Source organism: Roseofilum acuticapitatum BLCC-M154 (assembly GCF_030068475.1).
Classification (GTDB): Bacteria; Cyanobacteriota; Cyanobacteriia; order Cyanobacteriales; family Desertifilaceae; genus Roseofilum; species Roseofilum acuticapitatum.
In genome coordinates this window covers 1-56548 of sequence record NZ_JAQOSP010000100.1, presented here as the reverse complement: position 1 = coordinate 56548, position 56548 = coordinate 1, and the positions used below count along the sequence as shown (strand labels likewise).

Here is a 56548-nt window from a genome sequence, read left to right as displayed (position 1 = left end):
TGCCTTTCCACCATTGGCCGAGTTTCATTAAGTCTTCGTGAATTTCGGTTAATTGCTCCATGTACTCTTGGGGTTCAAGTTCGTGGCGACGCTCTTGTAGCTTTTTTAAGCGTAATTGGAGGAGCAACCAGGGTTTAGAGATGCCATCGGTGGCTTCTATATAGCGGGCTAAAGCTTGACTATTCACGATCGCACACTCCTCAGTAATCATCAACTTACTCTCTATTATGATCCCCTAGCGCCAAACTTGCTGGGATTTCCCCGTCATTAAGTCCCATAAGCGGATGGTTTGATCCATGCTACCGGTAGCAACAGTGCGGTTATTGGGGTGGATAGAAAGGGCTGAAACCCCTCCAGTATGACCCCTTAAGGTATGCATTAATTCCCCGGTGACTAGGTTCCAAACTTTGACTTCTGGGCTACTTGACCCGGTGACGATATAGCGGGCATCTTGGGTAATAGCGAGCGATCGCACCTGAGAGTCATTTTCCTGTAAACGACGACTTGTGGGAATCTCTTGCTTTTCTTGCTCAACCGGTCGCAAATCCCACACGCGCACTTGGCCGTCTTCTCCTCCAGAGACTAATAATTTACCATCTCTGCTCAAGGCCAAACCGTAGACCGCACCCCGATGAGCGGGAAAACTAGAGACTAATTCTAAGCGATTCAGATCCCACAGGTGAACCACACCATCGGCGCTACCAGAGGCTAACCAACGGCGATCGCCACTCAAAGTAACGGTATACACGGTTTCTTTGGGGCCGCCTAGAGTTTTCAATAATACCCCCGTTTGCAGATCCCATAACTTGACGGTGCGATCGTCTCCTCCACTGACCAACAGTTGACTATCAGCACTAATCGCTAAACTATACACTCCCCCCTGATGGGCCGTGAGGGTCTCAATTAATCGTCCCGTAATCAAATTCCACAGCTTAATTTTGCCGTCAAAACTGCCACTGGCAACCACCGGTTGAATGGGACTGACGGCTAAAGACCAAATGGAGCTATCATGACCTGAAAAGGTATGCAGAGGAGAAGTATGATCCCGTGCAGCAACGGGCCAAATTTTCAAACTTTGGTCTAAACTACTACTAATTAATAGATCTCCAGTCCCCGTAAATCCTAGGGCAGAAATCATATCGCCATGGGGGGTGAAATTGTCGGGAAAGAGACGAGTATCGAGATTCCAGAGATTGACGATTGCATCATCTCCCCCACTAATTAAGGAACGACGATCTGGGGTAAAGGCGATCGCACTCACTCCCGTATCATGACCGGAAAAGGTCTGAATTTCGGTTCGCGTATCCATATTCCACAACTTCACCGTGCCATCATCGCTACCACTGGCTAAAATATTCCCAGTGGGACTAAATTTCAGGGACAAAACTCCCAAGCGATGACCGGTTAACAGAGTTTCAAGTAATCCCGTCCGCACATTCCAAACGGCGATCGCCGATTCAAACCCACTACTCACCAAAATCTGTCCATCTTCACTCAAAGCCAACGCTAAAATACCACCGGTTGGCGACTCTAAAACCTGTTGTTCTTCACCCGTATACAGATTCCAAAAGCGAATAGTTGCATCCGCACTGCCACTAATTAACGTATTCCCATCCGGTGTAAACGTTAACGCTTGCACCCAATCTTCATGACCTTCTAAAACCCCGATCGCCTTTCCCGTTTCCAGATTCCACAAATGAATCGTCCGATCCAATCCCCCACTCGCTAAAATCCGTCCATCCGGACTAATCGCTAGAGCTAAAATACCATTACGATGACCCGTAAATGTGGTCATTTCCTCTCCCGTTTCCGTATTCCAAACCCGAATCGTGCGGTCTAAACCCGCACTAGCCATTAATTTCCCTTGTGGACTCATGGCCAAAGCTAACACTGCTTCCGTATGACCCGTTAGCATCCCTATGGGGCGATTTTCCCACAAATCCCACAGATAAATCTGATTCTCTTCTCCCGCACTAGCAATGATGCGACCATTGGTACTGACTGCGACTGCTTTTACTGCTGCTGTATGTTCTGATAATCGTTGAGTCGGTGGAATTCCAGGGGGAACACTACGGAGCGGCTGCACCGGTTGGGCGATAATACGACCCATCCCTGGATCTATTCCTAATGCTATTCCCGAACCTTGCACCAGCACAGAAACAGCCACCATCCATAGGATCTTAAATAAGCTTGAATATTTCATACAATTGATATTCATCCCCAAAATTCAGCTTACAATAGAACATGGGAACTTGAAAATTATTTTTTCAGTCATTCCATTATAATACATTACTTAAAAAGTCAAGAATTATGAATTATTTTTCCATCGTCATGCAGATGCTTCGAGAGCGAAATTCATTCATGGATGAAATTTACCAAGGGATTAAAATTAAATCCAAAATTACGGGATTATTCATTTCTAGTTCTCTATTTTTCGCCTTTTATGGATTGATTATGGGAGCCTATGGTCATTGGTATCAATCCCTAGTCTCTAGCATCAAACTCCCCGCCCTATACTTACTCACCTTAATCATCTGTTTTCCGACTTTATATCTATTTAATGTCTTATTTGGCTCTAAATGCAATCCCGAACAATATCTTTGTTTACTCATGAGTGCCATGGGATTGATTAGCATTTTACTGTGTGGCTTTGCACCTATTACCGTTTTCTTTCTCTTAAGTATCCCCGACTATCACTTTTATCTCCTCTTGAATGTTTTAATTTTAGGAATCACAGGATGTTTCGGGATTCAGTTCTTTTACGAAAGCATGAAAAAACTGATGAAAACCGATGATATTGGGTATGAAATTCGCCACAAAATTCTGTTAGGATGGTTGTTCCTCTATGGTATCATTGGCAGTCAACTTGGTTGGACACTGCGGCCTTTTATGGGAACTCCAGGCAAAGCATTTGAACTGTTCCGTCCTCTAGAAAGTAATTTTTATAGTGCGGTTTTCAGGTCGTTTCTTGCTTTATTTAACTAATTTCACTCAATCCCATCTGTATGTTGTCCCCAAATCATTATGAATTCAGACTCAGAAGATCTGCGAATATCCGATGAAACCCTGCAAAAAATCAGTGGTATTTCTATCCATGATAGTTTCCTGGGAGAATATTATCGGGTTTGGGCGAAAGTTAGTCATCAGGAATCTAATGAGGAAAAAAGAAATGCAGCTCTGCTGAAATTTTCGGGATTAGAGTTAGGGTTATTTTTCCTCACCTTAGTGATTGCTTCTGGTACAACACTACTGGTGATTAAAAATTCCTGGAATAGCGCTAATCCGAATTACTGGCTACCCGTCGCCTCTAGCTTGGGGTTGACTGCTTTTTTGTTTTTGATGATTAATCTCTACGTTTATTTAAATTCTAAACCTTTAATTTACTTGCTCAATCTTTTAAATGAACTGGACAATTATGAGCGCATTGTCACCATATTCTATCGCATGGATGGGTTAATTACTGACGGTTATATGGAGCAAGATACTGAGAATCGTCATCAAATGGTTCAAGCCCTAAAAATTACTAAAGATAGCTTTATCCATGCCCTGAAAGCAGAACGACTGGTGCGCGAGTATCATCAAGTCCAATTACCCGATGATTTGTTCCATCAATTAGATCGCAATTTGTCGGATTTAATTGATTTTGATGTTCAAGGTCAAGATGGTCATTATGGACGCTTAATTAATGAAACGTTGGAAATTGGCATTAGTGTTCATCGGGAACTGAGGAAATTGCAACAGGTGAGTGGGAGATAATATCATACAGCAGTTTTCGCGCTTTATGTGGGACATTTTGATCCCCCTTTCATGTCCGCTTGCGGAAAATCCCCCTTAAAAAGGGGGACTTTCTTATTCCCCCCTTTTTAAGGGGGGCTAGGGGGGATCTTTTCCTACTGTCCACCAATACAGCGCTTTGCGCTGTATCAAATTCGGTTAAATACCCTAATTAAAAATCTAGGGAGGAAGATGCTCCCACTCCATAATATCAAATTTGAAATTTATTCCCCTAAATTCTCAGCTCTTACCTGTCATTTCTAAACACAACTGGCGAAAATGATCGCCCCGTTGTTCAAAATTGGCATATTGATCGAAACTGGCGCAGGCAGGGGAAAATAATACCCCTTTAGCTTTATAGTGTTGGGCTAGGACTAAGGAGCGGGGGATAGCTCGATCCAAGGTTTCCAGGATTTCATAGCCATGATAACCGACAGCTTGTAGGCGTTGGGCAAAATGGGGAGCAGCATCGCCAATGAGGAGGACGGCTGCTGCTTTAGATTTAATCCGATGCAACCATTGGGTATCATCGCCTTCTTTGGCTTCTCCACCAGCAATTAAAATAACTGGCGCTGGCACTGCGGATAACCCGACTTCGGCAGCATCATAATTGGTGGCTTTACTATCATTAATAAAGTCAATTTGATCCAGGGTACAAATGAGTTCTAAGCGATGGGGAACGCCGGGAAAAGTGACAATCGCCTCAGCAATGGCTTCCCGTTCAATACCCGCTAACCGAGCCACAGCCACAGCCATTAAGAGATTTTGCTGATTATGGGCCCCCACCATCCTTAAGCTGGCAGCCGGTAAAATGGGGTCTCCTTGCACTATTACCCATCGGTCTTGAATATAAATACCCTTTTGGGGAGAGGTGACTAAATGCTGTTTGCCTTGAGTGCTAGTCCAATAGGCATCAGGCCATTGTTCGAGGCCAACTTGATGTAAATAGGCATCATCGCCATTCAAGACTTGCTGATGCGATCGCCGCAAAAGTTGCGCTTTAATGGTGTAATAATTTTCCAGGGTTTTATGGCGATTGAGATGATCGGGGGTAAACGTTGTCCAAACCCCAATTTGCGGAGACAGGGTAGAGGAAGATTCAATCTGATAACTACTAATTTCCGCAATCACCCAATCGGGGCGTTTTTCCCCCAGGGCCAACTCGCAGGCAGCGTAGCCAATATTACCACAGGCAGGAGCATGGAAGCCAGCCGTCTGGAAAATCGCCGCAATTAAAGCCGTAGTGGTGGTTTTCCCATTGGTTCCCGTAACCCCTACCCAAGGAATATCCTTGAGTTCTCGCCAAGCGAGTTCCATTTCCCCCAGAGTTTCAATGCCTTGCGCTCTAGCTTGCAGCAATATCGGAATATCCCAGGGAACCCCAGGACTAACCACAATTTGTTCGGGAAGCGGGGTATCCTCTAGACTAAAGGAATGTCCGATCTCGCAGGCAATTCCCAGATCCTGAAGAGTTTTCTGTTGTTGGCGTAAGGAGTCTGAGATTTGGCGATCGCTCACTTTTACCTGCCATCCTTGGCGGTGTAGCAGTTTAGCGGCTGCGATTCCCGATTTACCTAAACCAATCACATGAGCAAGGGGCATATCTTTTTAGCAACAAGGGTTTGTTACTTAATGATAAGGGTTTGTGTGATATTCTGAACCTTTGAGTTGGAGTGAATCACACTTCAAGCCTATTCAAAGATAGCCAACACTCAGAGGAATCATGGAAAATACACAGGTTTTAGATTGGATTGCGGGGGGATTAGCGATCGCCATTGCCATCGGCGGTTTAGTCATGCTCTTCCAAGGATTAGCCGGTTTTAATGAGCAGGATAAAAAGTGAAATCCAGGCAGTTAACCCTAATTCGGTTTCACTCTCATTAACACCTGTCCAAACTCAACCGGTTGGGCATTGTCCACCAAGATTTCTACCACTTCTCCAGAGACTTCCGCCTCCAGCTCATTCATCAACTTCATCGCCTCAATAATACACACCGTATCCCCCACCCGAATGCGAGCGCCCACCTCCGTAAAAGGCGGTTCATCTGGAGCTGGAGCGCGATAGAATGTCCCCACCATTGGGGACTTAATCTCTTCTAATTTTTGCTCTAGAGGAGGTGGAGAGGGTTCACTGACTGGAGGTGTGGGTGGAGCGAGCTGTGTGGGGGTAGGGACTGGACTTTGGACAACCGGGGAAGAGACAGCAACATGAGATACGCTGGCAATAGCGCCAGTTTCTCCCTTACGAACTGTCAGTTCAAAGGCATCACTCTTCAACGTCAACTCCGCAATATCGGTTTGACTTAAAGTAGTAAGTAGTTCACGGAGTTCGTCAAAGTTCAAATTCACAGTTGCTTCACCCTTTCTCTAGTGCTTGGAATGTAATGTTTTTAAACAGATTAAGTTGATGGAATTACTTTTCTCGACCTAAATAGCTATCATCACGGGTATCGATTTTAATCTTTTCACCAATGGAGATAAACAAAGGAACCATCACCTGAGCGCCGGTTTCCACGGTAGCTGGTTTCGTGCCTCCCGTAGCCGTATCTCCCTTGACTCCTGGATCGGTTTCTACAACTTCTAAAACAACGGAGTTGGGCAATTCCACATCGATCACTCTCTCACCCCAGGTGAGGATATTCACTTCCATTCCTTCTTTAAGATACTTAACGCGATCGCCAATTTGGTCTTCATTGAGGCGACTCTCTTCATAGGTCACCATATCCATGAACACTAACTGATTCGCATCGCGATAAGTAAACTGTTTTGTATTCTTCTCTAAATTCGCTTGAGGGACTGTTTCCCCGGCGCGGAAAGTTCGCTCAATTACACTTCCCGTTTGGGCATTCTTCAGCTTCGTGCGGACAAAGGCAGATCCCTTACCTGGTTTAACATGCAAGAACTCGATTACCCGCCATACACTGCCATCGAGTTCGATGGTCACGCCCGTTCTAAAATCGTTACTCGAAATCATAAAAACGCTGGGTCGATTTAGATTATGCAATCATTGGCATCCTATTTTAACCCCCCTGGGGCCTTTTGTTTAAGTTTGTTGGTGATGGGGATGGGGAGATTCCCTATTCCCCATTCCCTATTCCCTAAGTGGTGTATTCAGCGTTTATTTTCACGTAATCGTAGCTGAGATCGCATCCCCAAGCCTTGGCAGTACCGGGGCCATTGCCGATGGAAACGCCGATTTTCACCGTATCGTCTTGTAAATATGCGCCTTGGGCCGCTTGTTTCATGTATTGACTAGCCCCATCCCGGTCAAAAGTGAGGGGTTGGCCATTTTCCATCATCTTGAAGTCACCTAACATAATATTCAGGTTTTCGGCTTCAAAGTGGACTCCAGCACGGCCTGCTGCTGCGGCAATGCGTCCCCAGTTGGGGTCACGGCCAAAAATAGCCGATTTAACTAGGGAAGAACCGACAATAGTTTTGGCGACTTGACTGGCAGCTTGTTCATTATCTGCACCAGAGACTTCGACTTCGACTAAACAGGTGGCTCCTTCTCCATCACGAGCCATGGCCTTGGCTAGATGCTGGCACACTGCGGTTAGCATGGCTTCGAGTTTTTCTGCTTCTGGCCCCATGGTGGTAATGGCTGGAGTGCGGGATTGACCGTTGGCCAGGGCAATCAAGCTATCATTGGTGCTGGTATCGCCATCAACCGTAATTTGGTTAAAGCTGCGGTTAGCCGCTCGACTGAGCATTTCTTGCCAGAGATGGGGCGAAACGGTGGCATCACAAGTGACGAAGGAGAGCATGGTGGCCATGTTGGGATGGATCATCCCGGAGCCTTTGGCAATACCGCCAACACGCACGGGGCGATCGCCAAATTGAGCCTCTAGAGCAATGGTTTTCGGCACTAAATCTGTGGTCATAATCGCTCTAGCAGCCGTCTTCGATCCTTCACTAGATAAACTAGAGACTACTTGGGGAATACCCGATCGCATGATGTCCATTTTGATCCGTTGACCGATCACCCCTGTAGAGGCCAAAAGGATCGAATTGGGATCGACATTCAGAGCTTCTCCCAACAGGGATGCACACTCTAGGGCATCTTGCCATCCTGCTTCCCCTGTGGCGGCATTGGCTTGACCGGAGTTACATAAAATCGCTTTAGCACTCGCTTTTTGCTCTAAGCGTTGACGACAATAGTCTACGCAAGCAGCGCGAACTTGTACCGTAGTAAAGACTCCGGCGGCGATCGCCTCCACATCTGATACAATCAAGGCTAAGTCGGGTTGTCCTGAAGCTTTTAACCCTGCTGTAATGCCTGCGGCTTGATATCCCTTGGGGGCAGTGACTCCACCTTCTATTAATTGCCAGTCTGACATACCTGTAAATTCCCCTGCTGTCAATGGGTACGAGAGGCAATTATAGCGCCTTGTGGGGGGAATGGTTAATGGATTTGAAGCACCCCTTAAGATTCTATAGCTAAATTGTTTATGCTCCCCTAGATCCTAGAGAACCCACCCCTACAGTAAATCATCGTAGTTTGAAACACACCGATCGTAGGGACAGGTTCACTACCATGGAGGAAATCTACTATCGATCATTTCGATCAATTTTCTACAGCTCCCTGCTTTCCCCGTGATGCGGGTTCTGGGTTCTGCCTAAAAATTGCGGAAGTTCACAAAACCACCCCCATCGCGCCATCCATTGCGCCATCCACCCCCATTCCGAAAACTGCCGCCATTGCGCCATCCGCCACTATTTCTGAAGCCACCCCCATTGCGGAAAACATTACGAAATTGGGCGATATCCTTGCTATGTTCAGTTTCCGTAGATTGGGGAATTGAGTCTAACTGTTGCTCGCGATTTTGTAAGGTTTCCGTTAAGCGATTTAAGCGCTGTTCCAGGTTAGAAGAGGGGTGAGAAAATTCAGATACACTTCCTGTTGCCTGAGCTGGGGAACCGCTCAAAGCCGATAGAGCTAATAAGAAACCGACTAAGCCGGTACTGGTCGTAATTTTCATCAATAACTCCTTTGCATAAGAGGCTCTCAAAGGATAGCATGGTCTAGATTAGGGGGTAAACCAAGAGGCGATCGTTCTCTGAATGGTTTGGGCGATCGCATAAATCAACGGTGCTAACGCCAATGCAGGTAAAAATGAGGCAATCCGCAGCTTACCGATATTAAGCAAATTCAAGCCCAAGCCTAGCATAATAATTCCCCCCACTCCAGTCACCAGAAAAATGCGTGGGTCGTTGGCTGGGTCGGGTACAATATGAGTCAGGCTACCGGCGAGTAAAGAAATTCCCCCTTGAACGATGATAATGGTGAAGATAGAAAACCCCACACCAATGCCATAACTCCCAGTCAGCGCAATAGACACCAAACCATCCATGGTTGCTTTCAGAGCAATTAAACTATTATCACCCGTTAGTCCATTATTCAGGGAACCAATCAAGGTTAACGGCCCCACACAAAAAAGTAAACTCGCGGTAACAAACCCTTCCGTAAACCGTCCCCCTCCCCGAAACCAGATCTTCAGTTGAGAACCAATAGCATTCAGTCGCTCTTCCAGTTGCCACCATTCCCCCAACAATCCACCCAAAGTTAAACTCATCACCGCCAAAACCACCCCATCAACTGTTCCCGCTTGCCCTTGAGTTAAATTACCCGCCATACTCATCCCCAAATACAGAGTAATTAATCCCATTCCTTGAGTAATGGTATTTTGAATGCGCTGGGGCAATTGATTTTTCAGCAACAACCCTAACCCCGTTCCTACTAATACGGTTGCCACATTCATCCAGGTTCCACTGGTTCTTACCCAAAAATCAAACATCATATCAATTAATAACTAATAATTAACAATGGGGCATTATTTTTTCTTCCTGAATTAATTGCCCTGATGCTGCCAAATTAAAATCTGATTATCTAATCCCCCGGAAACGAGCCTGCGATCCTTAGCACTCAACCCCAGGAAAACGACATAATCTGAATGTTCTTTCACGGTGGACTGTAACTGACCAGTCTGTATATTCCAAAAGCGAATTGTCTTATCCCAACTGCCACTAATCAGGGTTTGATTATCTTCTTCTAGTGCTAAAGACCAAACGCCATCCGTGTGACCTTTAAGGGTTCGTTGCAATTCCCCTGTGGCTAAACTCCAGATGTTGATATCTCCTTCTCCACCGCTACTAGCTAGGGTTTGACTATCGACACTGAGGGCTAAAGCGAGAACCGATAAACGATGACCTTTGAGAACTTTGGTTAACTTAAAACTGGGTAATTCCCAAACTCGAATCGTGGTATCTTGGGAGCCACTAATTAACCATTTACCATCGGCAGAAATGGCTAAAGAACTGATTAAACCTTGATGACCGGCAAGGGTTTCTAGTATTTCATAGGTGTTGAGATTCCAAATGATAACTTGTTGATCCCATCCGCCAGAAACGAGGGTTTGACCGTCAGGAGAGAGGGCTAAAGCAGAGACAGCATCTCGATGACCGGTGAGGGTTTTTTGCAGTTCTCCAGAGGGCAAATTCCAGAGCTTAATGGTGCGGTCTTCGCTTCCACTAATGAGGGTTTTACCGTCAGGAGTGATGACTAAAGTATTGATGGCTTTTTGATGACCGGTGAGGGTTTTGATGGACTCTCCGGTGGCTAAATTCCAGAGGATAATTTGCCCATCACTATGACCACTGATGAGTATAGTATCTCCTATTACTACTGCGCCTAAAAATCCCCCTTCCCGGTGTAGGGTTTGACTTAACTGATATCCTCCGGCTACAACTGCTTCTGTGGCTGGAGCGGGGGTTTCACTCACCACGGCTCTAGAATCGGCTGCGGTGGGGGTGGGTTTTGGAGTGCTTTCCCACCAGGTTAAAATTTTATCGATTTTAATGCCAGCAGCAACGATTTGATCCGTATCTTCGACTAACTGAACTAAGCGATTAATACCGATAATTTCCCCTCGTTTGTTTAATACTGGGCCACCACTCATGCCCACGCGCACTATATTAGTATAATTTAAGGGCAGTTGGCTTTGATCGACCCCCTGAAGCAGTTGGATCAATTCCCCTTCGGTATTAACGAAAATTCGTTGGGGAACGGAGCCTCCAGAGCGGGGCCAACCGGCTACATAAATGGGGTTTCCGACTTCTTCTGCTTCCGGATTACCTATGTCGGCGGTGCGATAGGTTTTTGGACTGTGAAAGGCTAGGATGGCGATATCTTCTCCTGGCATCCGCAACCGATGGGAAGGGCTGACCCGATAGCGATCGCCATCTGGAGTAATAATGGTATAGTCTCCCGTTCGATCGACCACATGGGCATTGGTGACTACATAATACACTTGGTTTTCTGTGGTAAAAATGACTCCGCTACCCCCCTGGGGCCCCTCAATGCGAACCGTAATTTCTGAGGCGATGCGGTCAATCACCGGGTTGGCGACACTGGGAAGAGTAAGAGCTAGGCTAGGAGCGAGACTGAGCAGAGCAGCAGAGAGAAAACGAGTATACATTATCAATTGAAAATTAAAAATTAAATAGGATTTTTAAGGGCGATCGCTCACCGTCTTGATAAATTCTTTACCATTTTCTTCTAAGACCACAATCGGATTACCGCTAGAGGCAATTTCAATCCGTTTCACTCGTATTCTACCGTTGGACAGGGATTCACCCGCCACGACATAGCGAGAAGTTGGCTCATCTGGAGCCTTAAGAATGGCCCGCATCCCATCTGGAAGTTCTGCCACACCAGTCACTTTTACGGCTTCTGCTCCCGATGGTTTCACCGGGCTAGGAGCGGGTATAGGCTGCACTTGAGCCACTTCAATAGTTTGGGGTAGCTCTTGTACAGGAGTGGGTTGTAAGGTCGGCAATTGGGGTATGGGAGCTGGAACTGGAGGAGGTGGAGGGGTAACGGGTAAGGGTTGGACTGAGGGAACTGGATTAGGTTTAACGGTTACTTCTGGGGGAGGGGTCGAGGGTGGGGTTTTGGTAACCTTAATCTCGCCAGGAGTGACAATGGCATGGGTTTCTAAGGGACTAAAGGGATCGCGCTGACCTTCTTTGAGCTGTGCTAACCGTTCCTCAGCCGAGGTTGAAGGGGTTAATTGGGGAATTTGGGCTAAGGTGTTGCTCTCGTCTTTTTTTGGGGCAACCTGGGGAGAAGGGGAGGGATTGACCGCCACTTCTGAGTTAAGGACAGCACCCTCTTGGGATGTTTGGGGTGCATTACAACCTACTGTCGAGAATAAAGAAATACTGATGGCGCTGATCCACAGGAAGCGATTCATAACTAGAACTCCCAATCTTGCTATGCCTTCAGAATACAGCCTCTTGGCTGAATTGCAATGGGGAAGATGAGTGATTACCATTACCATTATAAGTTTTGTAACAATTTCCGGGCTTTTGCATAAAATCGCCGTCTTTTTTCCGAGACCCCTATAGAGACCTAATTTAATGCTCTGAAATCCCATCCTAGTTGAGGATGGGATTTTTTGAACTCACGAGGAGAGAATCCCATGTTTTTGCCGATCGCCATTTTTGCTATTCTTGTCATTTTATGGACACAGGAGACCTTAGTCGAGAAACCCCAGAAGAAGAAAACCCCAGAGGACAAACTGGGGGAGGCGATCGCCGAATATCTCAAGTCAGGGATTAGAATTCGCACAGATAAATCTGATCAGAAACGTCAAGACAAATATCAAGACAAATAGGACAGAGAAATCCCCTGTTCTTGGAGAAAGCTTTCCACCTGTTCGGCCGTCGGCCCAGCAGCAATAGCACCCGGTTCTAGGGTCGTTAATGCACCCACGGCTGCCGCATAAGTGACAATTTCCTTAACCTTTTGGGGATCTTGCAGGCTAGAAATCTGGTAACGATTCAATTGATGAACTAAACCCGCTACAAATCCATCCCCAGCTCCCGTCGTATCTTTTACGGGTACAGAAAAAGCCGGTAAAGTCCCTTCTCCTTCTCCGATCGCATATTGAATGGGTCGATCGCCAGCAGTAACCACCACCCCTTCTAAATCGGGAAACCGGTCTCGGATCGCCAATGGATCGGTGGTTTCAAACAAGACTTGGGCTTCTTCATCGCTCACTTTTACAAAATCGACTTGGGCTAATAAATCATAGATTAAGGGTTTGGCCAAATTGGGATCGGGCCAAAAAATGGGCCGCCAATTGACATCGACGACCAGTTTCAGGTGATATTGATTAGCGATCTCTAAAGCTTTGTGAGTGGCTTCCTGGGTTTGGGGATAAGCTAATTCCAGGGTTCCCAAAACCAAATATTCTGCCTCTCTAAATAGGTCTATGGGGAGTAATGCGCCATCGAGATAGGCATCCGCGAAGTCAGTGGTCGGCAGATCTCCAAAGCCTGCAAAATAGCGATCGCCACTATAGGAATGAACCACATAAACCTGGCGGGTGGGGGCACTGGGATGGCGTTGAATGCCTTGGATATCCACCTGCTGTTCTTGGAGAAACTGCACCAGGCGATCGCCCGACTGATCCGAACCGACACTGCCAATAAATGCTGATGGAGTCCCCAACTTGACTAATCTACAAGCTACATTAGCAGGAGCGCCGCCTGGGTAAGGAGTCCAGGACTTAACTTGATCGTAGGGAAGTCCAGCTTGGTCAGCCAGACAATCGCATAAAAGTTCACCTAAGCACAGAACCTGAGCTGTATTCATAGAAAGTTTTGCCGTAAGCCTAGAACCCTCAGTGTACTACTATTCCCAGTCGTTATCACCAACACAATTGAGACTCTAGCGGGGATCGTAAGCTAGTTCTGGAGATCGGACTCATCAAGAGTTTTCCCCGGCTGGCCGAGTCCGGCAAAATAGATCGGCTAAACTGGAAATCAAGACGACAATTGCAAAAATAGCATTGAGTTATAAGTTAAGTAGATATACTAAAGGATATATGCTTTCCATTAATCGAGATCAATCATCACTATGACTGTTAGCGAATCAATCAAGTCCATGTCTCTCTCAGACCGTGAAATTCAGGTAGTAGAATTGGTGGCCATGGGATTAGCCAACCAAGATATTGCCGAAAAGCTGGAAATCAGTAAACGCACGGTAGACAATCACATTAGCAATATTCTCAAAAAGACCAAAACCGATAATCGCGTGGAGTTGGTTCGATGGGCAATGAAATGGGGTAAAGTATGCATAGATGAGGTCAATTGTTGCACCCTACCCACTAACCCGACACAACCCGAAGACGAATAAATGTCATCTATACCCATGAAACCCCAATCTGCATCTGCCGTGGCTTCGGCTGTGAACCAGACGAAGCAAACCATTAGTTGGCCCAAGTTGCCTCTGGCGGTATACCGCGAAGTGGCAGCCCACTTGCGTCAAATTGATGGTGTGAACACGGGTTTATATCCCCGCTCTAGTTCGGAGTTTAATTATTATTTAAGCCAGGTTGGGGGGATGTGGATCGAATACCCAGCTTCTTTGGGGGCTGAAGATTTGGCCCGTATCGATCAAATCTTGGCGTACTATAGCGATCGCTATGGTGTCTGGAAATCAATTGACGAAAACTAATGGCTCAACTGCAAGGTATACGAGGAACTCGCGATATTCTGCCGGATGAGATAGCTAGATGGCAGTGGGTGGAATCCACTGCTCGCAAAATTCTATCTCAGGCCCGCTATCAGGAGATTCGCACGCCGATTTTTGAGCAAACGGAATTGTTTGCTAGGGGAATTGGGGAAGCGACGGATGTGGTCGGAAAGGAGATGTACACTTTTACCGATCGCGGCGATCGCTCCATTACCCTGAGACCGGAAAATACGGCCGGAGTGGTTCGATCCTATATCGAGCATAGTCTAAGCGCTAAAGGGCTTCAGCGTCTCTGGTACATGGGGCCCATGTTCCGGTACGAGCGGCCCCAAGCGGGACGACAGAGACAGTTTCATCAATTGGGGTTGGAGGCGATCGGAACTGCCGATCCGAGAGCGGATGCTGAGGCGATCGCCATTGCCACCCAAATTCTCAAATCCCTGGGACTCAAATCCCTGAAGCTAGACCTAAATTCGGTGGGGAACCGGGAAGACCGCTTAAACTATCGTCAAGCCCTGGTTGACTATCTGACTCCCTATAAAGAAGAGTTAGATGCCGACTCTCAAGACCGCTTAACCCGTAATCCCCTACGGATTTTGGATAGCAAGGACAAGCGCACCCAAGAAATTGTCCAAGATGCACCCAGTTTATTACAGTATTTAGGGGACTTCTCCCGCAATCATTTTGAACAGGTGCAAACCCTACTGACAGATTTGGGGATTGACTATCAGATTAATCCTCGCCTAGTTAGAGGACTGGATTACTATACCCATACCGCCTTTGAGATTCAATCCGATGATTTAGGGGCCCAAGCCACCGTTTGTGGGGGCGGACGCTATGATGGCTTAGTCGCCGAATTGGGGGGCAAAGAAACCCCGGCCGTCGGTTGGGCTATGGGATTAGAGCGCTTAATGATTTTAGTGGAAAAATTGGCTCAGATTCCCCAGTCTACTCTAGATTTTTATCTCATTTCTAGGGGCGAACTGGCAGAGCGCCAATCTTTGAAACTCGCTCAGGGGTTGCGGGAAACCGGATTTTCTGTAGAACTCGACCTGAGTGGCGCAGCTTTGAAGAAACAAATGGCTCGCGGGGACAAAAGTGGGGCGATCGCTTGTTTGATTTTAGGCGATCGAGAAGCCGAAAACCAAGAAGTGCAACTCAAATGGATGGCCACCAAAGAACAACAAACCCTCGAACAAACCGATCTCTTAAGCAACACCCCCTATTTACGCCAGCAACTCGATAAACACTCCTAAACTCGACCACGGAACCCCCTTAAACCCATTTTCGTCACCATTTTCTGAATAGATCAGAAGTATATACAATAATAGGCTGTAATCTTAGTCTGGTTAAGTAGAATGAAGGAGAAACAATGGAGGCTCTAAACTCAATGATACGAGAAAAACAGCACATCAGTAATGTAGGCTCAGATTCTGAATGGGATAGAGAAGAGCAAATTATCAAGAATCAAAAAGCGATGGAGATCCTTAAAGCGATGATGGATCGAAATCGTCGTAAGAAAACAACTGAAAAAGATTTAGAATTTTGGCGATTTGTTTATGAAACGATCGATAATCATCGCCCCGTTGGACAGAAGCTATTTTCTGAAAATAATGAAAATTAGATGATCGTTTTTATAGATAGTTCTATCTTGGGGGTACTTTGTAATCCTAATATTTCTTCAGAGAACGATAAATGTCAAAAATGGTTATATTCTTTACTAGCAAGAGGGTCTAGAGTCGTAACTTCATATATTTGTGATTATGAGATTAGAAGATCCTTAACACTTGCTTTGAAACAGGATCGCCAAATAAACGGATTAGAAAACCTCAATGATCTAAGTAATGTTATAGAATTCCTTGAGGTGACTAACAATGTATTGTACAGAGCAGCAGAAATTTGGTCAGAGGCTCAGTTGCAAGGACAACCGACAGCTCCTCGCCAAGCCCTAGATATTGATCTCATTATTTCTGCTCACTACCAAATCTTACAAGAAGAGTATCCCGGCCGTTATGTAGTTATTGCAACCAAAAATATTAAACATTTGAGTCGTTTTTCTACAGCAAGAGATTGGAAGGATATCAAATTATAGTACATCGCTTGTCCTGTCTCTTACACGATGTTTTATTGTTATTTGAAATAACCATAATTGTTAATTGTTCCTATGGCTCTTATTCCTCCCTACCTGATTATCTTTACCATTGCCCTAGTCATTCTCCCTTCCCTAGGGGCAATTCTCTTAAGGATGGCACTCCATTTACATCTTACCGTTCTTGCCCAAAAAGTGCGGCGACTGATTCACTGGCAACCCCTCAACCGCAAACCGGAAATCATTGAATATGTAGAACAACGGTATGCAGAATCGATTACTCGCTTAGAACAGGTTAACACTGGAGCGCTCATCGATCAAGTCTATAGTCAAGAGAAAGTTCTGTTTTTATCCTGCGATCAAATTGAATATTTAGGGCGAATTTTGCCCAACTTGCTATTATCCGTCGGACTTCTGGGAACCTTTATTGGCATCACCTTAAATCTAACTGCCTTAAGTGAAACCATCAGTAATAGCACCGCCACAGACATTAACGCTTTATTAGAAGCTTTGCAAAAACCCTTGCAAGGCATGGGGATTGCCTTTTTTACTAGCTTAGTGTCTATTTTGTTTAGTGCTGTCTTAACGGTTGTCAATGGCTTGTTTAACACCGCGATCGCCAAAACCAAATTTGTTGATGCTCTCGAAGACTATCTAGACAATGTTTATTTGCAAACCTTAGAACATAATACCCGATTTGATCGCATAATTCAAGGCATGAATCACTCTTTTGAAGGCTTTCTTAACCGGTTTGGGCAAATGGTGAGTGCCTCGGTCGAATTAGCCCTCAAAGAAAAAATGCAAGAGTTGGCAACTGAAAACCATCGCGCCGCAGAACTAGCGGAAAAAGTCTATAGTCGCTTAACTGAATCTACTTTAACCATTAGCCAAAGTACGGAAGAATTTAAGCAATCTGCCGATCGATTCTTAGCTGTTGCCCAACGCTTAGAAGATAGTCCCTTCCCCCAAAGTTTAGCTACTGCAACTGCTAGTTTAGGACAGCTTCAGCGCGGGTTCGATCAGTCGATTAATAGCTTAACGACTTCGGTGCAAACTATTGAAATTGCAGCATTAGAACTACAAAGTTATAGTAAGCGGTTGGCTAAATTTGGGGATCAGATGAGCCAAAGTCATCTGACTTCCCTAAAAGTGATTGAAACTCAACAGCAAAGTCAACAATCTCTTGAGAATATGATCGCCCAATTGCAAGCGGGGACTCAGGGCTTTCAAATGGCAGTGAAAGCGGTGGATCAATTGCAACGGCGCACCATTGCTAAAGCGGAAGATTTAGATGAGTTGCAAACGGAACTAAAGCAAGTGGTGACGGCACTCAATCAGGTGGCTCGTGCCATTGGGCAAGGGATGGAAAATTTAGGCAGTCATGTGACGACTTCAGAATCGATTCAAGATAATATTAAACAAATGAAAGAAACCCAAACCGAGCTGCTGAGACTGCGCCGCGCCCTAGAAAGTAAATCGAATTAGGGAATAGGGAATAGGGAATAGGATAAATCTGGTTTGACCCATTAGCAGTGTGAATCTCTATATATCATGACTCGTCGTAAATATCGCAATATAACTACTCAAGAAGATCTGAAAATTTGGACAGCGTTTACGGATTTAATGTCCAATGCATTCATGATCTTAACGTTGTTTTTGCTGTTAGCGTTAATTAAATCATTTTTTCTGAAATCGGTTTCTGATGCCAATGTTACCCGCTCCCAAGAATTAGAGTCCCAATTGGCTAATCTGCAATTAGAGTTAGATAGCAGAACCAGTGCTGTAGAAGGGTTAGAAGGTCAGGTGGCGAATCTGCAAGATCAATTGCAACGGCGGGAGAATGTGGTGCAAAAACTGCAAGGAGAAATTGAACGGTTAAAATCGCCTCCGGTGATTGTTTTGCGCGAGTCGCAGTCAAGGAGTTTTCCGTCTGGGAGTGCTGAACTTGCGCCAGATTTCCAACAGTATATTTCAGAGGATTTGGTGACGCAAATTGAAAGTTTTGCTCAAAATTATCAGGGCTATGTGGTGGAGGTGATTGGTCATACGGATGGTCAGGAAAATACGGGTAGTGTGAGTAATTTAGATGGAGTTTTAGAGGATGTGGTGGCTGGTAGTGCGTCAGTTTCTCGGCTGAATCCGGGATCGAATGCGGATTTGGGGTTGATGCGTGCGGTTGCGGTGGTGAAGGTGTTGGAGAGTAATCCTCGGTTGCAGTCGATGGGGTTAGAGTTTAAGGCCTATTCTGCGGCTCAATTGTATGGGGTTTCGGGGAATTTTGCGCCGACGGATGGTCGCGATAATCCTAGTCGCAGACGGATTGAGATTCGGTTTACTCCTCCTGCGGTGGAGCGGTAGTTGCTCTCTCCCTATATCCCTCTCCCACGGGAGAGGGACTTTCTCCCCTTCTCCTGTGGGAGAAGGGGTTGGGGGATGAGGGCTAAATCCTGATGCTTTTTTCGGGTTTCGGTCACAATAGAGAGGGAAGCGCGTTTTTTGAGCATAGATGGAGAGAATGGACATGGTAACGACAACGACGGAATTTAAGAGTGTGTATGGGCCGGTGGTTTCTTGGCGTTATGGGCGATCGCTGGGCATAGATCCGATTGGGCAAACGTCGGTTTGTTCATTTAATTGCGTCTATTGTCAGTTGGGAGAGATTGAGATTGTGACCCAAAAGCGGGCGATTTATGTGCCGACGGAAACGATTTTGGGGGATTTACAGGGGTTTGCTCCTTGGGATGTGGATGTGGTAACCCTGAGCGGGAGTGGCGAACCGACCTTAGCCCTAAATTTAGGGGAAATTTTGCAAGGCATCAAGGACATGACCCAAAGACCGACGCTGGTATTGACCAATGGTACGCTGTTGGATGATCCGCAGGTGCAAGGGGATTTGAAATATTGCGATCGCCTTTCGCTTAAACTAGATGCGATCGCGGCTAATCCTCTCAACCGGGTGAATCGTCCCGTGGACGGCTTGAATTTAGAGCAAATGTGGCAAGGAATGCTCGACTTTCGCCAACAGTATTCTGGAGAAATAGGGGTACAAACCATGATTTTGACCCCATGGGATGCTCAAACCCGCCATCAGTATATTGAGATGATGAAAGCCTTATCTCCAGTGGAAATTCAACTCAATACCCCCTCCCGTCCGAAACCGGTCAAACGACAATTAGATGGTCGGGGAAATCATTATGATGACCGTCCCTATGAGGTGAGACACTTGAAATGTGTGGAGCTAGAAGTATTGCAAGCCTTTGCCGAAGAAATTGAACAAGAGACTCATATTCCCGTGCGCTATCGAGGGTAAGATCAAGTCTAGAAAAGTTGGTTATCAATTGATCCAACGAAATCCCTTTTCGCTCGTCAGCTTGCGATCAAAACTGACGGTTTCTGTGCAACCTGCTTGACGAGCGATCGCACCAATTAAATAATCCGCAAAATCTGCTCTTCCTTGTTTATAAAGTTGTATAGCTTGTGCAATGGTGGAACGACTTTCAAATTCAAAATCTGTACTGTGTAACATGGCTTCTAGAGCCTGGACAATACAGCGCTTTGCGCTGTATCGGTGGACAGTAGGAAAAGATCCCCCCTTGCCCCCCTTAAAAAGGGGGGAATAGGAAAGTCCCCTAGGGTTTTCCCTAGGAATGGGTGGCTTCCTGCCAGCGCTTTCTCAACTCTCGCATTGCTCCGATTTCATCTTCTTTTGCTGTGGCTAAAAACTGATATAACCACTCCTTGGGCACTTGGGGAAAGGTGGGGCTTTGTTCGACTTCTACATATACCCCAGAGTCTAGAATATAAATCCGCAACACTTGCCCATTAAAGCGCCAAAACTCTGGCACACTTAAACGGGCGTAAAATTGATTTTTAGCAATATCCGTGTGGGTAATATCCACTTCAACGACTAAATCTGGGGGTGGATCTTGGGCAAAATTGACATTGCGTCCTTTCACCAAGGGCTGATTTTGGAAATAATAGGCGCTATCCGGTTCTGCTCCTTTTCTGAGCAGGGGATAATTCATGGTTGTCGATCCCATGGTTTTAATGGGAAGATTCATAAGTTCAGTTAAGCCACGGATAAAATACTCAATTAAACACCGGGCAAATTCATGGTCTTCTAAGGGCATGGTGATTTCTAGAACTCCATCATCATAGATTAGACGAGAACCTCTCGATTGAGGGAGTTGATCGAGGATGTGTAAATAGTTCTCCCAGGTGATGCCGCGAAAAACGACCCGTTGTTCGCCTTTGGGTTGGACTGTTGCTTGAGGTTCTGGTGCTGCAATAACCATAGGGCTGAATTTTATTGAATACCACAGGTTTTGAGTTTATGGATCAGGAGGGAATAGGCGATCGCCGATCCCAGGTAAGGTAAATGGCCTGGAGGCGCATTATCTGTATAGTTTAACTCAGTGGGATTTGTCCATTGATTCTCTTTGCGCCAGCCAATGCGATCGCCAAACTGACTATAATCTCCCCCCACCTGTTCATAGATTCGAGATTGCACACTTAAGCCAAATTGCCCCTGACTATAGGCCACCCAAAGCTGATTAATCGTGTCTAATTCAGTACAAGGTAATTCCTCTAAATTCAGGGCATCTAACCAACCATCACTTTCTCTACGAGTCGCCCGCAAAATCAAATCTAGGGTTTCTTGATTACTCTCTTGCCACTTATGAGCCGCCAGTAAATCCCGCAGTCGGGTATAATCAATGCCTGTTTCCGAGCGTAAGGGCACATCTGGGTTAGTGGGATAAACGGGAGCAGCAGAAGACTCAATAGTTCCTTGGGGTTCTGGGGTTTGCGCTTCATGTGCTGCAACCGATGCCACCGGAGCAGATACAGGAGCAGCACTAGAGACAGTTTCCGATAATTCGGCTGAGGTTTCTGGAGCCATCCACCCCTCGATCGCCTCAAAAACCGCCGTTAGCAGTCCTTGAAACCAGCGATCGCACTCAGCAGGCAGGGCAATAACCAACAGGGCTTCATCCCCAACTCTCTTTTGCACCTGCTCCAATAGGCTCTCACGCTTGGCCGTCTTCAAGAATACCAAAACAGTACACCAGAGTAGAGAACTGAGGGCCAAAAGAGAGAGCAAGGGAAATGTGAGGGGAAAGCCTAGAATCAGCCCTCGGTCATCTTTGAGGGAGTAGGGATACTGCTGGCGATCGGCGATCGCCCAATTCCATAATTTCGCATTCAGGTGACTGCTCAGATCGATCAGTGTGAATAAGATCCGTCCTATCAGAACATAACTCGTAAGGGGAAAGGCCAGGATCATCAGACGGAGTTGCGGGTTAGCCATTAGTCATTCCTTCAATTTTTTGCGTGCTTCCTTTCCACTGCTTCTAGGAGTGAGCCGTTAAGTGTTGTAGCTTACGCTTGGTATTGTACCTGAAACAGTGCCATGATTTAAATGAAGGTTTTTAATTGATGATTGAAACATGGTTTATCAAAAGATTTTAGTCGCCCTCGATCGCTCCATTCAAGCAGAAACCATTTTTGAGAAAGGGTTAGTTCTGGCTCAACAGTTTTCTGCTCAAATGATGCTCTTTCACCGTCTTGCCTTGGAAGAGAGCAGTCTGTTTACTTACGTTGGCCCCTATGGGCATACTTTAACCAATTTTTCCCAAGCTGTACAAGAACAGATGACACAGGAAACCGAACAGACTCGTCAATGGCTGACTTCCTATTGCGATCGCGCCCAAGAAGTGGGGGTTTCTTGTGAGTGGGAATGGAAAATGGGGGATACTGGACGTTGGATCTGCAATCTGGCTAAAAGTTGGGGAGCGGATTTAATTATCGTTGGACGTAGGGGACGACACGGAGTGACTGAGGTACTCTTAGGAAGTGTCAGTAATTATGTTGTTCACCGGGCGGGCTGTTCCGTCTTGGTTGTCCAAGAAACACCCTTGCTATCCGATCGCACTTGAATATCCCCTGCCCTGATTCACATTGAGGGCAAGTTAACTCAAAATTCTCCCAACTTGCCCTTAGACTCTTAAAATAGAACGAGTCATCATTTTTGATGTTTAATTGCTAATTTTTAATGGCTCCATGTCTCGACCTACTGTATATCTAGCTATTACCAATCATGGTTTTGGTCATGCGGTGAGAATGGCCTCAGTTGCTGCCGCGATCGCCCAACAAAATCCCGAAATTCTCCTCATTTTAGTTACTACCGCTCCCCGATGGCTCCTTGAATCCTATCTTCCGGTAGACTTTATCCACCGTCCTAGGGGGTTTGATATAGGTGTGATTCAGTCGGATAGCCTCACCATGGATAAGGAAGCTACCCTAGAAAAACTGCAACACATTCGTAAAAATGAACGGTCAATTATTGCCGGAGAAGTTAATTTTATTCGCCAAAATCGGGTGGACTTAGTGTTAGCTGATTTACCTTCTTTGGCTGTAGACATTGCCCATAGTGCCGGAATTCCTTGTTGGATGATGGGTAATTTTGGTTGGGATTTTATTTATCGCCCTTGGGGAGGGGAATTTATGGAGATTGCCGATTGGATTAGCACCGCTTATGGTCGCTGCGATCGCCTCTTTCGCCTACCCCTCCATGAACCCATGAGTGCTTTTTCTGACGTTATTGATGTGGGTTTAACGGGGGGGATTCCCCGATGGACTCCGGAGCAGTTGCGCCAACAGTTACCGATTTCTGCTCCCCAAGAACGGACGATATTATTAACCTTTGGCGGCTTAAGTCTGCAAGAAATTCCCTATGATACCCTGAAAAAGTTTCCCAATTGGCAGTTTATCACCTTCGATCGCCAAGCGCCCGATCTGCCCAATTTGCTACAAGTGAGGGGCCATGAATATCGACCCGTGGATTTTATGCCGATTTGCGATCGCATCATCTCCAAACCCGGATATAGTACCTTTGCGGAAGCCCTACGTTTAAATACACCCATCGCCTCCTTAACCCGACAAGGATTTGCCGAAGCATCCGTTTTAATCGAAGGCTTACAAGATTATGGTACTCATCAAATCATTGAGCCAGAAGCCTTTTTTAGCGGCGATTGGAGCTTTTTACACCAAACCCCAAACCCTCCCAGAAAAGATGTAGTATTGGATAAAAACGGCAGTGAGGCGATTGGCCAAGCTGTCATCAACTATTTTGGAATTAACACTTAACCATTAAGTATCTCCATCCCCCCATGACTCACTATCAAACCCAACTACAAATCAAAACCACAGGAAAAAACTTTTCCCCCATCACCCCTCAACTCAAACAAGTCGTCAAAGAATCCGGCATTCAAACCGGATTATGCACCCTATTTTTAAGGCATACTTCTGCTAGTTTAGTCATTCAAGAAAATGCCGATCCCGATGTTTTACAAGATTTAGCCCATTTTTTTGCCAAACTGGTTCCTGAAGATGGGATCAGCTATATCCATGATGCCGAAGGCCCTGACGACATGCCAGCCCATATCCGCAGCGTATTAACCAAAACCTCAGAACAAATTCCCATTCACCAAGGACACTTACTCTTAGGGACTTGGCAGGGAATTTATTTATGGGAACATCGCAGTCGGGGTCACCACCGAGAGATCGTTATTCACATCAGTGGTAATTAGCATAAAAATAAATTGTAAACTTAAATTGAGATTCAATTTTTCACTCCCTTGGCCTACGACAACGCTTGCAAATACCTAGCCGAAAAATTCCCAGAGTCCTTCATCCAATGGTTGCTTCCCCAAGCACCAACCACCCCCGTTGAAGTTCTCAAAACCGAACTGATACAAGAACCCATCCGCGCCGATTCTCTGACGTTCCTAAAAGCCGGGAACCAAATTCTCCATATCGAATTTGAAACCCGTCCCTACTCCCAACCTCCCCTACCCTTCCGGATGCTCGACTACTATGTGAGACTCAAACGGCAATATGGTGGCTCGGTTCATCAAGTAGTCATTTTCTTACGAGAAATGGTGTCAGAGCAAGTTTTGCTCTCCAAGTACCAGGACGGAGAAACCCGACATCCTTATCAGGTGATTCGACTCTGGGAACAAGACCCCAATTTACTCCTATCGTCTCCCGGTTTACTGCCCTTGGCTACCTTATCGAAAACCACCGAACCCCGCCAGCTACTCCAGCAAGTAGCGAATCGGGTTGCTACAATCGAGGAGAGCAAGGAACAAGCAGATGTTCTTGCTTGTAGCCAAGTGTTGGCGGGTTTGAGATTTGACAAAAAGTTAATTAGACAACTATTGAGGAAAGAGACGATGCGCGAGTCAGTAATTTATCAGGAAATTCATGAAGAAGGTTTGCTCGAAGGAATTCAGCGAGGAATTCAGCAAGGAATTCAGCGAGGAATTCAACAAGGAATTCAGCGAGGTGTACAACGGGAGGCATCTTTAGTCATTCGTCTCTTGACGCGACGAGTGGGTGCGCTCTCTCCAGAAATGGAAGCCCAGATTCAGTCTTTGTCGGTGGAAACTCTGGAAGATTTGGGGGAAGCGCTGCTCGATTTTACGGAAGTTGAGGATTTAGTGTCTTGGCTTGGGGAGCGACTATCTTAATGTTGAGGAAGTGGAACTGATGACTGTTGACGAAGCACTGGCGATCGCCGAAACTCTTCTAGATGGAGAAGGACTCAACGATGTCCAGCAGTTCATCTTTCGGCAATGTTGGCAAGGAAGATGTTCTTATCCGCAAATCGCCGAAGCTTCCAATTACGATGATGTGTATATCAAATCCGTCGCTGCCAAACTGTGGAAACAACTCTCAGAAGTTCTCGACGAAAAGGTGAAGAAAAGTAACTTACAGGCAGTCTTTAAGCGATACTTGCGCCGAAACGCCATAACTTTGCATCGCACCCAGGAAATCGAAGTTAACCTCAAGGGTGCTAATCTCAGTGGAGCAACCTTAAATCTAGCCAACCTCAGTAGTGAAGCTGTCTTACATGCTAAAGCCTTAGACTCAGAACTACTGCCAGAACATCCACCTGAAACCAACTCTCATCCAGAAGCTCCCAAGTATCTCTGGAACGGTTGGCATTTTGATTGCGAAGCTCAACTCAAAATAGCTGAAGCCCTAGATCGCGCCAATGTTCTCTTCTTCCCCAATGCCAAAGCACGCCTCACCACATCAGACGGGAGAGAAAACAAAGACGCGCACTTCCTTGTGTTCCACCAAGGCAAATGGGGCATTCTGGAAGTCGTGTCTCTTGAGAAGAGAGCAAAAACGGAAGAGACAGACAACCCATTTAAACCCAATGGCATCTCCCTGATCCATTGCTGCGACTATAACGAATGCAACGAAGAGGGCGATCGGGTTGTCCAAGAATTCCTAGAGCTTTTGATTCAAAACGATCGACTCTAAGATCGATGTTCGTTGTTACAAAACTTGAGGAAAATTCATCCAAGTTTAGCCTTGCTTTACTCTTTGGGGTTCCTCGGAAGATTGACTATTTTCTCCCAATATCGCCAAAGCAGTAGGTAAAAAGAACACATATTCAGATAGTTTCTGATTAGGAATACTTCCGGTTGAAATATTCCCATTTTCTGTGGTTTTGTTCTCTTCAAGTAATTTAGAGTTATCTTTTCCCTGTCCAGATGTTGGTAAAAAATAGACCTTTTCTTCACTAAAAGTCTTCTCTAAGTTTGTAATCAACCTTAACTGAATCAAATCCAGCAACGTAGATTTAAATGAAGGATTGGCTTCTTCTCCTAAAGCATTCTTGATATTCAGCAAGCATTCACGAGCTAAGTTAGACATCATTCTACCAATCTTTTCCTGATTTTCTACCTTAGTTTTGATAATCTTTGATTCTCTAGTATCTCTTGGTTTATAGCCTGTGCCACCTAAAGAACATAGAGAGTCAAAAGAGTCATTATCTTCCCGATCGTATTCAGATTGAGTTAGCAATCCATATCCCTCAAGTTTTTGATAAAATGCACTGAAGAATTTTGCCTCTTGATTGTCTCGATCTGCATACATATCTGATTTTGGAATCACACAAATAAAGTTTATTCCTTGCACATCTTCTCTTTCACGCTGCAAATCAATTAGTAACTGTTCGAGAAGATCGAGTTGAGGTATCGATGCTTTACCTTCGCGACTTTTATTCACTCTATCAAATTGTTCCAAAGCTGATTTCCAAGTTTCAAAATTGCGAGTTTTCGTTAGCAAATCTCTGATGGCAGATTCCATTAAAAGATCAAAGAAAAACACAATAGTCTCTGCATTCTTCAAGACTTTTAAAACCCAAGATGATGATCCTTCTTCCGTCAGGCTACTTTCAAACACTTCACCAGGGACATCGGTAAAGACAAAATGAATTCTCTTGGAGGGATCATTTTCTGGAAATTTTACTGACAATTTTATACTGGTTTTATCCCCTAACTGTGTTTTACCAAAAAATTCACCAGATTGATACATTTGCTCTAGTCTCAGCATCTCCTCTCTATCTTCGGGCAAATCCAATGCAACGGTTGCCCCTAAAGAAGCAGCATAGCGACGAAATGCCACTAACCCTGTTAACATAACTGAAGATTTTCCCGTACCGCGACTACCTAGCAAGATAATGGAGTGGGTTTTAGTGTTTTTCGGATACCACCCACATCTCTTCATATTCTTACCCACTAATCCTTTGCAAGAGAAATGAACAAGTTTATTAATTTCTTGTCCCCACTTCTTGGTCATAGAGACAACTCTGCTTTCATAAGTATCCTGACTATTGAGTGGATTTTGAACTTTCTGTGGATCTGCGTTTTGCTGACTGGGATTTCGACTTGCTTTATTTTTACTAACTTTCATGGCTTTTCTAAACTCGTCTGATAACTTCAATTTAGAGTTTCCTAAAAGAACTTCAGAATTCAGCAATCTCAATAAATTTCTGTATGAAATCTCTATTAATCGAGGTAATTCATATCGGACATTTTTTTCAATATCTACTTGATCCAGCTTAAATTCATTCTTCAATTGATCGCGATCTTTGCTTTTGTGTCCTAACATAAGTGCAAGGAGAAATTGCGCTCTTAAGACAGCTCTGGGTATTTTTTCATTTTCTTTTCTCTTGCGATGTAATTCAAGTAACTTATTCAAATACCATTGAATTGTAGGACATACTTGATTTAATAGTTTTTCTAGAATTTTTTGTCCTTCCGGCGTGGAAAGATTTTGTCGCCAACTAAAAACATTATTTTGATCAAGAATCAAATAACTTAAAGGGCCACTTAAAGATCGGGGTTCAATCCCACGCAGTAGCATTATACACTTTTTATACATTAAATCTTCATCAGTCTCATCCTTAAGAGGAAAGTTTTCAAATTTGTCAATATCTTGGAAAAAATCTAATTCCTCTTTAACAAACTTTTCACTAACTTCTTTACCTATGACCCCACGATAATTTCCATCATTGCCCAATACTCTGTTTTCCAAGTTGTCAACACTGTTATATTCTTCCTCATCATAAATCTCATTATTTTCATTAAAATCATCTGGTATTTTTGATGGTGAAGAAGTATTGAAATTTTCAGAATAAAAATTCTTCTCTTGTTCAAAAGGATAATATCCCCTTGTTAGCGGATCGAGAGGTTGATTTCTCTGTTCTAATAATGATTCCAGCTTTTCCAAAAAAGTACGCAGAGAGGCAATATTGTTATTTAGCTCTAATCGAAAACTATCAGTAGCAATCATTTGATAGCCTTGAATTCTCACACCCATTGGAGAACCACAAGATGGACAAGTGATATAGCTATCATTTTTGCGATCGGCCGTGTTCAGGAAATCTTGATAAGTATTAGACATAATTTATCAATTGTTTTGTATGGAATTTTCACAATTCCCACTCTAGCAACTTAATTTCAAAGTGTCAGTAGCAAAAGGTAGCATAAGGTAGCAAAAAGTGATTTATTTTGCGAAAATATTGTAAACTTAAGTTAAGATGCTATTTTTTCACTCCCTTGGCCTACGACAACGCTTGCAAATACCTAGCTGAAAAATTCCCAGAGTCCTTCATCCAATGGTTGCTTCCCCAAGCGCCACCCACCCCCATTGAAGTCCTCAAAACCGAACTGATCCAAGAACCCATCCGCGCAGATTCTCTGACGTTCCTAAAAGCGGGGAATCAAATTCTGCACATCGAGTTTGAAACCCGTCCCTACTCCAAACCTCCCCTACCGTTTAGAATGCTCGACTACTACGTGAGACTCAAACGGCAGTATGGTGGCTCCGTGCATCAAGTGGTGATTTTCTTACGAGAAATAGTGTCAGAGCAAGTTTCAGTCTCCAAGTACCAGGACGGAGGAACCCGACATCCCTACCAAGTGATTCGACTCTGGGAGCAAGATCCCAATTTTCTCCTCTCTTCTCCCGGTTTACTGCCCTTGGCTACCTTATCGAAAACCAGCGAACCCCGCCAGTTACTCCAGCAAGTGGCTGATCGGGTTGCTACAATCGAAGAGAGTAAGGAACAAGCAGATGTTCTTGCTTGTAGCCAAGTGTTGGCGGGTTTGAGATTTGAGAAGAAGTTAATTAGACAATTATTGAGGAAAGAGACGATGCGCGAGTCCGTGATTTACCAAGAAATTCATGAAGAAGGTTTGCTCGAAGGGGTTCAGCGAGGAGTTCAGCAAGGACAGAAAAGAGAAGCCATCTCTTTTGTCACTCGCCTCTTGACGCGACGAGTGGGTGCGCTCTCTCCAGAATTGGAAGCACAGATTCAGTCTTTGTCGGTGGAAACTTTGGAAGATTTAGGGGAAGCGCTGCTCGATTTTACGGGAGTTGAGGATTTAGTGTCTTGGTTGGCAGATAATGCTCAGTAACCATCGCGCTTGGGGAAAATGCTACCTCTAGAGACAGAGTGGAGAAGGGCGGGTTTACAAAAATAGTTGTCAGTCTACAAGATTTGGGTAAAACCCGCCCCTACAGATCAAGACAGGCCTTGTCTCTACCGCGATCGCCTAAAATAAAACTACATCAGTAAAGTCCACTACCATGAAACCCACTTTACACAAAGGGCAACTCGCAACCTGGAAGGATGATCGAGGTTTTGGCTTCATCCAACCCGATAATGGCGGAAAAGAAGTTTTCTTACATATCAGTTGATCTTCTCCTGTACTGTCTTGAATCCCTCTTCCCTGAGACCGCTTCCATTAAAATAGAGAACGCAGTCCCCCCTTGATACCCTAGCGTGCAAATTACTTTTCTTGGAACTAGCTCCGGTGTCCCTACCCGATCGCGGAATGTTTCGGCGATCGCCCTTCGTCTTCCCCAAAAATCTGAACTCTGGCTCTTTGACTGCGGAGAAGGAACCCAACACCAATTCCAACGCAGTGACCTCAAAGTAAGCCAACTTCGCCGCATCTTCATTACCCACATGCACGGCGATCATATCTTTGGCCTCATGGGTTTACTCGCCAGTTGTGGGTTAGCCGGAAGCATGGAACAAATCGATATTTATGGCCCCCCCAAACTCAACGAATATCTACAAGGATGCATCCGCTATTCCCAAACCCACTTTTCCTACCCCGTTAAGGTGCATACCGTAGAACCCGGTCTCATCTATGAAGATGCCGAATATCGCGTCATCTGCAACCCCCTAAAACATCGCGTTCCAGCCTTTGGCTATCGCGTGCAAGAAAAAGACCGTCCCGGACGCTTTGATGTCGCTCGCGCTCAGTCCTTCGGCATTCCCCCCGGCCCCCTCTATGGCAAACTGAAAAAAGGGGAATGGATTACCCTACCCGATGGGCGTAAAATCCATGGTGCGAAACTCTGCGGCCCCACTCAAAAGGGTAGAAGTTTTGTTTATTGCACCGATACCATCTTCTGTGAAGGAGCAGTAGACCTCGCTCAAAGTGCAGACTTACTCGTACATGAATCCACCTTCGCCCATCAGGATGCCCAACTGGCCTACGATCGCCTCCATTCTACCTCCACCATGGCCGCTCAAGTCGCCCTAGCCGCCCAAGTTAAGCAACTGATGCTCACCCATTTTAGCCCCCGATATGCCCCAGGCAATGCCCTGCAACTTGAAGACCTATTAGCCGAAGCCAGGGCAATTTTTCCCCAAACCGATATGGCCCATGATTTCCTGACCTACGAAATTACTCGCCAGGCATCTTAATCATTAAAATTAATAAAGATATCACAAAAAAAGGCCCAATATCCCTGACAATGGGAGAATGAAGCAAAAAACTAGAGTATTTATACTTAACTCGTGTTATTACAACCCTGTCCCGAATAAAATAAAAGGTGTGGATTATGATGCCAACTCTTCAATACTCAATCACCATGATTAAAGATGAAGCCCGTCACTTAGTAGATACGGGTTTTGTTGAGAGATTACAACCGATTTACAGTTTGTGCCGTTATATTCCCAGTCGAGAATGGGAATCTGTAGAATTAGAATTAGAGCGCCACGGATATTTACTGCGCGATCGCATCATTGATTTACTCGGTAGAGAAGACTGGACAGAAGACTAACAACAAACCCGCCAGCGACTGTAGGGGCGAACGGCCGTTCGCCCCTACAACTATGTCTCATTGCTCCAATTAACTATTATAAAGTTGCACTCCCAGTAGAAGGCTTAGGCGCTTGTACTACTGTTTCTTTGTCTGTTTCTTCCTCTGGTTTAGGTGCAGGAGGAGGGGGTGGGGGAGCATCCGGGAAAATTTCATCGTAGACCTTGATATACTGATCGGCCGAAAGATCCCAACTATAATTTTGGCGCATCCCTCGCTGTTGCAATTTTTTCCAATATTCCTTATATCGGAAGCCTTCTAGAGCTTTAATCATACAGCTAAACAGATCCAGAGGCTCATAGCGATCGAAGCAATACCCCGTTCCCAACTCTTTCGCCGGATCGTGGAAGCTCACCGTATCCACTAAACCCCCAGTACGGCGCACAATGGGAACACATCCATAACGCATGGCTAACATTTGGCTAATACCACAAGGTTCAAACCGAGAAGGCATCAAGAAGGCATCACATCCGGCATAAATGCGTCGAGCGAGGGCATCATTATAGAGCAACTGCACCGAAACCCGTCCCCGATAGCGGGAAGCCAACTCCCACATTTGCGTTTCATAATAGCGATCGCCCGTTCCCAACAACACAAACTGAGCATCCGTATACGCCATAAACCGATCCAGAATTTGCAGCGCCAGATCGATCCCCTTCTGCTCAACCAACCGGGTAACCATCCCAATTAAAAACGCGCCCTTATTCACCTCTAAACCAATTTCTTCCTGCAAAGAAACCTTATTAATCGGGCGTTTCTCCAACGTATCTGCATTAAAATTCTGATACAGATATCGGTCTGTTTCCGGATTATAACTCTCCGTATCAATACCATTCAAAATACCGAGACTTTTACCGCTTACATAAGAGAGCAAACCCTCTAAATTTTCCCCATATTCTGAGGTTTTAATCTGTTCCGCATAGGTGGGAGAAACCGTCGTCACCTTATTCGCAAACTGTACAGCCGCCGCCATGGTATTATGACCTTCCATATACCAAGGACACCAAGTAATCTGGTCTAAATACCAACGCCAAGGCCCTTGATAGGCCAAATTATGAATCGTAAACACCGTATTAATATCTGGCGTTTCATGCAACCATACCGGCAACATTCCCGCGTGCCAATCATGGCAATGGACAATACTCGGTCGCCAATAATTCCAAGCAAACTCCGCCGCCGCATTTGCAAATAACGTAAACCTCCATCCTTCATCCTCCCCGAAATAAACATTTCGACCCGAAAAAGAAGGATGGCCAAACAAATAGAGCGGCACATCTGATTTAGGTAAAAAAGCCTGATAAATTTCAAAATCTTGGAACATTGCTGTTCCTTTCCAAACCGGTTCTTCAGGGATATCTATTTTATCCGGCAAAAAACCATAATAAGGCATGAAAACCCGCACATCATGACCCTTTTTTCGTAAGACTTTGGGCAGTGCGCCAACGACATCACCCATACCACCCACTTTAGCTAATGGTGCTGCTTCTGCGGCAACAAATAAAATCTTCATGTTTGCGATCACTTATGTAACATCTTGTCAAGAGGACGTGAAATTAAGAGTAATTCTGAGATAGACTTACCCAATCTAGAGTACCGCAGGCTGTGACCAAAACCAATGGGTAATCAATGGGAGCGGGGTAGGGTGGGCAATGCCCACCTTACTGGCTGGCTACAGTTCTAACTCCTCCTCTTCAAGCTCCACATCGAGATCGGGCAAATCATCACCATCGGTCAGTCCATCAATATCCTCTTCACTAACTTGGGCAACGGAATTAGCGGAAACTACCGCTCCCATATCCAGTTTTTGACGTACTTCATTTTCTACTTCTTCAGTAAACTGGGGATTGTCTTGCATGTACTGAATGGTATTATCCCGTCCTTGGCCAATATTATTACCCTCTTTACTGTACCAAGCGCCTTTTTTGGTAATCACTCCGGTCTCTTCGGCAATATCCAAAAGACAGCCCATGGAAGAGATGCCTTTACCGAAAATAATGTCAAATTCGGCAATTCGGAAGGGGGGAGCCACCTTATTTTTAGCCACTTTCACTTTGGCGCGAATGCCATATTCTTCCGAGCCTTTTTTCAAGGTTTGGATGCGGCGGATATCGAGGCGCACGGAGGCATAGAACTTAAGGGCATTCCCACCAGTGGTGGTTTCGGGGTTGCCATAAACGACCCCAATTTTTTGCCGCAGTTGGTTGAGGAAAATGACAGTACAGCCAGATTTGCCGATATTTCCGGTAATTTTCCGCATGGCTTGGCTCATGAGCCTTGCTTGGGCCCCCATGGGTGCATCGCCCATATCGCCTTCAATTTCCGATCGCGGAACTAAGGCAGCTACGGAGTCTACCACTACAATATCAACGGCAGCCGATCGCACCAACTGATCGACCACTTCTAAGGCCATTTCTCCCGTATCCGGTTGGGAGACGAGCAAGTTTTCAATATCTACACCTAAAACAGAGGCATAGGTGGGGTCTAGGGCATGTTCGGCATCGACAAAGGCCGCCACCCCGCCCCCTTTCTGCACTTCAGAAATGGCATGAAGCGCTAGGGTCGTTTTCCCCGAACTCTCTGGCCCATAGATTTCAATTACTCGTCCCTTGGGTAAACCGCCCCCTAGAGCTAAGTCGAGGGTGAGCGCTCCACTGGGAATAGTTTCCACTTTCATGCGCCCTGCATCACCGAGGCGCATGATTGCACCTTTGCCAAAACTGCGCTCTATTTGGGTGAGAACGGCTTTCAGGGCTTTCTGTTTATCGGAACTTTCGCTTGTTTTTCCAGCCATAGGGGTCATGTGTTGACTTAAACTTCATCATCGATTCTTATTGTAGACAATCTCACACCCATCTCAGAGATCATTTTTAATTTTTCATAACTCAGGACTGGGATAGGCGCTTAACCTCTTGCCCACCGAGCAGTTGGTCGGCTTCTCGGAGGAGGTTAGGAATAATCTCAGCGTGGGGACTATTGGCTAAACAGGGAGCGAAGTCAACGGAGTCTAGATGATTGGCTTTATTGCCGGGAAACCAGTGGCTGCCATTGCCGAGGAGGTTATAGCGCATTTTGCCATACTCGACTAAATCGTAGGCTAGGGCAAGATTCCTTAGCCAGAGAATAATGGGAATGTTGATGTTATTGGGAGTTTCTTCGGGAGTAGGCAAGCCAATATGCCAAGTTTTGTACCAATTTTCTCCTAAAGTGGCGATCGCCGCCTCCTCTAAACGATGGAGAATAGGCGGTAACACTTCATCGGCCCGATCTAACAGGGGCAAAACCTTCAGATGCTCCTCAAAATCACTCGGACGGGCTGCCCCTAAGCTCAGGGTATGGACTTGGGGATGACTGAGACAAAACAGGTCATTAAAAACCATGGGACTCAGGGGAGCGCAGAGATCCACCAGTTTTTGCGGCGGTTTGTAGAGTTGTCCCCCTTTGTCGGAGGGACTGATGATAAACACCCCCACATCGTGCTTTTGAGCCGCTTGAATGGCGGGCCAGTTGGTTTGATTAATGTAGTACCAATGGAGGTTTACATAGTCAAATTGACCGGTTTCAATGGCTTGGGTAATAACATCGGTGGGGCCGTGGGTAGAGAAGCCAATGAAGCGAATTCTGCCCTGTTTTTGGTATTCGCGGGCCACATCTAAACAGCCCCCAGGACGCAGGGTTTGGTGGATAATTTCTGGGGTATTAATCCCGTGAATGCCTAGCAGATCAATGGTATCGAGTTGCAAGTTCTCTAAGGAAATCTCTAGCTTGTGGCGAAACTCTTCGGGATCTGGCTTGGGAGAAACTTTCGTTTGCACAATGAGGCGATCGCGGGGCAGTTTGGGTAAAACCTGGCCCAATTGTAACTCCGATGTGCCATAGCCTCTGGCCGTTTCCACATGAGTAATTCCCACCTCGATAGCACGACGGATGGTTGCGTCTAGATTTTGCTGATTCTCTGCTGGAATCTCAGATAGGGGCTTATCTTGCCACTTATATTGATAGCGCATCCCTCCACAGGAGAAGACAGGCATGGGCAGATCCGTTCTGCCAAATCGTCGATACTGCATGATTGATGGGGTTGATCGGATTCAGGGGGTCTGGGAAAATAGGGCGATCGCCCTCATCGTGAACCACAGTTCACTTTTTCATTTTCCAATTTTACCGACTCCCCAGTCATCCTACCACCGATCCCCAAAAGACATAAAGAGTTAAGACCAACTTACAAGTCTGACCACAATAAACGATAAGATCAACCTAATGTCCCTGTGCGATCGTCACGGCAGAGGTTGGATAGATCCAGGGCAGAACCCAGTAACGTTTACTTATCTTCAGTTCATCATGAATATGGATATCTCAGAACTCGATCATTTAGAGAACTCAGTTCAAGACTTACTATCAGCCGCCAAACTTGAACTCGAAGCCACCCGTTTAGAACAACAACGGGATGAACAAGTCAAAGCTGCTGTTGCCGAAATTGAAAAACGACTTAAACCTTTATTAGCGGATGTCGAAAAAATTCTCTCTGACTTCGATCATCTCAGTTTAGGAGATAGTGTTACCCGACAAAAGTTAGAAGAAAAAGCTGCCGATTTGCGCCAACAACTTGAAGAAGCCCCGGTTTTAGCGGCCCAAGTTGCCGATCGCCAACTGATTCTCAATGAAGAACGGTTACTCGATGAACAATTAGCCGATCAAACCTATCGCTGGCGGCAAGAATTGAAAGCCGATTTACTCGATATGATTGCTGAACAAGAAGACTTTTATAGTGCCACCGATGCCGCCGTTGCTATTCGGCCCTATATTCAAGACCTCAAAGCCATTCAAGGCTTAGATGAAGTGATTGAAGCCCTGATTCATCAAATTAATTTATATAGCAAAGAAGGGCCGGTTGCTCGCTTGCGAGGCAGCCATGAACAAACCCTAAATTTTATCTATGATAAAGCGATGGAAAATAGAGCCAGGGTTGAATTACCTCGCAATGTTCAGCCCAGAACTCGCCATCGGGTATCGGAAAAACAACCCAATCCCTATATGCTTTTGGAGGGAAAAGTTGTTGTATTTGGAGGTCATGATAAATTAGCAACTGCCGTCAAAAATCGCTTGCGAGCATCTAAGGTGGACTTAAATTGGTGTACGGCTCAAGATGGACTGCAAATGGCTCAACAAATGGAAAGTCATATCGCCAGTGCTGATTTAGTTTTAATTATTACCGGTTATGCCAGCCATGCTCTGACAGAAAAAGCTATGCAAGCGGCTCAAAATTCAGCCATTACCCCAGAAATGATTAATACCACAGGGATGACCAAGGTTTTGGAAAGAATTGAGATTGCTTTAAAATCCAAACTTTTAGCCCGTCGCTTAAATAATTCTACTCGATCTTAAGTGATGGATAATGGGTAATGGGTTCTCTTTGCATTGGCAGTGTTTTCCTATTGCCCATTTTCCTTAATTCACTGCATAACGGGTAAATTTGCGCTTAAATTCTGAATGAAATCCAATCACAATATCGGTAGGAGGAACACCCATTTCTACTAACCGTTCGGCTACGGAGTCTTCAGTCCCATTATATTGAATCCAAATTTTGCCATTCTCAATATCAAAATGCATCACCGGGCCAAACACTCGTTTATTCCCCCGCCAACCGACATAATTGAGTTGATAATGGTCATGTTCACTGTCAAAAATAAGCTGGGCTTTTAGGGTTTCTGTAGTGGGAGAAATTTCGGCATGTTCGCTCAAAATTTGCTTGACAAATTGGCGATATTGTTCTAGTTTATCCATTCCACAGTTTCCTCCAAGTTGGGATCGTAAATGATTAACTTGAGTTGGTAACGTTTGAGAGCGCGTTGAATGAACGCAAGCTGGAAAAAATCCTTATAGGTTTCATGGGGAATAGCTAGATACAGCATCCGTTCTGGTTCTTGTTCTTCGAGTGCTTGGGAATAGTTCAGGTATTGTCCCAATGCGGTATGAAAGGCACTGACATCTGAATCGCCAATAAAACTTTTAATTTCTACGGCAATTTTTTCCGATTCTCGCTCGGCGGCGATCGCCCCTTCAGCCCCTAAGTCAATTTGCAATTTTACCACTTCACTAATGGCGATCGGGAAAGGATCGTGGGTAATTGTCCACCCCTCTTTGGTTAAAGCAGTTTTAACTTGTTCATGGAAAGCATCTTTAGCCATTGGGTACAGCAGTTTTGGCGGATTACGAAATTTATACCACCAGACTGTAGCTCGCCACAAGATCGGGTGATAAAATCAAGAGAAACTCCTCATCAACGTTATGCAACTTGAATACCATCCTAGAGATTACTACCCCTCGGCGGCGGATTTACCTGACTCAGATGAGACTCCTGTGGATAACGAACTGCAAGATTTAATTCCCACTCTCCTCAAAGCCATGCTCGCTTCGATTTGGTCGGAGCGCATGGATTGGTTTTTTGGCGTGGATATGGGAGTTTACACTGATCCCAACCAACCCGCCATTGTCCCCGATGGTTTTTTGAGTATGGGTGTCCCTAGAATCATTGGTGAGGGTTTACGCTTATCTTATGTTCTCTGGGAAGAGCAACAAGTACCGACTTTAGTGTTAGAGGTGGTTTCGCAAACGAGAAGAGGAGAATATAGCCAGAAAAAACAACAGTACGAACAACTGGGAGTTCTCTACTATGTCATCTATAATCCCTTGCGGACACAACAACCCAGATTAGAAGTTCATCAACTTAAGGGAGGTGAATATCAATTATTATCAGGGGAACCAGTATGGTTGCCGGAACTGAGTTTAGGCATAGGTAGAGAGCGAGGGACGTATCAAGGGATAGAGAGAGAATGGCTGTATTGGTATGATGAGCAGGGACAGCGTTATCTGACTCCAGAGGAAAGAGCGGAAAGTGCCGAACTAGAGCTAGATATCGAACGCCAGGAAAGGGAGCGCCAACAACAAAGAGGCGATCGCGCCGAATCCGATTTACAACAGCTACGGGAGAAACTCCGACAACTCAATATCGATCCCGATTCTCTCTTGTAGTTTCCTAACAGCAATTCCTTACTCTCACTCAATCTTCTCGATTTTATGAGACAGCACTTTGCTTGCTTAATGAGGCGCAGCAGGAAAAGATCCCCCCTAACCCCCCTTTTTAAGGGGGGAATAAGAAAGTCCCCCTTCTTAATTGAATATCTTTGGATAGCTCGATCAGTCCATCAACTTAAAAAGGGGGGAATAAGAAAGTCCCCCTTTTTAAGGGGGATTTAGGGGGATCAAAATGTTTCTGGAAAGAGCGCAACGTACTATATCCCCATTCAACCCTTTCACAAGAAGGACTACACTAGATCCAGGAATGGGGATCTTGCCATGTCGAACAACAAGCCAACTGTGGACAACCGCCATTGGACGGAAATGGCTGAATCTGTGTCTATTGTCGCCTCGGTGGTGGGGGCTGGGTTTGCTGTGCTTCTGGAAAAAGTGGTGTTTGTTGCCACTCCGATGTCTTTGTCTCTGTTTCTCAATCTGATTAACCGTCAACGTCTGGCTGCACAGTATCAGCAAGATAGACAAACGGATCTGCCGCAACTGCAAGCTACCCTTTCTGAAGAGATTTCTGAAGAGATCGAATCCTTACGCGCAGTTGTCCTTGCTCTAGGGAGTGAAATCAACCCTCGACAGTGGGAACAAGGACTGAGTAGAGTTGAAGCAAATTTAACTGACCGTTTATCGGTTTTGGAAACCCTAGATTTTAAGAGTATGGAAGAAGAATTAGCTCAACTTCGCAATCAGTCCAATTATGTGCTGGAATCTTTAGCCCAGATTCTCCAACGACTCGATCGCCTCCCCACTGAAGAACGACTACAATCTTTAGAATCCCAGTTAACGGAAGTTTCTGGGGAAGTCAAAACCCTCAAGCAAGATGTAGAGGGCGATCTAGCTGAATTGCGCGGTCAATATAGCCGACTGCAAGAGCATCTGGATCAAAGTTTTAACGACGTTCAGCAGAGTCTCACCACCTGGAAAGAAGCCGTACAAGGGCAAATCGATCGCCTGGATCTGAGCCAATTAAACACCGCATCGAGCCAACTGGAAAACCTGGAAACCACTTTAGAACACCTCGGTTCCCAATCAACAGAGCTACTCAACTCCATTGTCAAAGTCAATGAACAGTTACAATCCTTACCCGTTCCCCAAACGTCTGGGGATGTTATTCCCCAATTAACCCAACTGCAAGCTCAACTCGAACAACTCTCAGCCGAAATTCAGCATTTACCCACCGAAACCCCCCAACATAACGCCACAGACTCAGCCGCACTTTCCCAACTGCAAAGCCAACTCAACCAACAAACGGAGTTACTGATCCAGTTGCAAAACCGACTGGAGAAAGCCCCCCAACCCCCAACACTCGACTCCGAAACACCGGTTTCTGACGTAAAAAGCTTTACCGAACGTGCCGAAAAATGGGTGAATCGGATTAAACAGGGGTTTGATGACTTTCAATCTCAGATGGACTTTGAACCGGATCTCAGTCGTGATGATGAATGGGGGGATGAGGATGAGTGGGATACCCCTAATCAAACGCCAATGCCTGCACAACCCGCGACTCCTAAAGCTCCATTTCCAGTAGTATCACAGCCCCAATCCGTCAAAAGTAAAACGGGTTGGCAATGCGTGAAAACCCTTACCCAATCGAGCGCCGTGACTTGTTTATCCCTCAGTTCCGATGGGAGTCGGCTGGTGAGTGGGGGCTATGAGGAAATGAACAGCGTAGATTTAAGCACCTATGAAATGACGCGGTTATCTTTAGATTCCGAGGATTTATCCGTCAGTTCTGTGGCTCTGAGTCGAGATGGGAAAACCCTAGCAGCAGCTACCGGAGAGATTGAAATTTGGAATGTAACGACGGGCAAAATGCTGCAAGAATTGGAATGCGAAGATTGGACAACGGTGGTTGCTATTAGTGCGGATGGTCAAACCCTGGTGAGCGCGGGTTCGGAACCCTTAGAAGAGAAGAGTTCCCTGAGATTTTGGGATTTTGCTCATGGGGAGTTGCTCCGCACCAATTATTATGTGGATTATGAGATTGATTCGTTAGGGTTTAGCCGAGATGGGGATGTTTTGGCGATCGCCGGCCGGAACGATCATCGCGGTCTCATCCAAGTTTGGCAAGTGGGAGCCGATAGCCCCCAAATGACCCTCGAAGTCACCATGGCCCTGTATAGCGTTGCTCTGACACCAGATGCCCAAATGTTAGCGGGCGGATGTGGCGATCGCACCATTAAACTGTGGAATTGTAGCACGAGGGGATTAGTGCGAACCTTTTCCGGCCATCAAGGCATTGTCTACACCGTTGGACTCAACCCCGACGGACAAATGCTAGTCAGTGGCAGTCATGACCAGAGCATCAAACTCTGGAGACTCGAAACCGGTGAAGAAATCGACACCTTAGTAGGTCATCAAGGCCCCGTTACTGCTGTTGCCTTCAGTCCCGATGGGAAAACCTTAATCAGTGGTTCCCAAGACATGACGGTTAAAATCTGGCAACAAACCGGTTAACGGCAACCGGGATGGCATTTGAGGCATGTAGTCTCTTCTGCCATCGGGCCGTTCTAAGGCAAACATGAATCCCATGTTAAGCATTCGAGCTTACGGTTGCATTCCCTTGAGCCGTTGAACCATTGCGACCATGGGTATGGCCGTTACCATTGCGGGGCATGAGAACTCCATATCCCCCATGGTTGCGCTCATAGATCACATTGATTTCTCCCGTATCCGCATTTCTGAACATAAAGAAATCATGGCCCACCAATTGCAACTGTTCGAGGGCTTCTTCCACCGTCATCGGAGGCATGGCAAAATACTTAGTTCTCACCACATCTGCCGGTAATTCCGGAGTACCATTAGCAATTAAATTGCTGATCCCTTCCGTATCCTCCACCAGGTCTTCTACCAGTTCAGGAGGCTCAACTGCCGTCTTTGTTTTGTGTTTATTATTTTGGCGTTTCTCCTTATACTTACGCAGCCTTCGAGCAATCTTGTCTGCCACCAAATCAATACTGGCGTAAAGATCTTCACTGCTCTCCTCCGACCGAATGACCGTTCCATTGGCATAAATCGTCACTTCAGCCGTCTGCTTGGGGTTTATCCGGGGATTACGAGCTACCGAAAGATTGACATCAACCTCTGTTGTCAGACTCTCAAAATGACTGACAGCCTTTTCAACTTTTTGATTAACATAGTCACGAATTGCATCTGTTATTTCAATGTTTTTTCCCTGGATAACAAGCTTCATATAAGCTTCCTCCCATTAAACGAATTTCCCTAGGGTGGTCTTAACTCTTAGTGTACAGCTAAGAGTGACTTCCCATCGGGGCTATACGTTTACCCTAACATTTTGTATTCTGCTGAACACAACCATTAAAAATCTGTTGCATCCCTTGACAATTCTTGATGTTTTAACCGGGTCTTTTTCTAAACTTATGTTAAAATTAACCAACTTTTGATAGGAATGGGGAGATGAATGGATCGCCTATTGCTACTCGGTGCTGTCAGGTTTGGCAACGGGGAGTTGTGCCCTATCAAACGGCTTGGGAATGGCAACAGGAATGGGTTGCCCAACGGCGCGAGAATCCGGATCTAGAGGATCTGCTGCTGTTGCTCGAACATCCTCCCGTCTATACTCTGGGACGAGGAGCCACGTTAGATTTTCTCAAATTCGATCCGCAGCATCCTCCCGCCCAACTCCATCGCGTGGAGCGGGGAGGAGAAGTCACCTATCACTGTCCCGGTCAATTGGTGGGCTATCCAATTTTGAATTTAAACTATTATCAACGGGATCTGCATTGGTATCTGCGCCAATTGGAGACGGTTTTGATTGAAACGCTTAGAGGGTATGGCTTAAAAGCCGATCGCCTCCCCGGTTTAACTGGTGTTTGGCTCAACGGCTATAAAGTGGGGGCGATCGGCATTAAAGTCAGCCGTTGGATTACCATGCATGGCTTCTCGCTCAATGTCAACCCCGATCTGGAAGGATTTAAGGCGATCATTCCTTGTGGAATTGGCGATCGCCCCGTGGGAAGTCTAGAGCAATTTATCCCCAGTATTTCTGTGGCTGATATCCGCCAAACCCTACCCCAGGTCTTTGCCCAAGTCTTTCAGGTTTCTTTGGTAGAGGGTGGGGGAAGGGGGGGATAGGGAGATGGGGAGATGGGGAAATAGCCTTTTGCCTATTGCCTATTCCCCATTTTCCATTCCCTAAAAGGGAATTTCATCTTCTTCCAAGGGTTGAATGTCCGCAGGGGATGGCGCAACCGGGGCGGGAGTTGGCAGGGGACGCGGAGCGGCTGGAGCAGAAGGAGTAATGGGTGTGACGTTATTCGGTATGCTGGCCGTTGCTGCTACTGCCGCTAAGGGTTGAGTGGCAACCGGTTCGCCATCAACATTATAAATCCGGGAAACCACTAACTCTGCCCGTTTTTCCTTAAATCCTTCTGGGCGATCGAATGTATTCATTCTCAGACTACCCTGAAGGATCACCCGATCGCCTTGATGATAGCCTTGGGCAATTTCCGTCGCTAAATTTCCCCATCCCACCACCTTCAAGGTATGGGGTGGATCTTCTGCCTTGGTTGCGGCGAACTGGACTAACATCTCCGTCACTGCCGTTTCATCGGGGGTATAGCGCAGTTGAGGATCTTGGACAATTTGGGCCATTAAAATACAACTATTCATCTAACTTGAAGAAAAATTCATCATCAGCCTAATTGTAGCGAATGTCCGTGCCCATGGGGATGGGCTAGGATGACTCAATTAAAATCGCCCAAACCAAGCCCCATGCTTCTGTCCACTCGACGACTGCGCCATAGGTATCTCCGGTATGGCCTCCCAGTTGGCGATTAAACCACCATCCAGTTCCCCAGGCGATCGCCCCCCATCCCAATGTTAAGCTGAGAATCTGTATACCTTGTTGGGCATTGAGCGCCCATTGCACAGCACTGAAAGTAATTAGCATCAACACAGTGGGTAAAACATCTTGATAGGATTGAATCGCCGCTTTATGAAAGGCTCCTTTTCCCGTCGGTTTTAGATAGGGATAGCGCCAAATGGCCATCAGTTGTCCCGCTCTTGCCCATGCGGGAATGGCCAGCACGATCCACAGATGGTGTGGCTCTAAGGAACTCAATGTAGCCGTTTTGAGCAATAAAATCAGGATGCCAGACATGACTCCAAATGCACCCGTAACGCTATCGCTCATCACCTGCAAACGGCGATCGCCATCCGTAACACTTAAACCATCAGCCGTATCCATCGCCCCATCTAAGTGTAATCCCCCAGTGATACCAACCCACAGGGCAACGATTACGGAACTGCGAGTTAAATTCGGCATTCCTACGACCCATAATCCCCAATTCATCACGGCTAATATTGCCCCGATCAGCAGTCCTACCCAAGCCGCCAACCGTGCAATTCCTGAAAACTCTAGGGGCCAAGAGCCAGGTATAGGTATACGGGTGTAAAAGGCGATCGCCCCCCAGAAATTCCAGATGCATTTCATTGCCACTCCCCCCATACTCTATGTTAATCTGCAAATAGACATCTACTCTGTTTTCTGAGTCGTTTATCTGAATCTTCCCTTTCTTTAGGGTGAATTTGAATCAGAAACACTGCGACTGGATTACTTCCATTTTACTTGCGCGATCGATACCTATAATTCGATCTAAAAATCCGTAGAATCTGGCAAGTATCCGCCAAAGACTTAGGATAGAATTGTCTCATAGGCTACTTTAATAGGCCATTCTATCTTAGGGTGCAGTCTTGGGATGTCACATCGTCAGTAGTCTTGTCGTCCTCTTTTGAAATTAGAGAGTTTTCCCATGAATTACGATCAATTGCCTGGCAATACACGGTTACCTGCTCCTTGCATTCTCAACAGAGGCATTATTGTGAATCCACAGGATATTCAGAAAGTGATTGGGGATCTCCACCGTGTCCGTTATGTTGAACTGTTGGATAGCCAAACCCAAGCTACTGGAGAAGCCTACATTCAAGAAGTCTTTGCCGACCCCCTCAGATCGACGATCTTGGCGAATCATACCCTATATTTGAATATTGAAAGCTTTGATTATTTACAACTTCAGCAATCTGAAGACCAAGAAACCTATTTTGATTTAGTTCAAGAAAACCGTGTTCTACGATTAATTCCCCTCTCCAACCCTCTGCAAAATCAACCGGTTAACTCGATTAATACGGCTGCCCTAGAAGTGATGATGGCAGAAGTATTAGCCGCTAATTTAGATGTACAAATGGATGATGATGACCCCTTATCTTGAAATTAAGATTCTTGTTTGAGTTACAAAAATTTTAGATCGTGACTGGAGATTCTACATAAATATTCGGTTCTTGCAAGGTAAATTCAATTCCAAATTCCATGAGTTTTTTGGTCACTTTCTGATTGGCGAGTTCAAGTAAGCGTTTTCTCAATTGGATAGAATTCTCATTGGAACCGAGAATGAAAAAAGTCACTCTCGCTCTGGTATTCTGGTGAGATTCTTCATCATTGAGCAGAACAATACTGGTGCTTCCCGGATCGATACCAAATAGAGCATCTGTACTTTCTTTCACCACTTGTTGCACCAAAGCTTGTTCTCGCTCTTCCAGATAGCGATTAAAATCCAAGTACAGTAAGACCATGACTTTTTTGCCTCTGGTTACATTTTCAATCCCCAGGTTAGCTAAAGTATTGTTGGGCATAATAAATAATGTGCTTTTAGCAGCCATTCTAATTTTGGTAGACCTTAATCCAATCGATTCCACACGCCCATATAAACCGTCTGGTAAGCGAATATATTCCCCTGCGATAAAGGGGCGGTCTAAATATAAAACAATGGTTCCTAAGAGTTGTTCTAAGGTGCTTTTAGCCGCAAACGCCACTGCGGTAGCGCCAATGGAAACTCCAGCGAGTAAAGCAGTTAGTGGGATTTTTTGGCTTTGGGCAAAGGCAACAACGGCAAAGAAACCGATTAAAACATTGACGACGGTTTCAATAATTAAGATAAAATCATCGACTTCTATCCCTAACTTGCGGACGATAGAAATCCCATAAATACGGACAAGTTGGCGGAAAAGACGGGAAAAAAGCCAGGCTAAACTAATGGTTAGTCCTAGGGTAATAAAGGGTTGGGTGAATTGATAGAGTCCGGGGTTATGGTTGAGCCATCCGAGGGACAAATAAATTAAAATGAAACTGCCTGCTACGCGAAATTCTTTTTTGAGGGGTTCTACAAAGTCTTCATACAGACGGTTGACTTGTCCAGAACCGGAAAAGCTACGGTTAATGACAAAGCGAACAAAGTTAGGGGTGGCTTTGCTGATGAGGATCGATCCTAAGACAAATACGAGAAAAACTAGGGGATAGGGAATCCGATATTGATCGAGTAAATTTAGGGTGGAATCGGTGAATTGAGTCCAGGTGGAAAAGTTCATAGGGATACTTTAGACGGTAATGGGAGAGTCAACATAAATATTGGGTTCTTCAATATCAAACTTAATGCCATACTCCTTGAGCTTGAGGCTAATATTTTGGCGGGCGCGATCGATCATTTGTCGGCGAATTTCCATGGAAGCTTTGCCGGAACCGAGGATAAATAGAGTGATTTGGGCTTCGGTTTTGGGTTGATTTTCGACGGTTTTTAGGGTTCTAAAGGTGACGTTGGTACTGCGGGGATTAATGCCGAAAATGTCTTGGGTACTAGCAAGAATGACTTCGCGAATGAGGGCTTGTTCTTGTTCTTCGATGATGCGATAAAAGGTGAGATAGAGTAAAGACATCACCTTTTTGGCTCCGGTGAAGTTTTCAATGTTGACTTGAGTCAGGGAGTTGTTGGGAACAATCATGAGAGTTCCTTTGCCAGAGGTGCGAATTTTGGTCGATCGCAGTCCAATGGATTCGACTCTGCCAAATGTGCCATCGGGTAAGCCGATATAATCATCGACGACAAAGGGGCGATCGAGATAAAGCACGATACCGCCTAAGAACTGGCTGAGGGTGTTTTGAGCGGCAAAGGCGATCGCCAATCCACCCACTCCTAAACTCGCTAAGAGTCCGATCACATTGACTTGATGGGTTTGGGCAAACAGGAGAATCGCTAGAATAACGATCGCAGTATTCACCGTCCATTTGCTCACAATCAGTAGCTCGCTATTGACTTTGCGTCCGCTCTGAAAGGCAGCATCAATCAGATAGACATCAAAGAATTGTTGAAAAATGCGCGACGCTAGAACAGTTAGAGTGATGGTGAAACTTAAACTGAGCAGTCTTTCTCCCCAAGGATGGAGAAAACCTGGCCCCCATAGGATTACCATGAAATCGACTAGGGCTAATAGGAGAACAATGCGGATCAATCCCTTGAATGGACTGACCACTTTTTCCAGAACTGTCGCCGCTTGATTCGGTATTACGGATAAGATCGCCCTTAAAATGACTCCAGGAAGGGCACGTAAGCCTAGAATGATGGAGGCGATCGCCAAGCTAAATAAGGCAATGCTCCACCACTCGATGGGAACAGTTGCCAGCTCAGAAGCAGTATTTTCCATAGGGAAATGGGTGAAAAATGGATCGGATAGTACCAGGGTTATTATATCGGGTTGCAGTCAGAAGAGGAATCATCCCCCAGGAAGAGATGCGATCGCATTAAAGCCCTTAAACCCGGTCAAGTCCTCAAACTAGAGCCAACTCCTTAAAATGAAACGATTTATTTCTATTTTTGTCAGCGTTGTTATCCTCTTCATTATTTATTCTAAAATTGACTTTCAGGGCTTGATTCAAGTCTTCCAAAACTGCGATCGCCTCTGGATGGTGACTAGCCTTGCCATGCTGATTCCCATCACCTTAGTCACCTCTTGGCGACTGCAACAACTGATGCCATCGGGAAAGAGCCTCGGCTTTCTTGAAGCCAATCGTCTGATTTTAGAGTCGAGTATCCTCAATCTGGTATTGCCTTCCAAAATGGGAGACATTGCCAAAGCCTACTTTATGAAAGATCGAGGACATTTAAGGGGTACACTCTCCCTCTCCCTAGTCGTCTTTGAAAAAGCCTGCGACATGCTCTCCTTGCTCCTATGGTGTGCCTTTGGTTTGATCCTTTATCCTCAAAAAGATGCCTTTTTTTGGGCCATGACGATGGCGATCGCCCTAGGATTGGTTTTAGGATTGCTGCTGCTCGGCTCTAAACCCTTTGCGGGCTTCTTTTTTACAGTCATGATGAAAATCGTTCCTCGGAAAATGAAAACCAAGCTACAAACCCTACAAGACTCTTGGGGCGAAATGCATGACTATTTTTGGCAAGACAAGAAACAACTTCTGCTCACTACTGCCACCTCGATCTTTCTTTGGTTTTTACATCTGTTGCAGATTTGGTTATTTATCCTCACCTTAAATGCTTGGGTTCCGTTTTGGATCAATTTAGCCCTATCCCCCCTCGCCATTTTAGCCGGATTACTACCCCTCACCTTTGCGGGCATTGGCACTCGTGATGCTGCTTTGATTTTTTTCTATCAATCCTATTTTGATGGAGCAACTGGGGCGGCACTAGGATTGCTCTGTACTTCCCGCTATGTCTTGCCAGCACTCATTGGTTTACCCCTCCTAGGACAAATGATGGCAGCAGTGCAAAATGTAAAAAAGACTGGCTCTTGAGAGGGGAAAGACTGACAAGATGTTGAATTCGTTTGCACCCAAAGATACGATCGCCGCGATCGCCACTGCCATTGTTCCCCAAGCGGGCAGTGTGGGCATTGTGCGACTATCGGGAGCCGAAGCTTTGCAGATCGCCCAATTGCTGTTTGAAGCGCCCGGAAATCAGCCCTGGGAGAGCCATCGCATCCTTTATGGCTATATCTGCGATCCGCAAACAGGGGCAACGGTGGATGAGGCTCTGCTGATGATTATGAAAGCGCCCCGCTCCTACACCCGTGAGGATGTGGTGGAATTTCACTGTCATGGGGGGATCATGGTGGTGCAACAGGTGCTAACCCTCTGTTTAGAGCAGGGCGCTCGACTGGCACAACCGGGAGAGTTTACCCTAAGAGCATTTCTGAATGGACGGATTGATTTAACCCAAGCGGAAAGTATCTCCGATCTGGTGGGGGCGCGATCGCCTCAAGCCGCAGAATTAGCCCTAGCGGGAATTCAGGGTAAGTTAGCTTCTCCTATTCGCCATCTGCGTAAAACTTGTGTGGAGCTATTGGCGGAAATTGAAGCGAGAATTGATTTTGAGGACGATCTGCCCCCTCTGGATGAGCCGAAAATTATCACCGAAATTAATCAGGTTTTAGAGCAATTAAACAGCATTTTAGCCACTGCCAATCAGGGGGAATTGCTCCGCAGTGGCTTAAAAGTGGCGATCGTCGGTCGTCCGAATGTGGGAAAATCGAGCTTACTGAATGCTTGGAGTCAGAGCGATCGCGCCATTGTTACCGATCTACCGGGAACCACCCGTGATATTGTCGAAACCCAGCTCGTGGTGCGCGGGGTTCCCATCCAAGTTTTGGATACCGCAGGTATTCGGGATACCGGCGATCGCGTGGAAAAAATTGGTGTCGAGCGATCGCGCCAAGCCACGCAAAAAGCCGATCTGATCCTGTTTACCCTCGATGCGGCTGCCGGATGGACTGCCGAAGATCGCGCCATTTACGAGCAACTGCCCCCGGAAAAAGTGATTCTGATCCTCAATAAAATTGACTTAGTGGGCGAGTTGCCCTCTGGTTTACCGGGGGATATTGTGGCGATCGTCAAAACAGCAGCCGCCCATAAACAAGGGATTGAAGCCCTAGAAGAAGCCATTCTCAGCGCCGTCAATGGGGGCAACCTACAAGCGGCGAATCTCGATATTGCCATTAACCAACGGCAAACCGCCGCCCTCACCCGCGCCCAAGTTTCCCTAGAGCAAGTACAAGCCACCATTGCCGAACAACTCCCCCTCGACTTCTGGACTATTGACTTACGGGGAGCCATTCAAGCCTTGGGCGAAGTGACGGGAGAAGAAGTCACCGAATCCGTACTCGATCGCATCTTTAGCCGCTTTTGTATTGGGAAATAAGGTTGAGGGAGAAACCTGCGTAGACCAGAAACCCGGTTTCTCGAAGAAACCGGGTTTCTTAGACCCTGCGAAGAACAGAAGCTGGAATTTGGAGAACGTTACCCTCTCACTTAAAATGGAGGCTCTAGAATGGAAAGGAGTACCATCCAGGGAGAAAATAAGCTAGTGACTGTGTTTAATCCCGATCGCATACCCACAGCGATCAATCTACCCATAGACGAAATAGTAGACTTTTGCGATCCAGAGTTTTCGACTTACCAAAAAGGGGAGTTTCGCAACTCCCCCTGAAGGTTGACCCCAGGTTCAGGGTGAACCCAAGGTAATGGCAATGGTGAACCCGCTTTTAGTAAGCGAGACCCATGCTGCGGGTGGTTTCCGCACCTAGGTAAACCCGGATACTTAAAAAGTCAGTCGGACAAGCGGTTTCACAGCGCTTGCAACCCACACAGTCTTCTGTGCGAGGAGAAGAAGCAATCTGTCCGGCTTTGCATCCATCCCAAGGAACCATTTCTAGTACATCTAAGGGACAAGCACGCACACACTGGGTGCAACCAATGCAGGTATCGTAGATTTTTACTGAATGAGACATTGAATAAGAACTCCCAACAACAGTTTGATAGTGATATGCTCTCACACTTATCGACAAACGATAAGGTGTAGGGGGTTGAGTGGGTTCTAGAGGACTCTAGAGACTCAACCGAGTCATTGAGAACGGAATGCTTGAACCGCTCTATGGTTTGACCCATTTAAGTTAGTCCAGCGTTATACCGGATCAAAGCTTAGTTTAGCGCAGGGGTTCAACTCAAATAAACAAAAGGATGAGAAACTTTAAACAACTTGACAATTGCCGATCGCCGAAAACGCCAGAAAAATCTCCCAATCTCCTGTTCACACTAGCATAGAGCCTTACCTGTCTATTAAAGCTGAACAGGGATGGCGATCGCCCTTCACCCTAAAATTAGGGATATGGGGATCAAAATTTGGCCCCAACAGTCAAATTTTGGGGATAAACCGCGATATACTCCTGTCGGTAGTGTGGTTGATTAGTCATGGTAGCAGTAGCAATCTTAGCCGCAGGACGGGGCACTCGCATGAAGTCGGAGTTGCCCAAAGTCTTACATCCCCTAGGAGGACGGTCTTTAGTTCAACGGGTACTTGAGAGTTGTCACCTGATTTCCCCCGTGCGTCAGTTTGTGATTGTCGGATATCGGGGGGATCGAGTTCAGGAAGCTCTTACCGGTGTTCCTGAATTGGAGTTTGTTACCCAAAGTGAACAGTTAGGTACGGGTCATGCGGTTCAGCAGATTTTACCCCATTTAGAAGGGTTTGACGGCGATTTAGTGGTACTCAATGGGGATGTGCCCCTATTACGACCGGAAACGATTCGTAATTTGCTGGAAACCCATCAAACCGAAGGCAATGGAGCGACGATTTTAACGGCTCAACATCCCCATCCTCAAGGCTATGGGCGCGTGTTTTCTGATAGTGATAATTTGCTGCAACAAATTGTGGAAGACCGGGATTGTACAACGGCCCAACGGCAAAATCGGCGGATTAATGCGGGGGTCTATTGTTTCAATTGGCCGCAACTGGCCCAGGTTTTACCTCAGTTAAAGTCAGAAAATGACCAGCAGGAATATTATTTAACGGATGCGGTGAATTATTTAGACCGGGTGATGATTGTGGATGTGGAGGATTATCAGGAGATTTTAGGGATTAATGACCGCAAACAGTTGGCTACGGCCCATCAGATTCTCCAAGACCGGATTAAGGAGGAGTGGATGAAGGCGGGGGTGACGTTGATCGATCCCGATAGTATTACGATTGATGATACGGTACGGATTGCTTCGGATGTGCTGATTGAACCGCAAACCCATATTCGTGGCAATACGACGATTGGGACGGGTTGTCGGATTGGGCCGGGGAGTTTGATTGAGAATAGTGAGATTGGGGAGCAGGTGACGGTTCTCTATTCGGTGATTAGTGATAGTGTGGTGAACTCGAATACGAGAATTGGCCCCTATGCCCATTTGCGAGGCCATGCTGAGATTGGAGCGGGTTGTCGGGTGGGCAATTTTGTGGAGATTAAGAAGTCCCAAGTGGGCGATCGCACCAATGTTGCCCATTTATCCTATATTGGAGATGCCGAACTCGGTCAACAGGTGAATGTGGGCGCAGGTACGATTACGGCGAATTATGATGGCTATCAGAAGCATAAGACGGTTATTGGCGATCGCACGAAAACTGGCTCCAATAGTGTCTTAGTTGCTCCCATTACCATCGGTGAAGATGTCACCATTGGAGCCGGATCGGTAGTGACTAAAGATGTGCAAAATGATGCCTTGGTCGTCGCCCGCGCTCCCCAGAAAGTGCGTCCCGGATGGCGACCGAAAGGGGTTTCTTAGGATGGGGAGATGGGGAGATGGGGAGATGGGGAGATGGGGAGATGGGGAGATGGGGAGATGGGGAGATGGGGAGATGGGGGGATCTCCTATTACTCATTACTCAAAACTCATTACTCAAAACTCATTACTCAAAACTCATTACTCATTACTCAACACTTGGAACATCTCGGCTAAAACTGTGTTAGAAAAGAGGAAGCCTTCTGGATCGCTTAGACAGATCTGACCCGTTGAGGGTAGGGGTTGTCCAGGAAGCCAAGGTTGTCCATTCAGGGTGTAGAGGTTAATCCATCCTTGTTGATAGTAGGGATACCAACTGGGACTCAACTGTTGCAAGGGCGGATAACCAAATCGATCGGTTAAGGTCTTTAAAGATAGACCTTCTGCAAGCCGAAGACCGAGCATGAGAGTTTCTAGAAACTGTTCGGTGTCCGAGAGTGGAGGAGTGTCTATCACTCCCCCATCTTGCAGCCATTGATAGTAGGTTTGGCGAGTGCGCGGTCGGGTAAATCGGATACCATCAATATAGCTGGCGGCTCCCATTCCCCAACCATAGTAGGGTTGATTGTGCCAATAGACGCGGTTATGGCGACAGTAATATCCAGGACGTGCATAGTTAGAAATTTCGTAGTGATCGTAACCTGCTTCTCGGAGAATTTGCGAGGTTAAGCGATAGAATTGGGCGCTGGTTTCATCGGTGGGAAGGGTCAGTTTTCCGGATTCGTAGCGTCTTTCAAAGACGGTCATCGGTTCAATAATTAGGTCATAGACGGAGAGGTGGGGCGGGGAAATTGCGAGGGCGGCTTGTAGTGTTTGTTGCCATTGCTCTGGGGTTTGTTCGGGTAAACCGGAAATTAGGTCGATGCTGAAGTTATCGACTTGTGCTTGATGGATAAGATCGATCGCCTGATAAATTTCGGTGCTAGTATGCGATCGCCCACAGAGTTTCAAGATCCGGTCATCAAAGGATTGTACCCCTAAACTGATCCGATTGACTCCCAGAGCTAAAAATCCTTGTAACTTCTCTCGATCGAAGGTTCCGGGGTCAATTTCCATGGAGATTTCCGCGCTAGAAGTGACCCCAAACTGGCGATCCAAAGTAGTTAAGAGCTGCTCCAGTTGACTGACACTGAGTAAGGATGGGGTTCCTCCACCAAAAAAGACCGTCTCTAGGGATACACCGTGACGGGGAGTCTGTTGAATTTCAGCGATCAAGACCTCGATATAGTGGGAAATGGCTGGGGAAGAGTCTCCCCAACGGCGATCGCCGACTACAGAAATGGCAAAATCACAGTAGAAGCAGCGACGACGACAGAAGGGAATATGAAGATAAGCTGAACGAGGAATTGCCAAAGATGGTTGTTGATGCTCCATGAAACCTCTTACCCCGATGCTCTTTGCTCTTTTTAATGATGTCTAGAATGAATCGATGGGGTTGTCTGACAATCTCTTATAATATAGGTTATCTCTATCCTTTATGAGTATGAGTTTAGGTGGTCTCTGGAGACCCCTAAATATTGATCCATTCCCAATCAGGTCAAACTTATGATTGACGCAATTATTATCATATCCTTTATCCTAGCAGGAATCGGTATCGGTTTCTACGGCATTGAATTGCTGCCCACTCCCGTGTTAGACCAAGTGAGTAATCAAGATGGTCTGCGATCGGTCACGGCCGGGTTTTCTGCCCTGATTATGGGCGCTGTGGGGCTATTTGTGCAAACCTACTATCGGCGCTTAGAGAGCTTTATGCGACAAATGCCTGTAGAAGTCCTGCTCACCCGTTCCATTGGTTTAGTCGTTGGGTTATTAGTGGCTAACCTGATGTTAGCGCCCCTATTCCTCCTACCCATTCCCCAAGAATTCGGCTTTATTAAACCCTTAGTTGCTGTCTTAGGGAGTATCCTGTTTGCGTTCTCCGGAATTTCCCTGGCTGATACCCATGGCCGGTCATTTTTGCGACTGATTAATCCCCATAGTATGGAAAGCTTACTGCTTTCTGAGGGAACTTTAAAACCTGCTACCACTAAAATTTTGGATACCAGTTGTATTATCGATGGTCGATTGGAAGAACTCCTAAGTACCAAGTTTATTGAAGGGCAACTGTTAGTTCCTCAATTTGTCTTACAAGAGTTGCAACTGGTGGCGGATGCGGGTAACGATCAAAAGCGGATTCGCGGCCGTCGGGGCTTAGAAATTCTCAACCGTATTCGGGAAGCTTATCCAGACAAAATTGCTATCCATCCAGCCGATTATGAAGATATTTCTACGGTGGATGCTAAGTTAGTCCATTTAGCTCAAGAAATTAATGGCACATTGCTAACCAATGATTACAACCTGAACCAGGTTGCTAGTCTACAGCAAGTTTCTGTTCTTAATATTAATGACCTAGCCCAAGCTATGCGTCCAGCCTATTTGCCGGGTGATGATCTGGACTTGAAAATTATTAAGCAGGGTCGGGAACCGGAACAAGGAGTAGGCTATTTGGATGATGGCACGATGGTGGTTGTGGAAGAAGGGGGGCAGTATATTGGGGTGGAATTGCGGGTGGTGGTGACGGGTGCGCTGCAAACTTCGGCAGGACGGATGATTTTTGCTCGTCCTCAAGCGACGGCGATCGCATAGGATGCGGATATCGGCTCTTTGTGTCTCTATTATTCCGATTTAGGCGATCGCCTTCTGCCGTTTTTTCCCTGATTTTCTTAGAATCAGGATAACTCTTTCCTAGCGTGCGCCCCTTCTCCGATCATGGTTTCAGTTCATCCCCAAATCGAGTATCCAGAAAGCGATGGTTTACCCTTGGCTGACAATACCCTTCAGTTTCGCTATATCACCACCATTCAAGGGGGGTTAGATGCTCTGTATTTAGATAACCCGGATGTATTTATCGCGGGTGACTTGTTGTGGTATCCGGTAGAAGGGGATAATGAAACTCGCATGGCTCCAGATGTAATGGTGGCATTTGGAAGACCAAAGGGCGATCGCCGCTCCTATAAACAATGGGAAGAAGGGGGTATTGCTCCCCAAGTCGTCTTTGAAATTGCCTCACGCAGCAACACGCTCAAGGAACTGGAAGAGAAGAAACTGAAGTTTTATAACCGTTATGGAGTCCAAGAGTATTATCTATTCGATCCAGAACGAGGAACGTTAAAAGGATGGATGGGACAGCAAGAGGATGAATTACTTCCTATTGCCTCGATGCAAAATTGGGTGAGTCCATTGTTAAAGGTACGCTTTCAGGTGACAGAAGTGGGTGAATTGGAGTTGTATACCCCTAGTGGGGAAAGGTTTGCGACTTATGTGGAGGCGATCGCCCAACTGAAACAGGAACGAGAACGCATTCAACAGTTAGAACAAGCTCAACGGAGAGCGATCGCCCCCCTAGCAGCCATGGGACTCGATGCTGAGGCGATCGCCAATATCCTATCCTTATCCCTAGAGACTGTGCAGAATTATCTCGATTAATGGCCCCCATTCAATCTCAACCCCATTTGGGTATCCGTGAGCAATTAGGAATCCTTGCCCTCTGTCTACTCGCCGGAGTGCTGATGGGAATAACCCCTGCTCCTGTCAACGCTTGGCCCCTAGCCTGGATTGCCCTCATCCCCCTCTGGGTGGTTATTCTTAGCTCCGACTCCTGGAAACGCACCCTCGGCTATGCTCTGGTTTGGGGCATCGGATTTCATGGAGTCGCCCTATTTTGGATGACTGGAATTCATCCCATGACCTGGTTAGGGGTTCCCTGGTTAGCGAGTTTGGCGATCGCCCTAGGGGTCTGGATTTTTATTACCCTCTGGGGCAGCGCTCTAGTTACCCTCTGGGCACTCCTATTGAGCCGTTTTACCCAGCACAAAAATAGCCTCTACAGAGTATTATTCGGAACCACCCTCTGGTGTCTCCTCGAAGGTCTTTGGAGCCGTTCCGATCTCTGGTGGAGTTCCCTGTCTTATACCCAAAGTCCATTTAATTTAGCCATTTTGCACTTAGGACAGCTTTCTGGCCCCACTACCATTACCGCTACTTTAGTCGCTGTTAACGGCTTAGTAGCTGAATTTATTTACGATTTCTTATATCATAAAACCCCAAAAAAGTCAACTCTAATTTGGGCATTTACCCTGCTCTTTTTTGCCCACACAACCGGTTATTTTCTCTGGCAGACATCCTCAGCCACAAAATCCGGAGAAACCTTCAAAGTTGGCATCATTCAAGGCAATATTCCCAATCGGATCAAATTCTATTCTCAGGGATGGCAAAACGCCTTAGCGGGCTATACCCAAGGATACCAAAAATTAGCCGCCCAAGGCGTTGATATCGTTCTCACCCCCGAAACCGCCTTACCCTTTCTCTGGACAAATCAAAACCAGGGTTATCCCCCTCTAATTCAAGCCATCCGGGAGTGGGGAACCCCGGTGTGGGTGGGTGCATTTGGGCAAAAGGGCGATCGCCTCACCAATAGCCTCTTTACCCTCAATCAAAACAGTGAAATCATCAGTCAATACGATAAAATTAAACTCGTTCCTTTAGGTGAATATATCCCCTTTGAATCCCTGCTAGGCCAACTCATCAACCGCCTCTCCCCCCTAGAAGCCACCCTAGCCAAAGGTTCCCCCGATCAAATCATGCAAACCCCCGTAGGACAAGCCATCGTCGGCATTTGTTATGATTCCGCATTTTCCCATATTTTCCGCCGCCAAACCGCCCAAGGAGGAGAATTCATCATCACCGCCTCTAATAATGCCCATTATACTGCCCCTATGCAATGGCAACATCACGCTCAAGACATTCTCCGAGCCATAGAGAGCGATCGCACCACCATTCGTGCCACCAACACCGGCTATTCCGCCATTGTCGAACATAACGGTAAAACCCGATGGATTTCCAATCGCAACACCTATGAAATTCATGCTGATATTATTGAGCGCCGAACCACCCAAACCTTATATATTCAATGGGGAGATTGGATCGCCCCCCTACTCTGTTTCCTCACCCTAATCAGTAGTAAAGTGCATTCATAATATACCCTACTGTCGTGACCGCACTAAAATAGGGCATTAGCGTAGGGTGGGTTAGGCGGCTAAAACCTAGACTGTGAAAGCAATCTATCAATCCGCCGTAATATCAAGTTCGCTTATTCATGTCCGCGAAGCGGAAATACCCTAATTAAAAATCCAGGGAGCAA

The 56548-nt window shown here is 46.1% G+C and carries 60 protein-coding genes (1 of these 60 cut by a window edge); 33 read left to right on the top strand and 27 right to left on the bottom strand.

Annotated elements, in window-relative coordinates; genetic code table 11:
* On the bottom strand, window positions 1-187 hold the 5' portion of the coding sequence (locus PMG71_RS15005) for a hypothetical protein (protein WP_347179297.1). The gene continues 20 nt to the left of window position 1, outside the view; the window shows 187 of its 207 coding nt (coding positions 1-187); it begins with the start codon at window positions 185-187; the stop codon falls past the left edge of the window.
* 48 nt (window positions 188-235) lie between these two features.
* Complete coding sequence (locus PMG71_RS15000; RefSeq protein WP_283754514.1) at window positions 236-2203, bottom strand: WD40 repeat domain-containing protein; 1968 nt, start codon at window positions 2201-2203, stop codon at window positions 236-238.
* 107 nt (window positions 2204-2310) lie between these two features.
* Between PMG71_RS15000 and PMG71_RS14995 the strand changes: the two genes are divergently transcribed.
* Both PMG71_RS14995 and PMG71_RS14990 read left to right on the top strand, forming a co-directional pair.
* Window positions 2311-2985: a hypothetical protein gene (locus tag PMG71_RS14995; RefSeq protein WP_283754513.1), complete on the top strand. Its 675-nt coding sequence runs from the start codon at window positions 2311-2313 to the stop codon at window positions 2983-2985.
* 39 nt (window positions 2986-3024) lie between these two features.
* The gene (locus PMG71_RS14990) at window positions 3025-3756 is read left to right on the top strand and encodes a hypothetical protein (RefSeq protein WP_283754512.1); all 732 of its coding nucleotides are present in this window, start codon (window positions 3025-3027) and stop codon (window positions 3754-3756) included.
* A 258-nt stretch (window positions 3757-4014) separates the two neighbouring features.
* Here the strand turns inward: PMG71_RS14990 and murD are convergent, their stop codons facing one another.
* The gene (gene murD / locus PMG71_RS14985; RefSeq protein ID WP_283754511.1) at window positions 4015-5376 is read right to left on the bottom strand and encodes a UDP-N-acetylmuramoyl-L-alanine--D-glutamate ligase; all 1362 of its coding nucleotides are present in this window, start codon (window positions 5374-5376) and stop codon (window positions 4015-4017) included.
* Between the two features lie 121 nt (window positions 5377-5497).
* Here murD and PMG71_RS23965 point away from each other — a divergent pair, with 121 nt between their 5' ends.
* Complete coding sequence (locus tag PMG71_RS23965; protein WP_347179296.1) at window positions 5498-5617, top strand: NAD synthetase; 120 nt, start codon at window positions 5498-5500, stop codon at window positions 5615-5617.
* Window positions 5618-5634: 17 nt separating this feature from the next.
* On the opposite strand, the gene accB is transcribed toward PMG71_RS23965, so the two are convergent.
* The 7 genes from accB to PMG71_RS14950 form a co-directional block, all read right to left on the bottom strand.
* Complete coding sequence (gene accB, locus PMG71_RS14980; RefSeq protein WP_283754510.1) at window positions 5635-6123, bottom strand: acetyl-CoA carboxylase biotin carboxyl carrier protein; 489 nt, start codon at window positions 6121-6123, stop codon at window positions 5635-5637.
* A gap of 64 nt (window positions 6124-6187) precedes the next feature.
* Window positions 6188-6748, bottom strand: coding sequence for an elongation factor P (efp, locus tag PMG71_RS14975; RefSeq protein ID WP_283754509.1), 561 nt, complete (start codon window positions 6746-6748; stop codon window positions 6188-6190).
* Window positions 6749-6872: 124 nt separating this feature from the next.
* On the bottom strand, window positions 6873-8114 hold the full coding sequence (argJ, locus tag PMG71_RS14970) for a bifunctional ornithine acetyltransferase/N-acetylglutamate synthase (RefSeq protein WP_283754508.1): 1242 nt from the start codon (window positions 8112-8114) through the stop codon (window positions 6873-6875).
* A 279-nt stretch (window positions 8115-8393) separates the two neighbouring features.
* Window positions 8394-8756: a GrrA/OscA1 family cyclophane-containing rSAM-modified RiPP gene (gene grrA, locus PMG71_RS14965; RefSeq protein ID WP_283754507.1), complete on the bottom strand. Its 363-nt coding sequence runs from the start codon at window positions 8754-8756 to the stop codon at window positions 8394-8396.
* A gap of 48 nt (window positions 8757-8804) precedes the next feature.
* Window positions 8805-9575 (bottom strand): DUF554 domain-containing protein, encoded by a 771-nt coding sequence (locus PMG71_RS14960; protein WP_283754506.1) that lies wholly within the window; start codon window positions 9573-9575, stop codon window positions 8805-8807.
* A gap of 51 nt (window positions 9576-9626) precedes the next feature.
* Window positions 9627-11252 (bottom strand): trypsin-like peptidase domain-containing protein, encoded by a 1626-nt coding sequence (locus PMG71_RS14955; protein WP_283754505.1) that lies wholly within the window; start codon window positions 11250-11252, stop codon window positions 9627-9629.
* Between the two features lie 33 nt (window positions 11253-11285).
* Complete coding sequence (locus PMG71_RS14950; RefSeq protein ID WP_283754504.1) at window positions 11286-12029, bottom strand: hypothetical protein; 744 nt, start codon at window positions 12027-12029, stop codon at window positions 11286-11288.
* A 228-nt stretch (window positions 12030-12257) separates the two neighbouring features.
* Here PMG71_RS14950 and PMG71_RS14945 point away from each other — a divergent pair, with 228 nt between their 5' ends.
* Complete coding sequence (locus PMG71_RS14945; RefSeq protein WP_283754503.1) at window positions 12258-12452, top strand: hypothetical protein; 195 nt, start codon at window positions 12258-12260, stop codon at window positions 12450-12452.
* Here PMG71_RS14945 and PMG71_RS14940 read toward each other — a convergent pair.
* Window positions 12440-13435 (bottom strand): carbohydrate kinase family protein, encoded by a 996-nt coding sequence (locus tag PMG71_RS14940; protein ID WP_283754502.1) that lies wholly within the window; start codon window positions 13433-13435, stop codon window positions 12440-12442. The two genes, PMG71_RS14945 and PMG71_RS14940, sit on opposite strands and share 13 nt — an antisense overlap.
* A 264-nt stretch (window positions 13436-13699) precedes the next feature.
* On the opposite strand from PMG71_RS14940, the gene pedR reads away from it, so the two are divergent.
* The 8 genes from pedR to PMG71_RS14900 all read left to right on the top strand — a co-directional run bounded on the left by pedR (window position 13700) and on the right by PMG71_RS14900 (window position 19716).
* Window positions 13700-13978 carry a photosynthetic electron transport-dependent transcriptional regulator PedR gene (pedR, locus tag PMG71_RS14935; protein WP_283754501.1) on the top strand — a complete coding sequence of 93 codons (279 nt, stop codon included), beginning with the start codon at window positions 13700-13702 and terminating at the stop codon, window positions 13976-13978.
* Window positions 13979-14299, top strand: a complete 321-nt coding sequence (locus PMG71_RS14930) for a hypothetical protein (protein ID WP_283754500.1) — start codon at window positions 13979-13981, stop codon at window positions 14297-14299.
* Window positions 14299-15573, top strand: coding sequence for a histidine--tRNA ligase (gene hisS, locus PMG71_RS14925; protein WP_283754499.1), 1275 nt, complete (start codon window positions 14299-14301; stop codon window positions 15571-15573). Before PMG71_RS14930 ends, hisS begins: the two co-directional genes overlap by 1 nt.
* 116 nt (window positions 15574-15689) lie before the next feature.
* Complete coding sequence (locus tag PMG71_RS14920) at window positions 15690-15941, top strand: hypothetical protein (RefSeq protein WP_283754498.1); 252 nt, start codon at window positions 15690-15692, stop codon at window positions 15939-15941.
* Window positions 15942-16409 (top strand): PIN domain-containing protein, encoded by a 468-nt coding sequence (locus PMG71_RS23960; protein WP_283767472.1) that lies wholly within the window; start codon window positions 15942-15944, stop codon window positions 16407-16409. It begins immediately after the preceding gene.
* 72 nt (window positions 16410-16481) lie between these two features.
* Window positions 16482-17891 (top strand): hypothetical protein, encoded by a 1410-nt coding sequence (locus PMG71_RS14910; protein WP_283754496.1) that lies wholly within the window; start codon window positions 16482-16484, stop codon window positions 17889-17891.
* Window positions 17892-17957: 66 nt separating this feature from the next.
* Window positions 17958-18764, top strand: a complete 807-nt coding sequence (locus PMG71_RS14905) for a hypothetical protein (protein WP_283754495.1) — start codon at window positions 17958-17960, stop codon at window positions 18762-18764.
* Between the two features lie 163 nt (window positions 18765-18927).
* Complete coding sequence (locus PMG71_RS14900; protein WP_283754494.1) at window positions 18928-19716, top strand: radical SAM protein; 789 nt, start codon at window positions 18928-18930, stop codon at window positions 19714-19716.
* Between the two features lie 24 nt (window positions 19717-19740).
* On the opposite strand, the gene PMG71_RS14895 is transcribed toward PMG71_RS14900, so the two are convergent.
* The 3 genes from PMG71_RS14895 to PMG71_RS14885 form a co-directional block, all read right to left on the bottom strand.
* The gene (locus PMG71_RS14895) at window positions 19741-19932 is read right to left on the bottom strand and encodes a PIN domain-containing protein (RefSeq protein ID WP_283754493.1); all 192 of its coding nucleotides are present in this window, start codon (window positions 19930-19932) and stop codon (window positions 19741-19743) included.
* A gap of 115 nt (window positions 19933-20047) precedes the next feature.
* Complete coding sequence (locus tag PMG71_RS14890; RefSeq protein WP_283754492.1) at window positions 20048-20701, bottom strand: Uma2 family endonuclease; 654 nt, start codon at window positions 20699-20701, stop codon at window positions 20048-20050.
* 11 nt (window positions 20702-20712) lie between these two features.
* Window positions 20713-21714: a GUN4 domain-containing protein gene (locus PMG71_RS14885; protein ID WP_283754491.1), complete on the bottom strand. Its 1002-nt coding sequence runs from the start codon at window positions 21712-21714 to the stop codon at window positions 20713-20715.
* 139 nt (window positions 21715-21853) lie between these two features.
* Between PMG71_RS14885 and PMG71_RS14880 the strand changes: the two genes are divergently transcribed.
* The 5 genes from PMG71_RS14880 to PMG71_RS14860 all read left to right on the top strand — a co-directional run bounded on the left by PMG71_RS14880 (window position 21854) and on the right by PMG71_RS14860 (window position 25739).
* Window positions 21854-22342 (top strand): universal stress protein, encoded by a 489-nt coding sequence (locus PMG71_RS14880; RefSeq protein WP_283754490.1) that lies wholly within the window; start codon window positions 21854-21856, stop codon window positions 22340-22342.
* A gap of 124 nt (window positions 22343-22466) precedes the next feature.
* On the top strand, window positions 22467-23552 hold the full coding sequence (locus tag PMG71_RS14875; protein ID WP_283754489.1) for a hypothetical protein: 1086 nt from the start codon (window positions 22467-22469) through the stop codon (window positions 23550-23552).
* 23 nt (window positions 23553-23575) lie between these two features.
* Window positions 23576-23995 (top strand): secondary thiamine-phosphate synthase enzyme YjbQ, encoded by a 420-nt coding sequence (locus tag PMG71_RS14870; RefSeq protein ID WP_283754488.1) that lies wholly within the window; start codon window positions 23576-23578, stop codon window positions 23993-23995.
* A gap of 48 nt (window positions 23996-24043) precedes the next feature.
* Window positions 24044-24937: an Rpn family recombination-promoting nuclease/putative transposase gene (locus PMG71_RS14865; RefSeq protein ID WP_283754487.1), complete on the top strand. Its 894-nt coding sequence runs from the start codon at window positions 24044-24046 to the stop codon at window positions 24935-24937.
* A gap of 19 nt (window positions 24938-24956) precedes the next feature.
* Complete coding sequence (locus PMG71_RS14860; RefSeq protein ID WP_283754486.1) at window positions 24957-25739, top strand: helix-turn-helix domain-containing protein; 783 nt, start codon at window positions 24957-24959, stop codon at window positions 25737-25739.
* A 45-nt stretch (window positions 25740-25784) separates the two neighbouring features.
* Here the strand turns inward: PMG71_RS14860 and PMG71_RS14855 are convergent, their stop codons facing one another.
* Window positions 25785-28169 carry a TRAFAC clade GTPase domain-containing protein gene (locus PMG71_RS14855; protein ID WP_283754485.1) on the bottom strand — a complete coding sequence of 795 codons (2385 nt, stop codon included), beginning with the start codon at window positions 28167-28169 and terminating at the stop codon, window positions 25785-25787.
* A gap of 155 nt (window positions 28170-28324) precedes the next feature.
* On the opposite strand from PMG71_RS14855, the gene PMG71_RS14850 reads away from it, so the two are divergent.
* The 4 genes from PMG71_RS14850 (at window position 28325) to PMG71_RS14840 (ending at window position 30848) form a co-directional block, all read left to right on the top strand.
* Window positions 28325-29185, top strand: a complete 861-nt coding sequence (locus tag PMG71_RS14850; protein ID WP_283754484.1) for an Rpn family recombination-promoting nuclease/putative transposase — start codon at window positions 28325-28327, stop codon at window positions 29183-29185.
* A 172-nt stretch (window positions 29186-29357) separates the two neighbouring features.
* Window positions 29358-29468, top strand: a complete 111-nt coding sequence (locus PMG71_RS23955) for a cold-shock protein (protein WP_430541017.1) — start codon at window positions 29358-29360, stop codon at window positions 29466-29468.
* 85 nt (window positions 29469-29553) lie between these two features.
* The gene (locus PMG71_RS14845; RefSeq protein ID WP_283754483.1) at window positions 29554-30489 is read left to right on the top strand and encodes a ribonuclease Z; all 936 of its coding nucleotides are present in this window, start codon (window positions 29554-29556) and stop codon (window positions 30487-30489) included.
* Window positions 30490-30626: 137 nt separating this feature from the next.
* Window positions 30627-30848 carry a DUF4327 family protein gene (locus tag PMG71_RS14840; RefSeq protein ID WP_283754482.1) on the top strand — a complete coding sequence of 74 codons (222 nt, stop codon included), beginning with the start codon at window positions 30627-30629 and terminating at the stop codon, window positions 30846-30848.
* A 76-nt stretch (window positions 30849-30924) separates the two neighbouring features.
* Here the strand turns inward: PMG71_RS14840 and glgA are convergent, their stop codons facing one another.
* The 3 genes from glgA to PMG71_RS14825 form a co-directional block, all read right to left on the bottom strand.
* The gene (gene glgA, locus PMG71_RS14835) at window positions 30925-32397 is read right to left on the bottom strand and encodes a glycogen synthase GlgA (protein ID WP_283754481.1); all 1473 of its coding nucleotides are present in this window, start codon (window positions 32395-32397) and stop codon (window positions 30925-30927) included.
* Window positions 32398-32556: 159 nt separating this feature from the next.
* A complete protein-coding gene (gene recA / locus PMG71_RS14830) occupies window positions 32557-33678 on the bottom strand; it encodes a recombinase RecA (protein WP_283754480.1) in 1122 nt (373 codons plus the stop codon).
* A 91-nt stretch (window positions 33679-33769) separates the two neighbouring features.
* Window positions 33770-34951: an aldo/keto reductase gene (locus tag PMG71_RS14825; protein ID WP_283754479.1), complete on the bottom strand. Its 1182-nt coding sequence runs from the start codon at window positions 34949-34951 to the stop codon at window positions 33770-33772.
* 271 nt (window positions 34952-35222) lie between these two features.
* Between PMG71_RS14825 and PMG71_RS14820 the strand changes: the two genes are divergently transcribed.
* The gene (locus PMG71_RS14820; protein ID WP_283754478.1) at window positions 35223-36266 is read left to right on the top strand and encodes a DUF2325 domain-containing protein; all 1044 of its coding nucleotides are present in this window, start codon (window positions 35223-35225) and stop codon (window positions 36264-36266) included.
* A gap of 63 nt (window positions 36267-36329) precedes the next feature.
* Here PMG71_RS14820 and PMG71_RS14815 read toward each other — a convergent pair whose 3' ends face one another.
* Together PMG71_RS14815 and PMG71_RS14810 are read right to left on the bottom strand one after the other, a co-directional pair.
* A complete protein-coding gene (locus PMG71_RS14815; RefSeq protein ID WP_283754477.1) occupies window positions 36330-36665 on the bottom strand; it encodes a XisI protein in 336 nt (111 codons plus the stop codon).
* Window positions 36653-37069: an element excision factor XisH family protein gene (locus tag PMG71_RS14810; protein WP_283754476.1), complete on the bottom strand. Its 417-nt coding sequence runs from the start codon at window positions 37067-37069 to the stop codon at window positions 36653-36655. The genes PMG71_RS14815 and PMG71_RS14810 overlap by 13 nt, the downstream gene beginning before the upstream one ends.
* Window positions 37070-37169: 100 nt before the next feature.
* Here PMG71_RS14810 and PMG71_RS14805 point away from each other — a divergent pair, with 100 nt between their 5' ends.
* Window positions 37170-37913 (top strand): Uma2 family endonuclease, encoded by a 744-nt coding sequence (locus PMG71_RS14805; RefSeq protein WP_283754475.1) that lies wholly within the window; start codon window positions 37170-37172, stop codon window positions 37911-37913.
* A gap of 324 nt (window positions 37914-38237) precedes the next feature.
* The gene (locus PMG71_RS14800) at window positions 38238-40427 is read left to right on the top strand and encodes a WD40 repeat domain-containing protein (RefSeq protein WP_283754474.1); all 2190 of its coding nucleotides are present in this window, start codon (window positions 38238-38240) and stop codon (window positions 40425-40427) included.
* Between the two features lie 76 nt (window positions 40428-40503).
* Here the strand turns inward: PMG71_RS14800 and hpf are convergent, their stop codons facing one another.
* Window positions 40504-41163 carry a ribosome hibernation-promoting factor, HPF/YfiA family gene (gene hpf, locus PMG71_RS14795; RefSeq protein WP_283754473.1) on the bottom strand — a complete coding sequence of 220 codons (660 nt, stop codon included), beginning with the start codon at window positions 41161-41163 and terminating at the stop codon, window positions 40504-40506.
* Between the two features lie 224 nt (window positions 41164-41387).
* Between hpf and lipB the strand changes: the two genes are divergently transcribed.
* Window positions 41388-42065, top strand: a complete 678-nt coding sequence (gene lipB, locus PMG71_RS14790; RefSeq protein WP_283754472.1) for a lipoyl(octanoyl) transferase LipB — start codon at window positions 41388-41390, stop codon at window positions 42063-42065.
* Window positions 42066-42125: 60 nt separating this feature from the next.
* Here the strand turns inward: lipB and PMG71_RS14785 are convergent, their stop codons facing one another.
* On the bottom strand, window positions 42126-42602 hold the full coding sequence (locus tag PMG71_RS14785) for a single-stranded DNA-binding protein (protein ID WP_283754471.1): 477 nt from the start codon (window positions 42600-42602) through the stop codon (window positions 42126-42128).
* 64 nt (window positions 42603-42666) lie between these two features.
* Window positions 42667-43425, bottom strand: a complete 759-nt coding sequence (gene cobS, locus PMG71_RS14780) for an adenosylcobinamide-GDP ribazoletransferase (RefSeq protein WP_283754470.1) — start codon at window positions 43423-43425, stop codon at window positions 42667-42669.
* A gap of 319 nt (window positions 43426-43744) precedes the next feature.
* Here cobS and PMG71_RS14775 point away from each other — a divergent pair, with 319 nt between their 5' ends.
* Window positions 43745-44200, top strand: coding sequence for a hypothetical protein (locus PMG71_RS14775; protein WP_283754469.1), 456 nt, complete (start codon window positions 43745-43747; stop codon window positions 44198-44200).
* 31 nt (window positions 44201-44231) lie between these two features.
* On the opposite strand, the gene PMG71_RS14770 is transcribed toward PMG71_RS14775, so the two are convergent.
* Window positions 44232-45353 (bottom strand): mechanosensitive ion channel family protein, encoded by a 1122-nt coding sequence (locus PMG71_RS14770; RefSeq protein WP_283754468.1) that lies wholly within the window; start codon window positions 45351-45353, stop codon window positions 44232-44234.
* 9 nt (window positions 45354-45362) lie between these two features.
* Entirely contained in the window at window positions 45363-46463 is a 1101-nt protein-coding gene (locus tag PMG71_RS14765; protein WP_283754467.1) for a mechanosensitive ion channel family protein, read from the bottom strand.
* Between the two features lie 148 nt (window positions 46464-46611).
* Here PMG71_RS14765 and PMG71_RS14760 point away from each other — a divergent pair, with 148 nt between their 5' ends.
* The 3 genes from PMG71_RS14760 to PMG71_RS14750 all read left to right on the top strand — a co-directional run bounded on the left by PMG71_RS14760 (window position 46612) and on the right by PMG71_RS14750 (window position 49255).
* Window positions 46612-47565: a lysylphosphatidylglycerol synthase transmembrane domain-containing protein gene (locus PMG71_RS14760; protein ID WP_283754466.1), complete on the top strand. Its 954-nt coding sequence runs from the start codon at window positions 46612-46614 to the stop codon at window positions 47563-47565.
* 19 nt (window positions 47566-47584) lie between these two features.
* Window positions 47585-48967 carry a tRNA uridine-5-carboxymethylaminomethyl(34) synthesis GTPase MnmE gene (mnmE, locus tag PMG71_RS14755; protein WP_283754465.1) on the top strand — a complete coding sequence of 461 codons (1383 nt, stop codon included), beginning with the start codon at window positions 47585-47587 and terminating at the stop codon, window positions 48965-48967.
* Between the two features lie 129 nt (window positions 48968-49096).
* On the top strand, window positions 49097-49255 hold the full coding sequence (locus PMG71_RS14750; RefSeq protein ID WP_283754464.1) for a hypothetical protein: 159 nt from the start codon (window positions 49097-49099) through the stop codon (window positions 49253-49255).
* Window positions 49256-49310: 55 nt separating this feature from the next.
* Here PMG71_RS14750 and psaC read toward each other — a convergent pair whose 3' ends face one another.
* On the bottom strand, window positions 49311-49556 hold the full coding sequence (psaC, locus tag PMG71_RS14745; RefSeq protein WP_012307203.1) for a photosystem I iron-sulfur center protein PsaC: 246 nt from the start codon (window positions 49554-49556) through the stop codon (window positions 49311-49313).
* A gap of 460 nt (window positions 49557-50016) precedes the next feature.
* Here psaC and glmU point away from each other — a divergent pair, with 460 nt between their 5' ends.
* Window positions 50017-51372, top strand: coding sequence for a bifunctional UDP-N-acetylglucosamine diphosphorylase/glucosamine-1-phosphate N-acetyltransferase GlmU (glmU, locus tag PMG71_RS14740; RefSeq protein ID WP_283754463.1), 1356 nt, complete (start codon window positions 50017-50019; stop codon window positions 51370-51372).
* A 138-nt stretch (window positions 51373-51510) separates the two neighbouring features.
* Here glmU and hemW read toward each other — a convergent pair whose 3' ends face one another.
* Entirely contained in the window at window positions 51511-52743 is a 1233-nt protein-coding gene (gene hemW, locus PMG71_RS14735; protein ID WP_283754462.1) for a radical SAM family heme chaperone HemW, read from the bottom strand.
* Between the two features lie 171 nt (window positions 52744-52914).
* On the opposite strand from hemW, the gene PMG71_RS14730 reads away from it, so the two are divergent.
* The 3 genes from PMG71_RS14730 (at window position 52915) to lnt (ending at window position 56384) form a co-directional block, all read left to right on the top strand.
* The gene (locus PMG71_RS14730) at window positions 52915-53994 is read left to right on the top strand and encodes a PIN/TRAM domain-containing protein (RefSeq protein ID WP_283754461.1); all 1080 of its coding nucleotides are present in this window, start codon (window positions 52915-52917) and stop codon (window positions 53992-53994) included.
* Between the two features lie 123 nt (window positions 53995-54117).
* Window positions 54118-54834: a Uma2 family endonuclease gene (locus PMG71_RS14725; protein ID WP_283754460.1), complete on the top strand. Its 717-nt coding sequence runs from the start codon at window positions 54118-54120 to the stop codon at window positions 54832-54834.
* Window positions 54834-56384 carry an apolipoprotein N-acyltransferase gene (gene lnt / locus PMG71_RS14720; protein ID WP_283754459.1) on the top strand — a complete coding sequence of 517 codons (1551 nt, stop codon included), beginning with the start codon at window positions 54834-54836 and terminating at the stop codon, window positions 56382-56384. The genes PMG71_RS14725 and lnt overlap by 1 nt, the downstream gene beginning before the upstream one ends.
* Window positions 56385-56548: the final 164 nt, after the last annotated feature.

Excerpts from the sequence above, each read along its gene's own strand:
- PMG71_RS15000 (WP_283754514.1), bottom strand. The coding sequence starts at position 2,203 with ATGAAATATTCAAGCTTATTTAAGATCCTATGGATGGTGGCTGTTTCT.
- PMG71_RS14995 (WP_283754513.1), top strand. The coding sequence starts at position 2,311 with ATGAATTATTTTTCCATCGTCATGCAGATGCTTCGAGAGCGAAATTCA.
- PMG71_RS14990 (WP_283754512.1), top strand. The coding sequence starts at position 3,025 with ATGAATTCAGACTCAGAAGATCTGCGAATATCCGATGAAACCCTGCAA.
- murD (WP_283754511.1), bottom strand. The coding sequence starts at position 5,376 with ATGCCCCTTGCTCATGTGATTGGTTTAGGTAAATCGGGAATCGCAGCC.
- PMG71_RS23965 (WP_347179296.1), top strand. The coding sequence starts at position 5,498 with ATGGAAAATACACAGGTTTTAGATTGGATTGCGGGGGGATTAGCGATC.
- efp (WP_283754509.1), bottom strand. The coding sequence starts at position 6,748 with ATGATTTCGAGTAACGATTTTAGAACGGGCGTGACCATCGAACTCGAT.
- argJ (WP_283754508.1), bottom strand. The coding sequence starts at position 8,114 with ATGTCAGACTGGCAATTAATAGAAGGTGGAGTCACTGCCCCCAAGGGA.
- grrA (WP_283754507.1), bottom strand. The coding sequence starts at position 8,756 with ATGAAAATTACGACCAGTACCGGCTTAGTCGGTTTCTTATTAGCTCTA.
- PMG71_RS14960 (WP_283754506.1), bottom strand. The coding sequence starts at position 9,575 with ATGATGTTTGATTTTTGGGTAAGAACCAGTGGAACCTGGATGAATGTG.
- PMG71_RS14955 (WP_283754505.1), bottom strand. The coding sequence starts at position 11,252 with ATGTATACTCGTTTTCTCTCTGCTGCTCTGCTCAGTCTCGCTCCTAGC.
- PMG71_RS14950 (WP_283754504.1), bottom strand. The coding sequence starts at position 12,029 with ATGAATCGCTTCCTGTGGATCAGCGCCATCAGTATTTCTTTATTCTCG.
- PMG71_RS14945 (WP_283754503.1), top strand. The coding sequence starts at position 12,258 with ATGTTTTTGCCGATCGCCATTTTTGCTATTCTTGTCATTTTATGGACA.
- PMG71_RS14940 (WP_283754502.1), bottom strand. The coding sequence starts at position 13,435 with ATGAATACAGCTCAGGTTCTGTGCTTAGGTGAACTTTTATGCGATTGT.
- pedR (WP_283754501.1), top strand. The coding sequence starts at position 13,700 with ATGACTGTTAGCGAATCAATCAAGTCCATGTCTCTCTCAGACCGTGAA.
- PMG71_RS14930 (WP_283754500.1), top strand. The coding sequence starts at position 13,979 with ATGTCATCTATACCCATGAAACCCCAATCTGCATCTGCCGTGGCTTCG.
- hisS (WP_283754499.1), top strand. The coding sequence starts at position 14,299 with ATGGCTCAACTGCAAGGTATACGAGGAACTCGCGATATTCTGCCGGAT.
- PMG71_RS14920 (WP_283754498.1), top strand. The coding sequence starts at position 15,690 with ATGGAGGCTCTAAACTCAATGATACGAGAAAAACAGCACATCAGTAAT.
- PMG71_RS23960 (WP_283767472.1), top strand. The coding sequence starts at position 15,942 with ATGATCGTTTTTATAGATAGTTCTATCTTGGGGGTACTTTGTAATCCT.
- PMG71_RS14910 (WP_283754496.1), top strand. The coding sequence starts at position 16,482 with ATGGCTCTTATTCCTCCCTACCTGATTATCTTTACCATTGCCCTAGTC.
- PMG71_RS14905 (WP_283754495.1), top strand. The coding sequence starts at position 17,958 with ATGACTCGTCGTAAATATCGCAATATAACTACTCAAGAAGATCTGAAA.
- PMG71_RS14900 (WP_283754494.1), top strand. The coding sequence starts at position 18,928 with ATGGTAACGACAACGACGGAATTTAAGAGTGTGTATGGGCCGGTGGTT.
- PMG71_RS14895 (WP_283754493.1), bottom strand. The coding sequence starts at position 19,932 with ATGTTACACAGTACAGATTTTGAATTTGAAAGTCGTTCCACCATTGCA.
- PMG71_RS14890 (WP_283754492.1), bottom strand. The coding sequence starts at position 20,701 with ATGGTTATTGCAGCACCAGAACCTCAAGCAACAGTCCAACCCAAAGGC.
- PMG71_RS14885 (WP_283754491.1), bottom strand. The coding sequence starts at position 21,714 with ATGGCTAACCCGCAACTCCGTCTGATGATCCTGGCCTTTCCCCTTACG.
- PMG71_RS14880 (WP_283754490.1), top strand. The coding sequence starts at position 21,854 with ATGGTTTATCAAAAGATTTTAGTCGCCCTCGATCGCTCCATTCAAGCA.
- PMG71_RS14875 (WP_283754489.1), top strand. The coding sequence starts at position 22,467 with ATGTCTCGACCTACTGTATATCTAGCTATTACCAATCATGGTTTTGGT.
- PMG71_RS14870 (WP_283754488.1), top strand. The coding sequence starts at position 23,576 with ATGACTCACTATCAAACCCAACTACAAATCAAAACCACAGGAAAAAAC.
- PMG71_RS14860 (WP_283754486.1), top strand. The coding sequence starts at position 24,957 with ATGACTGTTGACGAAGCACTGGCGATCGCCGAAACTCTTCTAGATGGA.
- PMG71_RS14855 (WP_283754485.1), bottom strand. The coding sequence starts at position 28,169 with ATGTCTAATACTTATCAAGATTTCCTGAACACGGCCGATCGCAAAAAT.
- PMG71_RS23955 (WP_430541017.1), top strand. The coding sequence starts at position 29,358 with ATGAAACCCACTTTACACAAAGGGCAACTCGCAACCTGGAAGGATGAT.
- PMG71_RS14840 (WP_283754482.1), top strand. The coding sequence starts at position 30,627 with ATGATGCCAACTCTTCAATACTCAATCACCATGATTAAAGATGAAGCC.
- glgA (WP_283754481.1), bottom strand. The coding sequence starts at position 32,397 with ATGAAGATTTTATTTGTTGCCGCAGAAGCAGCACCATTAGCTAAAGTG.
- recA (WP_283754480.1), bottom strand. The coding sequence starts at position 33,678 with ATGGCTGGAAAAACAAGCGAAAGTTCCGATAAACAGAAAGCCCTGAAA.
- PMG71_RS14825 (WP_283754479.1), bottom strand. The coding sequence starts at position 34,951 with ATGCAGTATCGACGATTTGGCAGAACGGATCTGCCCATGCCTGTCTTC.
- PMG71_RS14820 (WP_283754478.1), top strand. The coding sequence starts at position 35,223 with ATGAATATGGATATCTCAGAACTCGATCATTTAGAGAACTCAGTTCAA.
- PMG71_RS14815 (WP_283754477.1), bottom strand. The coding sequence starts at position 36,665 with ATGGATAAACTAGAACAATATCGCCAATTTGTCAAGCAAATTTTGAGC.
- PMG71_RS14810 (WP_283754476.1), bottom strand. The coding sequence starts at position 37,069 with ATGGCTAAAGATGCTTTCCATGAACAAGTTAAAACTGCTTTAACCAAA.
- PMG71_RS14805 (WP_283754475.1), top strand. The coding sequence starts at position 37,170 with ATGCAACTTGAATACCATCCTAGAGATTACTACCCCTCGGCGGCGGAT.
- PMG71_RS14800 (WP_283754474.1), top strand. The coding sequence starts at position 38,238 with ATGTCGAACAACAAGCCAACTGTGGACAACCGCCATTGGACGGAAATG.
- hpf (WP_283754473.1), bottom strand. The coding sequence starts at position 41,163 with ATGAAGCTTGTTATCCAGGGAAAAAACATTGAAATAACAGATGCAATT.
- lipB (WP_283754472.1), top strand. The coding sequence starts at position 41,388 with ATGAATGGATCGCCTATTGCTACTCGGTGCTGTCAGGTTTGGCAACGG.
- PMG71_RS14785 (WP_283754471.1), bottom strand. The coding sequence starts at position 42,602 with ATGAATAGTTGTATTTTAATGGCCCAAATTGTCCAAGATCCTCAACTG.
- cobS (WP_283754470.1), bottom strand. The coding sequence starts at position 43,425 with ATGAAATGCATCTGGAATTTCTGGGGGGCGATCGCCTTTTACACCCGT.
- PMG71_RS14775 (WP_283754469.1), top strand. The coding sequence starts at position 43,745 with ATGAATTACGATCAATTGCCTGGCAATACACGGTTACCTGCTCCTTGC.
- PMG71_RS14770 (WP_283754468.1), bottom strand. The coding sequence starts at position 45,353 with ATGAACTTTTCCACCTGGACTCAATTCACCGATTCCACCCTAAATTTA.
- PMG71_RS14765 (WP_283754467.1), bottom strand. The coding sequence starts at position 46,463 with ATGGAAAATACTGCTTCTGAGCTGGCAACTGTTCCCATCGAGTGGTGG.
- PMG71_RS14760 (WP_283754466.1), top strand. The coding sequence starts at position 46,612 with ATGAAACGATTTATTTCTATTTTTGTCAGCGTTGTTATCCTCTTCATT.
- mnmE (WP_283754465.1), top strand. The coding sequence starts at position 47,585 with ATGTTGAATTCGTTTGCACCCAAAGATACGATCGCCGCGATCGCCACT.
- PMG71_RS14750 (WP_283754464.1), top strand. The coding sequence starts at position 49,097 with ATGGAAAGGAGTACCATCCAGGGAGAAAATAAGCTAGTGACTGTGTTT.
- psaC (WP_012307203.1), bottom strand. The coding sequence starts at position 49,556 with ATGTCTCATTCAGTAAAAATCTACGATACCTGCATTGGTTGCACCCAG.
- glmU (WP_283754463.1), top strand. The coding sequence starts at position 50,017 with ATGGTAGCAGTAGCAATCTTAGCCGCAGGACGGGGCACTCGCATGAAG.
- hemW (WP_283754462.1), bottom strand. The coding sequence starts at position 52,743 with ATGGAGCATCAACAACCATCTTTGGCAATTCCTCGTTCAGCTTATCTT.
- PMG71_RS14730 (WP_283754461.1), top strand. The coding sequence starts at position 52,915 with ATGATTGACGCAATTATTATCATATCCTTTATCCTAGCAGGAATCGGT.
- PMG71_RS14725 (WP_283754460.1), top strand. The coding sequence starts at position 54,118 with ATGGTTTCAGTTCATCCCCAAATCGAGTATCCAGAAAGCGATGGTTTA.
- lnt (WP_283754459.1), top strand. The coding sequence starts at position 54,834 with ATGGCCCCCATTCAATCTCAACCCCATTTGGGTATCCGTGAGCAATTA.